The 54,300-nt window shown below is 72.2% G+C and carries 56 protein-coding genes and 1 pseudogene (2 of these 57 cut by a window edge); 22 read left to right on the top strand and 35 right to left on the bottom strand.

Going from position 1 to position 54,300, the window contains the following annotated elements:
• The 3 genes in view from Q7L73_RS09990 to miaA are tightly spaced (each overlapping or abutting the next) and all read right to left on the bottom strand, a layout consistent with a single transcriptional unit that may run on beyond the window.
• Positions 1–731: the 5' portion of an LL-diaminopimelate aminotransferase gene (locus Q7L73_RS09990; protein WP_304689249.1), read on the bottom strand. The gene continues 433 nt to the left of window position 1, outside the view; 731 of the gene's 1,164 nt are visible here — the first part of the coding sequence; the start codon lies at positions 729–731; the stop codon falls past the left edge of the window.
• Entirely contained in the window at positions 718–1,587 is an 870-nt protein-coding gene (dapF, locus tag Q7L73_RS09985; RefSeq protein WP_304689252.1) for a diaminopimelate epimerase, read from the bottom strand. The genes Q7L73_RS09990 and dapF overlap by 14 nt, the downstream gene beginning before the upstream one ends.
• The gene (miaA, locus tag Q7L73_RS09980) at positions 1,584–2,531 is read right to left on the bottom strand and encodes a tRNA (adenosine(37)-N6)-dimethylallyltransferase MiaA (protein WP_304689254.1); all 948 of its coding nucleotides are present in this window, start codon (positions 2,529–2,531) and stop codon (positions 1,584–1,586) included. Before miaA ends, dapF begins: the two co-directional genes overlap by 4 nt.
• A 64-nt stretch (positions 2,532–2,595) precedes the next feature.
• Here miaA and Q7L73_RS09975 point away from each other — a divergent pair, with 64 nt between their 5' ends.
• Positions 2,596–3,753 (top strand): FIST N-terminal domain-containing protein, encoded by a 1,158-nt coding sequence (locus Q7L73_RS09975; RefSeq protein WP_304689256.1) that lies wholly within the window; start codon positions 2,596–2,598, stop codon positions 3,751–3,753.
• A gap of 16 nt (positions 3,754–3,769) precedes the next feature.
• Here Q7L73_RS09975 and Q7L73_RS09970 read toward each other — a convergent pair whose 3' ends face one another.
• Both Q7L73_RS09970 and Q7L73_RS09965 read right to left on the bottom strand, forming a co-directional pair.
• Positions 3,770–4,144 carry a type II toxin-antitoxin system VapC family toxin gene (locus tag Q7L73_RS09970; RefSeq protein ID WP_304689257.1) on the bottom strand — a complete coding sequence of 125 codons (375 nt, stop codon included), beginning with the start codon at positions 4,142–4,144 and terminating at the stop codon, positions 3,770–3,772.
• Entirely contained in the window at positions 4,141–4,374 is a 234-nt protein-coding gene (locus Q7L73_RS09965) for a type II toxin-antitoxin system Phd/YefM family antitoxin (protein ID WP_304689259.1), read from the bottom strand. The genes Q7L73_RS09970 and Q7L73_RS09965 overlap by 4 nt, the downstream gene beginning before the upstream one ends.
• Positions 4,375–4,459: 85 nt before the next feature.
• Between Q7L73_RS09965 and Q7L73_RS09960 the strand changes: the two genes are divergently transcribed.
• Entirely contained in the window at positions 4,460–5,254 is a 795-nt protein-coding gene (locus Q7L73_RS09960) for an SDR family oxidoreductase (RefSeq protein WP_304689261.1), read from the top strand.
• Between the two features lie 33 nt (positions 5,255–5,287).
• Here Q7L73_RS09960 and Q7L73_RS09955 read toward each other — a convergent pair whose 3' ends face one another.
• Positions 5,288–5,677 carry a hypothetical protein gene (locus Q7L73_RS09955; RefSeq protein WP_304689263.1) on the bottom strand — a complete coding sequence of 130 codons (390 nt, stop codon included), beginning with the start codon at positions 5,675–5,677 and terminating at the stop codon, positions 5,288–5,290.
• A gap of 82 nt (positions 5,678–5,759) precedes the next feature.
• Between Q7L73_RS09955 and Q7L73_RS09950 the strand changes: the two genes are divergently transcribed.
• The 3 genes from Q7L73_RS09950 (at position 5,760) to Q7L73_RS09940 (ending at position 8,491) form a co-directional block, all read left to right on the top strand.
• Positions 5,760–6,107, top strand: a complete 348-nt coding sequence (locus tag Q7L73_RS09950; RefSeq protein WP_304689265.1) for a hypothetical protein — start codon at positions 5,760–5,762, stop codon at positions 6,105–6,107.
• 73 nt (positions 6,108–6,180) lie between these two features.
• Positions 6,181–7,575, top strand: a complete 1,395-nt coding sequence (locus Q7L73_RS09945; protein ID WP_304689271.1) for a hypothetical protein — start codon at positions 6,181–6,183, stop codon at positions 7,573–7,575.
• A gap of 103 nt (positions 7,576–7,678) precedes the next feature.
• The gene (locus Q7L73_RS09940) at positions 7,679–8,491 is read left to right on the top strand and encodes an alpha/beta fold hydrolase (RefSeq protein ID WP_304689273.1); all 813 of its coding nucleotides are present in this window, start codon (positions 7,679–7,681) and stop codon (positions 8,489–8,491) included.
• Between the two features lie 33 nt (positions 8,492–8,524).
• Here the strand turns inward: Q7L73_RS09940 and Q7L73_RS09935 are convergent, their stop codons facing one another.
• A complete protein-coding gene (locus Q7L73_RS09935) occupies positions 8,525–8,794 on the bottom strand; it encodes a DUF2277 domain-containing protein (RefSeq protein ID WP_304689275.1) in 270 nt (89 codons plus the stop codon).
• A 52-nt stretch (positions 8,795–8,846) separates the two neighbouring features.
• Between Q7L73_RS09935 and Q7L73_RS09930 the strand changes: the two genes are divergently transcribed.
• Positions 8,847–9,572, top strand: a complete 726-nt coding sequence (locus tag Q7L73_RS09930) for an NAD(P)H-binding protein (protein WP_304689277.1) — start codon at positions 8,847–8,849, stop codon at positions 9,570–9,572.
• A gap of 39 nt (positions 9,573–9,611) precedes the next feature.
• Complete coding sequence (locus Q7L73_RS09925; RefSeq protein WP_304689279.1) at positions 9,612–10,226, top strand: hypothetical protein; 615 nt, start codon at positions 9,612–9,614, stop codon at positions 10,224–10,226.
• A 56-nt stretch (positions 10,227–10,282) separates the two neighbouring features.
• Here Q7L73_RS09925 and Q7L73_RS09920 read toward each other — a convergent pair whose 3' ends face one another.
• From Q7L73_RS09920 to Q7L73_RS09905, 4 genes are read right to left on the bottom strand one after another with little or no spacing between them, the layout of a single operon-like run.
• Entirely contained in the window at positions 10,283–11,425 is a 1,143-nt protein-coding gene (locus Q7L73_RS09920) for an LLM class flavin-dependent oxidoreductase (protein WP_304689281.1), read from the bottom strand.
• Positions 11,425–12,438 (bottom strand): ABC transporter substrate-binding protein, encoded by a 1,014-nt coding sequence (locus Q7L73_RS09915; protein ID WP_304689283.1) that lies wholly within the window; start codon positions 12,436–12,438, stop codon positions 11,425–11,427. The genes Q7L73_RS09920 and Q7L73_RS09915 overlap by 1 nt, the downstream gene beginning before the upstream one ends.
• 41 nt (positions 12,439–12,479) lie before the next feature.
• On the bottom strand, positions 12,480–13,214 hold the full coding sequence (locus tag Q7L73_RS09910) for an ABC transporter ATP-binding protein (RefSeq protein WP_304689285.1): 735 nt from the start codon (positions 13,212–13,214) through the stop codon (positions 12,480–12,482).
• Positions 13,211–14,023, bottom strand: a complete 813-nt coding sequence (locus Q7L73_RS09905; protein WP_304689287.1) for an ABC transporter permease — start codon at positions 14,021–14,023, stop codon at positions 13,211–13,213. Before Q7L73_RS09905 ends, Q7L73_RS09910 begins: the two co-directional genes overlap by 4 nt.
• A gap of 219 nt (positions 14,024–14,242) precedes the next feature.
• Between Q7L73_RS09905 and Q7L73_RS09900 the strand changes: the two genes are divergently transcribed.
• The gene (locus Q7L73_RS09900) at positions 14,243–16,345 is read left to right on the top strand and encodes a methyl-accepting chemotaxis protein (RefSeq protein ID WP_304689289.1); all 2,103 of its coding nucleotides are present in this window, start codon (positions 14,243–14,245) and stop codon (positions 16,343–16,345) included.
• A gap of 14 nt (positions 16,346–16,359) precedes the next feature.
• The gene (locus tag Q7L73_RS09895; RefSeq protein ID WP_304689291.1) at positions 16,360–18,447 is read left to right on the top strand and encodes a methyl-accepting chemotaxis protein; all 2,088 of its coding nucleotides are present in this window, start codon (positions 16,360–16,362) and stop codon (positions 18,445–18,447) included.
• A 127-nt stretch (positions 18,448–18,574) separates the two neighbouring features.
• Here the strand turns inward: Q7L73_RS09895 and Q7L73_RS09890 are convergent, their stop codons facing one another.
• The 4 genes from Q7L73_RS09890 to Q7L73_RS09875 all read right to left on the bottom strand — a co-directional run bounded on the left by Q7L73_RS09890 (position 18,575) and on the right by Q7L73_RS09875 (position 22,024).
• Positions 18,575–19,855: a hypothetical protein gene (locus Q7L73_RS09890; RefSeq protein ID WP_304689293.1), complete on the bottom strand. Its 1,281-nt coding sequence runs from the start codon at positions 19,853–19,855 to the stop codon at positions 18,575–18,577.
• Positions 19,856–19,872: 17 nt separating this feature from the next.
• Positions 19,873–20,562: a response regulator transcription factor gene (locus tag Q7L73_RS09885; RefSeq protein WP_304689295.1), complete on the bottom strand. Its 690-nt coding sequence runs from the start codon at positions 20,560–20,562 to the stop codon at positions 19,873–19,875.
• Positions 20,552–21,577, bottom strand: a complete 1,026-nt coding sequence (locus Q7L73_RS09880; RefSeq protein WP_304689297.1) for a PAS domain S-box protein — start codon at positions 21,575–21,577, stop codon at positions 20,552–20,554. Before Q7L73_RS09880 ends, Q7L73_RS09885 begins: the two co-directional genes overlap by 11 nt.
• 102 nt (positions 21,578–21,679) lie before the next feature.
• On the bottom strand, positions 21,680–22,024 hold the full coding sequence (locus Q7L73_RS09875) for a response regulator transcription factor (RefSeq protein ID WP_304689299.1): 345 nt from the start codon (positions 22,022–22,024) through the stop codon (positions 21,680–21,682).
• A 123-nt stretch (positions 22,025–22,147) separates the two neighbouring features.
• Here Q7L73_RS09875 and Q7L73_RS09870 point away from each other — a divergent pair, with 123 nt between their 5' ends.
• Positions 22,148–22,804, top strand: coding sequence for a hypothetical protein (locus Q7L73_RS09870; protein WP_304689301.1), 657 nt, complete (start codon positions 22,148–22,150; stop codon positions 22,802–22,804).
• Positions 22,805–22,960: 156 nt separating this feature from the next.
• Here Q7L73_RS09870 and Q7L73_RS09865 read toward each other — a convergent pair whose 3' ends face one another.
• On the bottom strand, positions 22,961–23,545 hold the full coding sequence (locus tag Q7L73_RS09865) for a hypothetical protein (protein WP_304689303.1): 585 nt from the start codon (positions 23,543–23,545) through the stop codon (positions 22,961–22,963).
• Positions 23,546–23,659: 114 nt separating this feature from the next.
• Between Q7L73_RS09865 and Q7L73_RS09860 the strand changes: the two genes are divergently transcribed.
• The 3 genes and pseudogenes from Q7L73_RS09860 to ligD form a co-directional block, all read left to right on the top strand.
• Positions 23,660–24,289, top strand: coding sequence for an RNA polymerase sigma factor (locus tag Q7L73_RS09860; RefSeq protein WP_304689305.1), 630 nt, complete (start codon positions 23,660–23,662; stop codon positions 24,287–24,289).
• Entirely contained in the window at positions 24,286–25,065 is a 780-nt protein-coding gene (locus Q7L73_RS09855) for a hypothetical protein (protein ID WP_304689307.1), read from the top strand. The genes Q7L73_RS09860 and Q7L73_RS09855 overlap by 4 nt, the downstream gene beginning before the upstream one ends.
• Before the next feature lie 92 nt (positions 25,066–25,157).
• Positions 25,158–25,946, top strand: a pseudogene (gene ligD / locus Q7L73_RS28700) (non-homologous end-joining DNA ligase); the annotation flags it as partial.
• Positions 25,947–26,132: 186 nt separating this feature from the next.
• Here ligD and Q7L73_RS28695 read toward each other — a convergent pair.
• The gene (locus tag Q7L73_RS28695; protein ID WP_370552645.1) at positions 26,133–26,339 is read right to left on the bottom strand and encodes a KTSC domain-containing protein; all 207 of its coding nucleotides are present in this window, start codon (positions 26,337–26,339) and stop codon (positions 26,133–26,135) included.
• 150 nt (positions 26,340–26,489) lie between these two features.
• On the opposite strand from Q7L73_RS28695, the gene Q7L73_RS09845 reads away from it, so the two are divergent.
• The 3 genes from Q7L73_RS09845 (at position 26,490) to Q7L73_RS09835 (ending at position 27,808) form a co-directional block, all read left to right on the top strand.
• Positions 26,490–26,876 (top strand): hypothetical protein, encoded by a 387-nt coding sequence (locus Q7L73_RS09845; protein ID WP_304689311.1) that lies wholly within the window; start codon positions 26,490–26,492, stop codon positions 26,874–26,876.
• Between the two features lie 37 nt (positions 26,877–26,913).
• Positions 26,914–27,264: a VOC family protein gene (locus Q7L73_RS09840; protein WP_304689313.1), complete on the top strand. Its 351-nt coding sequence runs from the start codon at positions 26,914–26,916 to the stop codon at positions 27,262–27,264.
• 61 nt (positions 27,265–27,325) lie between these two features.
• Positions 27,326–27,808 (top strand): nitroreductase/quinone reductase family protein, encoded by a 483-nt coding sequence (locus Q7L73_RS09835; RefSeq protein WP_304689315.1) that lies wholly within the window; start codon positions 27,326–27,328, stop codon positions 27,806–27,808.
• A 40-nt stretch (positions 27,809–27,848) separates the two neighbouring features.
• Here Q7L73_RS09835 and Q7L73_RS09830 read toward each other — a convergent pair whose 3' ends face one another.
• The gene (locus tag Q7L73_RS09830) at positions 27,849–28,676 is read right to left on the bottom strand and encodes a TIR domain-containing protein (protein ID WP_304689316.1); all 828 of its coding nucleotides are present in this window, start codon (positions 28,674–28,676) and stop codon (positions 27,849–27,851) included.
• Positions 28,677–28,778: 102 nt separating this feature from the next.
• Entirely contained in the window at positions 28,779–28,973 is a 195-nt protein-coding gene (locus Q7L73_RS09825) for a hypothetical protein (RefSeq protein ID WP_304689318.1), read from the bottom strand.
• A 39-nt stretch (positions 28,974–29,012) separates the two neighbouring features.
• Here Q7L73_RS09825 and pepT point away from each other — a divergent pair, with 39 nt between their 5' ends.
• On the top strand, positions 29,013–30,290 hold the full coding sequence (gene pepT / locus Q7L73_RS09820; RefSeq protein WP_304689320.1) for a peptidase T: 1,278 nt from the start codon (positions 29,013–29,015) through the stop codon (positions 30,288–30,290).
• An 84-nt stretch (positions 30,291–30,374) separates the two neighbouring features.
• Here the strand turns inward: pepT and Q7L73_RS09815 are convergent, their stop codons facing one another.
• Positions 30,375–32,450, bottom strand: a complete 2,076-nt coding sequence (locus tag Q7L73_RS09815; RefSeq protein ID WP_304689322.1) for a methyl-accepting chemotaxis protein — start codon at positions 32,448–32,450, stop codon at positions 30,375–30,377.
• Between the two features lie 115 nt (positions 32,451–32,565).
• Between Q7L73_RS09815 and Q7L73_RS09810 the strand changes: the two genes are divergently transcribed.
• Entirely contained in the window at positions 32,566–33,636 is a 1,071-nt protein-coding gene (locus Q7L73_RS09810; RefSeq protein ID WP_304689325.1) for an AbrB family transcriptional regulator, read from the top strand.
• Positions 33,637–33,665: 29 nt separating this feature from the next.
• On the top strand, positions 33,666–34,709 hold the full coding sequence (gene mgrA / locus Q7L73_RS09805) for an L-glyceraldehyde 3-phosphate reductase (RefSeq protein ID WP_304689327.1): 1,044 nt from the start codon (positions 33,666–33,668) through the stop codon (positions 34,707–34,709).
• A 230-nt stretch (positions 34,710–34,939) separates the two neighbouring features.
• Here mgrA and Q7L73_RS09800 read toward each other — a convergent pair whose 3' ends face one another.
• The 4 genes from Q7L73_RS09800 to Q7L73_RS09785 form a co-directional block, all read right to left on the bottom strand.
• Positions 34,940–35,512 carry an RNA polymerase sigma factor gene (locus tag Q7L73_RS09800; RefSeq protein WP_304689329.1) on the bottom strand — a complete coding sequence of 191 codons (573 nt, stop codon included), beginning with the start codon at positions 35,510–35,512 and terminating at the stop codon, positions 34,940–34,942.
• Between the two features lie 174 nt (positions 35,513–35,686).
• Positions 35,687–36,238, bottom strand: a complete 552-nt coding sequence (locus Q7L73_RS09795) for a hypothetical protein (protein ID WP_304689331.1) — start codon at positions 36,236–36,238, stop codon at positions 35,687–35,689.
• Between the two features lie 27 nt (positions 36,239–36,265).
• Positions 36,266–36,451 carry a hypothetical protein gene (locus tag Q7L73_RS09790; RefSeq protein ID WP_304689333.1) on the bottom strand — a complete coding sequence of 62 codons (186 nt, stop codon included), beginning with the start codon at positions 36,449–36,451 and terminating at the stop codon, positions 36,266–36,268.
• 32 nt (positions 36,452–36,483) lie between these two features.
• Positions 36,484–38,247 carry a methyl-accepting chemotaxis protein gene (locus tag Q7L73_RS09785; protein WP_304689335.1) on the bottom strand — a complete coding sequence of 588 codons (1,764 nt, stop codon included), beginning with the start codon at positions 38,245–38,247 and terminating at the stop codon, positions 36,484–36,486.
• Positions 38,248–38,411: 164 nt separating this feature from the next.
• Here Q7L73_RS09785 and ppc point away from each other — a divergent pair, with 164 nt between their 5' ends.
• Positions 38,412–41,054: a phosphoenolpyruvate carboxylase gene (ppc, locus tag Q7L73_RS09780; protein ID WP_304689337.1), complete on the top strand. Its 2,643-nt coding sequence runs from the start codon at positions 38,412–38,414 to the stop codon at positions 41,052–41,054.
• A gap of 12 nt (positions 41,055–41,066) precedes the next feature.
• On the opposite strand, the gene Q7L73_RS09775 is transcribed toward ppc, so the two are convergent.
• The 4 genes from Q7L73_RS09775 to Q7L73_RS09760 form a co-directional block, all read right to left on the bottom strand.
• Positions 41,067–41,471 carry a TSUP family transporter gene (locus tag Q7L73_RS09775; RefSeq protein WP_304689339.1) on the bottom strand — a complete coding sequence of 135 codons (405 nt, stop codon included), beginning with the start codon at positions 41,469–41,471 and terminating at the stop codon, positions 41,067–41,069.
• The gene (locus tag Q7L73_RS09770) at positions 41,471–41,854 is read right to left on the bottom strand and encodes a sulfite exporter TauE/SafE family protein (protein WP_304689341.1); all 384 of its coding nucleotides are present in this window, start codon (positions 41,852–41,854) and stop codon (positions 41,471–41,473) included. Before Q7L73_RS09770 ends, Q7L73_RS09775 begins: the two co-directional genes overlap by 1 nt.
• Positions 41,830–43,206, bottom strand: coding sequence for a cellulase family glycosylhydrolase (locus tag Q7L73_RS09765; protein WP_304689343.1), 1,377 nt, complete (start codon positions 43,204–43,206; stop codon positions 41,830–41,832). The genes Q7L73_RS09770 and Q7L73_RS09765 overlap by 25 nt, the downstream gene beginning before the upstream one ends.
• Before the next feature lie 149 nt (positions 43,207–43,355).
• Positions 43,356–44,738 (bottom strand): cellulase family glycosylhydrolase, encoded by a 1,383-nt coding sequence (locus Q7L73_RS09760; protein ID WP_304689345.1) that lies wholly within the window; start codon positions 44,736–44,738, stop codon positions 43,356–43,358.
• A gap of 183 nt (positions 44,739–44,921) precedes the next feature.
• Here Q7L73_RS09760 and Q7L73_RS09755 point away from each other — a divergent pair, with 183 nt between their 5' ends.
• A complete protein-coding gene (locus Q7L73_RS09755) occupies positions 44,922–45,383 on the top strand; it encodes a hypothetical protein (RefSeq protein WP_304689347.1) in 462 nt (153 codons plus the stop codon).
• Positions 45,384–45,392: 9 nt separating this feature from the next.
• On the opposite strand, the gene Q7L73_RS09750 is transcribed toward Q7L73_RS09755, so the two are convergent.
• The 6 genes from Q7L73_RS09750 to Q7L73_RS09725 form a co-directional block, all read right to left on the bottom strand.
• On the bottom strand, positions 45,393–46,499 hold the full coding sequence (locus Q7L73_RS09750) for an ABC transporter ATP-binding protein (RefSeq protein ID WP_304689349.1): 1,107 nt from the start codon (positions 46,497–46,499) through the stop codon (positions 45,393–45,395).
• Complete coding sequence (locus Q7L73_RS09745; RefSeq protein ID WP_304689353.1) at positions 46,500–47,549, bottom strand: ABC transporter ATP-binding protein; 1,050 nt, start codon at positions 47,547–47,549, stop codon at positions 46,500–46,502. It lies immediately after the preceding gene.
• A gap of 7 nt (positions 47,550–47,556) precedes the next feature.
• The gene (locus tag Q7L73_RS09740; RefSeq protein WP_304689355.1) at positions 47,557–48,507 is read right to left on the bottom strand and encodes an ABC transporter permease; all 951 of its coding nucleotides are present in this window, start codon (positions 48,505–48,507) and stop codon (positions 47,557–47,559) included.
• Between the two features lie 3 nt (positions 48,508–48,510).
• Entirely contained in the window at positions 48,511–49,626 is a 1,116-nt protein-coding gene (locus Q7L73_RS09735) for an ABC transporter permease (protein ID WP_304689357.1), read from the bottom strand.
• A gap of 14 nt (positions 49,627–49,640) precedes the next feature.
• The gene (locus Q7L73_RS09730) at positions 49,641–51,158 is read right to left on the bottom strand and encodes an ABC transporter substrate-binding protein (protein ID WP_304689472.1); all 1,518 of its coding nucleotides are present in this window, start codon (positions 51,156–51,158) and stop codon (positions 49,641–49,643) included.
• A 324-nt stretch (positions 51,159–51,482) separates the two neighbouring features.
• The gene (locus Q7L73_RS09725) at positions 51,483–52,844 is read right to left on the bottom strand and encodes an MATE family efflux transporter (protein WP_304689358.1); all 1,362 of its coding nucleotides are present in this window, start codon (positions 52,842–52,844) and stop codon (positions 51,483–51,485) included.
• Between the two features lie 31 nt (positions 52,845–52,875).
• On the opposite strand from Q7L73_RS09725, the gene Q7L73_RS09720 reads away from it, so the two are divergent.
• The gene (locus Q7L73_RS09720) at positions 52,876–53,859 is read left to right on the top strand and encodes an NAD(P)-dependent oxidoreductase (RefSeq protein ID WP_304689360.1); all 984 of its coding nucleotides are present in this window, start codon (positions 52,876–52,878) and stop codon (positions 53,857–53,859) included.
• A 105-nt stretch (positions 53,860–53,964) separates the two neighbouring features.
• Here the strand turns inward: Q7L73_RS09720 and Q7L73_RS09715 are convergent, their stop codons facing one another.
• A protein-coding gene (locus Q7L73_RS09715; RefSeq protein ID WP_304689362.1) for a YihY/virulence factor BrkB family protein crosses the window boundary here: on the bottom strand, positions 53,965–54,300 show its final stretch. The gene runs 762 nt beyond the window's last position; only the last 336 of its 1,098 coding nucleotides appear in the window; its start codon lies beyond the right edge, outside the window; the stop codon is at positions 53,965–53,967.

Here is a 54,300-nt window from a genome sequence, read left to right as displayed (position 1 = left end):
CCGGTCATGTTGTAGCCCTTGGAGAGCGAGAAGACCTCGACGCCGACCTCCTTGGCGCCAGGCGTCGCGAGGAACGACGGCGCCACGTAGCCGTCGTACGTCGTCTCGCTGTAGGCGTTGTCGTGCACGACGAGGATGTCGTGCCGCTTCGCGAACGCCACCACCTGCTCGAAGAAGCCGTCCGGCACGATCGCGCCGGTCGGGTTGTTCGGGTAGTTGATGAACAGCAGCTTCGCGCGCTCCGCGTCGGCGTCGGAGATCGCGTCGAGGTCGGGCGCGAATCCCAGCTCCGGCTTCAGCGGCATCAGCACCGCGCCGGCGCCGGCCAGCAGCGGGCCGCCGGTGTAGACCGGGTAGCCGGGGTCCGACGCGAGCGCGATGTCCTCGGGATCGAGGAACGCGAGCGAGAGGTTGAAGATGCACTCCTTCGCGCCGATCGCCGGCATCACCTCGCTGTCGGCGTCGAGCGTGACGCCGAAGCGGCGCTGGTAGAAGGCGGCGACCGCGGCGCGGAAGTCCTGACGACCGCGGTTGGACGGGTACTGGTGCGTGCCCGGGTCCGCGACCGCTCTCTGCATCGCCGCGACGATCGGCGCGTAGGTCGGCGTGTCGGGGTCGCCGATGCCGAGCGAGATGACGTCGATCCCGGCCGCCTTCTTGTCGGCGATCTTCTTCTCCAGCTGGGCGAAGAGGTACGGCGGGATCAGGTCGAGTCGCTTACTCGGTCTCATGGAGCTCCTTGACGAAGTTCTCGGAGAGCTCGCCTCTGAAGACAGGGACGGCCCAGCCGGTCAGGTTCACGTGCAGGTCCTCGGCGACCTCGACCTCCAGCTCACCGCCGTCGAGCACGACGGTGACGGTCGAGAGGTCGGGATCGTCGCCCCCGCCGCCGCGCAGCACGTGCGCGACCGCGGCGCCGGTCGCGCCGGTGCCGGACGAGAGCGTCTCGCCGACGCCGCGCTCGAAGATGCGAGCGCGGATCCGGTCGGGCGCCAGCTCGGCGTACCAGGAGACGTTCGTGCGGTTGGGGAACAGCTCGTGGTGCTCCAGCGCGCCGCCGATCGCCGGCAGGTCGAGCGCCTCCAGCGCCTGGAGCGAGTCGACCTTGATCGAGCACTGAGGGTTGCCGATCGAGACGTGCTGGAAGCGCCACGTCGTGCCGTCGGCGATCAGCTCCGCGGCGCCGTCGTCGGGGCCGGAGGGGAAGTCCTTGGAGACGAGCTTGGCGCGGCCCATGTCGACCTTGCAGGTGGTCGGGCCGGTGATGCTCGGGCGGATCTCGCCGGCCGCGGTCATGATCGAGAACTCGTCCGCGTCGACCCAGCCGCGCTGGCGCAGGTACATGATCGCCTCGCGCGCGCCGTTGCCCGACAGCTCGGCCTCGGAGCCGTCCGGGTTGAAGATCTTCAGGTCGGCGGCGAAGCCCGGCTGGGCGCTTCTGGACAGCAGCAGGATGCCGTCGGCGAAGACGCCGAAATGGCCGGCGCAGAAGGCGCGGATGCGGGCCGGCGTCAGCTCGAACGGGAGCGCGTCGGCCTCGATGATGGCGTAGTCGTTGCCGAGCGCCTGCCACTTCTCGAACTTCACGCTGCCTCCGGTGTCTGGGACGGGTCTGGGACGGGCGGTTGCCGGCGGCGAAGGGTATCGATGATGGCCGCGACCTCGTCCGCGTCGCGGCCGGTCACGTCGATCGTCTCGACACCCGCGAGCTTGCGCATCCAGGTCAGCTGGCGCTTGGCGTACTGGCGGGTGCGGGTCTTCATCTGCTCGACGTCGCCGGCCAGCAGCTCGTCGAAGCCGAGCGCTCTGCGGGCGGTCGCCGACGCGCCCGCGGCGACCGCGCGCTCGACCTCCTCCCTCGCCCCCGCCGCGACCATCGCCTCCACGCGCGCGTCGATCCGCGCGTACAGCTCGGCGCGTTCGAGCGTCAGGCCGGCGAGCACGGTCGGCCGGCGCATCGTGTCGGTCCACAGCTGGTTGTCTGCGGCAGGCGGCCGGAGCGCGCCCGCGTCGAGCAGCTCGTGCGCGCGCACGATCCGCTGGCGGTCGCTCGGCTCGATCGGCGCCGCCGCCCACGCCGCCCGCTCGGCCAGGCGCGCGTGCAGCGCGGGCGCGCCGACGCGCTCCAGCTCGGCCGTCCAGCGCTCGCGCGCGCCGGGCGCCGGCGGCGGCTTGAGGTCGAGCTGCGTCAGCGCCGCGCGCAGGTAGAGGCCGGTGCCGCCGACGACGATCGGCGTGCGGCCGGCGGCGAGCGCGGCGTCGATCTCGTGGTGCGCCTTGTCCGCGTAGGCGCCGGCGCTGAAGGTCTCGGAGACCGGCAGGAAGGAGACGAGCCGGTGCTCCAGCTCGGCCTGCTCGGTCGCGTCGGCGGCGCCGGTCAGCCGCTCCAGCCCTGCGTAGACCTGGAGCGCGTCGGCGGAGATCGCGAGCGGCTCCTCGCCGGCCGCGCGCAGCCGCCGCGCGAGCGCCAGCGCGACCGCCGTCTTGCCGATTCCGGTCGGCCCGAAGATGGCGATCACGGTCGGCGGCATCGGTGCGGTCAGTATGGCGGCGAGAACCGTCGAGCGGCATCCCAGCCAGCAGTATGGTGGTGTGATGGGGGTACGGATCGGAACTGGAATCTCGACGCACGGCGATGCTCGCATCGGTGCGATCGAGGCCGCGCACGCGGCCGGGCGGGCGCTCGCGGGCGCGAAGGCAGACCTCGCGATCGTCTTCGCCGCGGGCGCGCACCTGGCGGCGCCGGAGGCGACGCTGGAGGGCGTCCACGAGGCGCTGCGACCGCCGGCGCTGATCGGCTGCGGGGCCGGCGGCGTGCTCGGCGGCGGCGCCGAGCACGAGGGCGGCACGGCCGTGACGGTGTGGGCGGCGGCGCTCGGCGGCGGCAGCGCGACGACCTTCCACGCGACCGCGCAGCAGATCGAGGAGACGATCGCGATCACCGGCATGGAGGATCTGGCAGGCGCACGCGGCGCGATCCTGCTGCCCGACCCCTACAGCTTCCCGACCGACGCGCTGCTGACCGACCTCGCCGAGCGCGCGGCGGGCGTGCCGATCGTCGGCGGGCTCGCGAGCGCCCGCACGGCCGAGGGCTCGGCCGCCCTCTTCCACGGCGACCGCGTTGTCGAGTCCGGCACGGTCGGGGTCCGCTTCGACGGGATCGAGCTGCTGCCGTGCGTCTCCCAGGGCGCGACTCCGGTCGGGCCGGAGATGACGGTGACGGCGGCCGAGGGCAACGTCATAACCGAGCTGGCCGGGCGCCCGGCGCTCGACCACATACGCGAGACGATCGAGCAGCTCGACGCGCGCGAGCGGACGCTCGTCGCCGGCGGCCTGCTGATCGGCGTCGTCGTCGACGGCGGCCAGGTCGACTACGAGCAGGGCGACTTCCTCGTGCGCGGCCTGCTCGGCGCCGACCCGGTCGCCGGCACGATCGCGATCGCCGCCCGCGTCGAGCCCGGCGCCGTCCTGCGCCTCCACGCCCGCGACCCCGCCGCCGCCGGCCGCGACCTGCACGACCAGATCCGGCTGCGGGTCGAGGCGCTCGGCGGCGCCCCCGCCGGCGCGCTCGCCTTCGCCTGCCACTCCCGCGGCCGCGACATGTTCGGCGTCGCCGACCACGACGCCGGCGCGCTCGCCGCCGAACTCGCCGGCGCCCCCTCCGCCGGCTTCTTCGCCGCCGGCGAGATCGGCCCCGTCGGCGCCGCGAGCTTCATGCACTCGTTCACGGCGACGGTGGCGCTGTTCGGCTAGCGCCGCCGGCGACGAGTCACCAGACGAGCGGCACGCCGTAGGCGGCGAACTGCTCGTCGCGACTGACGAGCGTGGCGCCCTCGGCGAGCGCTTGGGCGATCAGCAGGCGGTCGAACGGGTCGCGATGGTGCCACGGCAGCTGCTCGACCGCCTCAGCGTGTGCGACGGTGACAGGAAGCGGCAGCGCACCGGCGCTCTGGATCTCGGCCGCGAAGCCAGCCGGCGCGCGCAGCTTGCCGAGCGACCGCTTGATCGCGACCTCCCAGACGACAGCCGCGCTCAGCAGCACCTCGTTGGTGGAGTCGACGAGCGCGTCCGACGCCCGCGGGCCGACCCGCTCACCGCCGTCCAACCACCACAGCGCCGCGTGCGTGTCGAGCAGCAGCTTCACGCGCCGAACGCGTCGGCGATGTCGGACGGCAGCTGGTCGAAGTCGTCGGCGATCTCGACCTCACCACGCCAGCGGCCGCGCAGTTCCGCGAAGCCGTTGCGCGCCTCCACCGGCACCAGTCTCGCGACCGGCGTGCCGTTGCGGGAGATGACGATCTCCTCCCCGGCCTGCGCGCGCTCGACCAGCTTCGACAGCGTCGTCTTCGCCTCATGCATCCCGATCTGCGCCATTCCAACAGTGTAGCGCGCCTAGCTAGCCGGCTTAGCTAGATAGCAATTGCGGTTTCACAGCGCCGTCTGTGGCAGGCTTCCGGCCATGACGCAGATCCAGGGCTCCACAATTCTGCTCACCGGCGCGAGCGGTGGGATCGGGCAGGCGATCGCGCGGGCGCTGGCGGCGCGCGGCGGGCGGCTGATCCTGACCGGGCGCCGGGCCGAGGTGCTGGAGCCGCTGGCGCAGGAGCTGGGCGGGCGGGCGCTGTCGGTCGACCTCGCCGACCGCGACGCGCCGGCGCGGCTGGTCGCGGAGGCGGGTGACGTCGACGTGCTGGTCGCGAACGCCGCGCTGCCGGCGAGCGGGACGCTCGACGACTACACGCAGGCGGAGATCGACCGGGCGCTCGACGTCAATCTGCGCGCGCCGATCGCGCTCGCGAAGCTGCTCGCCGCGCAGATGGCGCCGCGCGGGCGCGGGCAGCTCGTCTTCATCTCCTCGCTGTCGGGCAAGTCGGCGCAGCCGGGCGGGTCGCTCTACTCCGCCACCAAGTTCGGGCTGCGCGGCTTCGCGCTCGCGCTGCGCGCGGACCTGCGCGACCAGGGCGTCGGCGTCTCGACCGTCTTCCCCGGCTTCGTGCGCGACGCGGGCATGTTCGCCGAGGCCGGCGTCGAGCTGCCCAGAGGGGTCGGCACGCGCTCGCCCGAGGAGGTCGCGGCCGGCGTCGTGAAGGCAATCGAGGGCAACAAGGCCGAGGTCGACGTCGCGCCGCTCAGCCTGCGCGCCGGCGCGGCGATATCGGGCCTGGCGCCGCAGCTGTCGGCGAACGTCAGCCGCCTGCTCGGCAACGAGAGAGTCACCCGCGCGCTCGCCGACGGCCAGAGAGCGAAGCGCTGAGCCGGCCGTCGCCCGCCGCCGCGGCGGGCGCGCTCAGACGAACTCGTCCGAGTGGACGGTCGTCGCCCAAAGGATCAGGGCGTTGGTCACGAGCAGGATCACCGACCAGATCGGGTAGGCGCCGAGCGAGAGGAAGTTCACGAGCAGGCCGAGGAAGGCGAGGAAGCCGGCCGTGATCGCCCCCGCCGCCCGCTGCGCGCCGACGAGCAGCGCACCCGCGATCTGAATCACGCCGACGATCAGCGCGACCCAGCCCCAGGTGCTGATCGTCGACCATATGAGGCTGTCGGAGGCGAAGTTCGACTTCTGCGCCAGCGCGGCGATCCCCCACAGCGCGTTGAGGACCCCGGCGATCCCGAGGTAGACGCCGACGAACAGCACCCAGCCGCTCGTGCGCGAACCTGCTCCCGTTCCTGTGCTCATCCGGCGACCCTCGCGCGGCGGCGGGTGAGCCCGCCTCACCCTGCGCGGGTGAGCGCCGGCAGCCGGGCGCTACGGTGCGTCCATGAGCGTCACCGTGCCACTCGCCTACCCCGCCCCGATCCCGCTCGGCCACCGCGTCGAGCTGACCTGGCTCGTCAAGCTCGGCGGGCTGCGCGGCAACAAGCCGTCCTCGCAGCCGTTCGAGCCGCATCTGCGCGACCTCGACAGCGGCATCGCGTACGGGCCCGAGTGGCAGTTCGGCAGCTACGGGATGTTCCGCTCCGACCGCGTCAACGCCTACTCGCAGGAGCCGCGACCGGACTTGGAGGTCGAGCGCACGCTGCGCGGCCGCGTCGTCGCCTGCACGGTCGTCAGCGTGACGCTGGCGGAGCCCTACCAGCAGACGCTGCTGCTGCTCGACGAGGAGTGAGCGCGCGGGCCGGCGCGAAAGTTCAGGGTCGATACGGATGCACGCAGCGCTCCGATCGGGAAAGCTGACCGTCATGCGCGCCTCCCGCCTTCCCTCCACCCTGCTGGCGACGGCAGCGACGACGCTCGCCGTCGCCGCCGCCCCGGCCGTCGCGGCACCGGCCGTCGACGGCGACTTCCCGGTCTCCGGCACGCCCGGCCAGCTGACGCTCGGGCCCGACGGCAACATCTGGGTCACCCTCTCCAGCGGCGATGGCGACATCGCAAAGATCGCGCCCGACGGCAGAGTCGAGGAGTTCAGAGACGCGAAGCTGAACGGCGCGGTCGGGATCGTCAGCGGCCCTGACGGAAGAGTCTGGCTGACCGAGCCCGGCAGATTCGTCAGCTTCTCGCCTGCCGACCCGGTCGGCAGCGCGACCGAGGTGCCGGCCCCGCAGATCAGATTCGTCAACCGCGTCGTCGTCGACGACGCGGGCGTGCTGTGGACCGCATCCGACGACAACGTCGTCAGCACGACGACCGCCGGTGTCGTCAGATCGTTCAGAGTCACCGGGCTCCTCAGCGCCCGCGGGATCGCCTTCGGCGGCGACAGACGGCTGTGGATCGTCGACTTCCTCGGTGCGAGCGTCATCTCGGTCGGGCGCGACGGCAGCGACGTACAGACGTTCGACGTCGGTGCCGGGACCGGCCCGCAGGAGATCGCCGCCGGCCCCGGCACGCAGGTCGCCTACACCGACCCGCAGAATGAGGTCGGGCGGATCACACCGCCCGGTCCCCCGCTCAGAACGCAGCTGCCGCTCAGCGACCCGTTCGGCCTCACCTTCGCGATCGACGGCGCGTGGTGGATCGCGCGCTTCGCCGCCGACGACCTCGCGCGCCTGACGCCCGACGGCACCGTCACGACGCTCGGCGGCTTCCCACCCGCCGCCGGCCCGCGCTGGGTCACCTCCGGCGCCAACGGAACGCTGTGGGTGTCGCTGCTGAACACGAGAAGAGTCGCGCGCGTGAGCGGGGTCGAGGCGCCGAGAGTCGATCCGCCGAGAACCGATCCGCCCAGAACGGATCCGCCGAGAACCGACGTGCCGAGAGACACCGCCAAGCCGACCGTGCGGCTGGGGCTGAGCGGCAGAGCGGCGGCCGGGGCGAGAGCGCTCGTCGTCAGCGGACGCGTCAGCGAGGCCGCCACCGTCAGCGCGACGCTGCGGCAGCGGGTCGCCGGCAAGCGCCGCGGCGGCTCGTGCGTGAAGCCGACGCGCAAGCTGCGCAGAGCGCGCTCGTGCTTGCGCTGGGTGACGCTCGCGTCGGCGAAGGCGAGCACGCGCGGCGCCGGAAGCGTGCGGCTGACGCTGCGCCGTCGCGGCGGGTTCGCCGCCGGCCGCTACAGAGTCGACTACAGCGCCCGCGACACGGCCGGCAACAAGAGCGCCACGAAGACGATCGCGATCACGCTGCGGGCGAGACGGCGCTGAGGGCGGGGCGGCGCGGGCGCGCGCTGGCGCGCCCGCGTTTGATCCAAAAGCGGATCGCGTACCGTATGTGAAGAACTCGTGACCGCCGTCCGATGACCTGACAGTGACCGCCCTCGACCGCCCGCCGACGCTCGCAACCGTCCCGCTCGCCTATGACCGAATCGGCAGCGGCCCGCCGCTCGTGCTGGTGCACGGCCTCGGCGGCGAGCGGCACGTGTGGGAGCCGCTGCTGGCGCCGCTGGGCGAGCACCACACGCTGGTCATCCCCGACCTGCCCGGCTTCGGCGCCTCGCCGCAGCTGCCGGCGTACGAGCCGGCGACCGCGGCCGCGCTGGCCGCCTCGGTCGCGCGCCTGCTCGACGAGCTGGGGATCGTGGAGGCCGACGTCGTCGGCAACTCGCTCGGCGGCTGGGTGTCGCTGGAGCTCGCGCTGCTCGGTCGCGCCCGCACCGTCACCGCGCTCTGCCCCGCCGGCTTCTGGACGCGGCCGCTCGGCCCGCGCAGGGATGGCGCCCGCAGACTGGCGCAGGCGACCCGCCGCTTCCTGCCGCTGCTGACGCGCAGCGGGCGCGTGCGCCAGGCCGCGCTCGCCGGCACGGTCGCGCACCCGGAGCGGGTGCCGCCGAGGTCGGCCGCGCGGATGATCTCCTCCTACGCCTCGGCGCCCGGCTTCCTCGCCGCCGACGCCGCGATGCGCGCCAGCCGCTTCGCCCGCATCGCCGACCTCGACGTGCCGGTGACGCTCGCCTGGGGCGAGCGCGACCGCCTGCTGTCACCGCCGCGTGCGCTGCCCGACGGCGTCGTCTCGCTGTCGCTGCCCGACTGCGGCCACCTGCCGATGTGGGACGACCCGCGCCTGGTCGCGCGAGTCGTGCTCGACGCGGTCGGCCGCGACGTCACCGCGCACGCGACGTAGCGGCGCGACAGCTCGCGAGCGGCGCCGGCGGCGTCAGGCCGCGTAGCGCTGCGCGGCGCGGGCGCGCGCCTTCTCCGCCTCGACCTCGCGGTCCTTCGGCGGCGCGTTCGTCTCCAGCTCCGCGAGCAGCTCGCGCGAGATCTCGGCGACCGCCTCGACGGCCCGCGCGAACGCCTCCTCGTTCGCTCTCGACGGTCTCGTGAAGCCGCTGATCTTGCGCACGTATTGGAGCGCGGCGGCGTGGACCTCGTCCGAGGTCGCCGGCGGCTCGAAGTTGTAGAGCGTTCTGATGTTCCGGCACATACGTCCCATCCTAGAAATGTCGCTGGTGAGCGTCCAGCTACTCTGACCGCCGATGGAGGTCTTTGTCATCGGTCTCACCGGCAAGGTCGGCGATCTGCTCGCGCAGGAGCTGCTCGCGCGCGGCGACCGCGTCCGGGGCCTCGTCCGCCGTGAGCAGCAGCGCGCCGCGCTGGCCGCGCGCGGCATCGACGCCGTCGTCGGCGACCTCGCCGCCATCGGCGCCGACGCGCTCGCGACGGCGATCGGCGGCGCCGACGCGATCGTCTTCGCGGCCGGCTCCAACGGCGGCAGCGCCGCGGTCACGAAGGCGATCGACGAGGACGGCGTGGCGACGGCGATCGAGGCCGCGCGCCGCGCCGGCGGCCAGCCTCCGCGGCCGGCGAGCGCTCCGGCCAGCAGCCAACCCGCGCAGCCGGCGAGCCCGCCGGCCGGCAGCCCCCGCCTCGCGCTCGTCTCGGTGCTGCCGGAGTCGTGGCGCGAGCGCGACAACGGCGACGAGGTCGAGTTCTACTTCGCGGCCAAGAAGCGCGCCGAGGTGGCGCTCACCCGCAGCGTCCTCGACTGGCTGATCCTGCGCCCCTCCCTGCTCGTCGACGACCCGCCCACCGGCACCGTCGCCCTCGGCCCCGCCGAGCTGCACGACCAGATCCCCCGCGCCGACGTCGCCGCCACCCTCGCCGCCCTGCTGCACGAGCCCCGCATCAGCCGCCAGATCCTCGAGCTGAACTGCGGCTCAACCCCCATCCCCGCCGCGGTCGCAGCGAACGTCCGCGGCTGAGCCGTCGACCTCGGCCGCTTCCAGCTACCCTGGCGCGCGATGACCGCTGCCACTGCTGTTGCCGATCCGCGCGCTGCCGCTTGGGAGCGGCGGTTGACTCCTCTCGTGCTCGGTGCGGCGATCGCCGTGCTGCCGCTGCTGGCGCTGTCGCTGGCGAGACCGCACGGGACCCTGCACGAGGTCGAGACGATCGGGCACTGGGTCGTGTGGACGCTGTTCCTCGCCGAGGCGGTGATCATGCTGAGCGTCAGCCAGGATCGGCTCGGGTGGGCGTCGGGGCACCGCTTCGAGCTGCTGATCGTGGTCGTCAGCTCGCCGTTCCTGCCGCTGGCGCTGGCGGCGGCTCCGGCGCTGCGGCTGCTGGTCGTCGCGAAGCTGTTCAAGGCGCTGAAGATCGTCAAGCTGGCGAAGCTCGGCAAGCTCGGGAAGGCCGTCAAGCTGCTGCGCAGAAAGCTGCAGCTGAGCCCGCGCGGGGAGCTGGTGCTCGCCGCGGTCGGGCTGACGCTGGGCCTGGCGACGCTCGTCTACATCGTCACCGACGACGCGCCGCTGGACGACCTCGGCAACACCGTCGCGCTCATCGTCGCGGGCGTGCTGCTGACGAGCTGCGTCGCGCATCTGCACCGCCGCCGGCAGCGGGCCGCCCGCGGCTAGGCAGCCGCGGTCGATCGCTGTCGATAGACGACAGCAATCGACCGGGGCTCGGCGGCTCAGGCGGGGACGGGCGCGGCGGGCGCGGGCTGCGGCTCGGCCAGCAGGCCGCGGCGGCGCAGCGCCGGGATGACGCCTTCGCCCACCCGGTAGGCCTCCTCCAGGTGCGGATAGCCGGACAGGACGAACTCGTCCAGGCCCAGCTCGTGGTACTCGGCGATCCGCTCGGCGACCTCTTCGTGGGAGCCGACCAGGGCCGTGCCGGCGCCGCCGCGGACGAGGCCGACGCCGGCCCACAGGTTCGGGTAGATCTCCAGCCCGTCCTTGGTGCCGGCGTTGAGCGCGAGCATCCGCTTCTGGCCCTCGGACTGGGAGCCTCTCAGCGTCTCCTGCGCCCGCGCGATCGCGGCCTCGTCGATGCCCTCCAGCAGCTTGTCGGCCTCGGCCCACGCCTCCTCGGAGGTGTCGCGCGAGATCGCGTGCAGGCGGATGCCGAAGCGCAGCTCGCGGCCCGCCCGGTCGGCCGCCTCGCGCACGCGGGCGATCTTCTCCGCCACCTGCGCCGGCGGCTCGCCCCAGGTCAGGTACACGTCCGCGTATCTGGCCGCCACCTCCAGCGCCGGCGGCGAGGAGCCGCCGAGGTAGATGCCCGGCTGCACGTCCGGCGGGTTCGGGACGTGGGCGCCCTCGACTCTGATGAAGCGGCCGTCGAAGTCGACCGGCGCCCCCTCCCACGCCCGCCGCACGACCTCCAGGTACTCGCCCGCCCGCGCGTAGCGGTCGTCCTTGCCGAGGAAGTCGCCGAAGCGGCGCTGCTCGACGTCGTCACCGCCGGTGACGACGTTGAGCAGCAGGCGGTTGCCGGAGACGCGCTGGAAGGTCGCCGCCATCTGCGCCGCCAGCGTCGGCGCGACCAGCCCCGGGCGGAACGCCACCAGGAATCTGAGCCGCTCCGTCACCTGCGACAGCGCCGCCGTCATCACCCAGGCGTCCTCGCACCAGCTGCTCGTCGGCGTCAGCGCGGCCTCGAAGCCGAGCTGCTCCGCCGTGCGGGCGATCTGGCCGATGTACTGGACCGTCGGCTGCCGCTCGCTCGCCCCGCTGAAGTCGAGGTGCTTCTTCGCGCCGACGGCGTTCCCCTTCGACAGATCGGTGCGCGAGTCGCCGGTCGTCGGCAGGAACCAGTGGAGCGAGACCGGCATCAGTTCGCCGCTCTGTCGCCGTAGACCGACTCGTCGACGATGTCGGTGAACGTCACTCTTCTCGTCAGCTCGCCCTCGCTGAAGAAGAGGTCGGCCAGTCTCTGCTGGGAGTCGACGATCTCGCCGTCGAGCGGGACGATGTCGGAGGCCTTTCTGCGCGCGGCGATTCTCGTCACCTCCAGCGGCAGGCCGGAGTCCTCGCTCCAGGCGGCGGCCCATTCGTCGGGGTTGTCGCCGGCCCACGTCCAGGCCGCCTGCAGCCGTCTCAGGTAGTCCTGGATCGCGGCGACCTTCGCCGGGTCTCTCAGCTGCGCCGAGGAGGCGATCTCGAAGCCGAGGCCGTGCTCGTACGGCTCGCCGGCGGCGATCTCCTTCGCGTCGAGCGTCGCGATCGCCTGCGTCGCGAACGGATCCCAGACCGACAGCGCGTCGACCGAGCCCGACTGGAAGGCGGCGAGCGCGTCCGGCGGGGCGAGGAAGGCGAACTCGACGTCCTTGCTCGACAGCCCCTCGGACTTGAGCGCGTTGAGGATGAAGGCGTGGCCGGAGGTCCCTCTCGGCACCGCGATCTTCTTGCCCTTCAGATCCGCGATCGACGTGATCGACGAGTCCTTCGGGACGAGCAGCCGGTTCTCCTGGCTGTCGCGCTCCTTGACGGCGGCGATCACGTTGAAGCTCGCGCCCGCGGCGGCGCCGAAGATCGGCGGTGCGCAGCCGACCCAGGCGACGTCGATTCTGTCGGCGCCGGCGGCCTCGACCAGCGGCGGGCCGGCGACGAAGGTCGACCACTCGATCTCGTACGGCAGATCGTCCAGCTGGCCCGACTTCTGCAGCACCGCTCTGATGCCGTCCTTCTGCGTGCCGACGCGCAGCACGACCTTCTTGTCGGAGCCGGAGCCGCCGGAGGTGGACGCCGACGAGCTGTCGTCGTCGGAGGAGCCGCAGCCGACCGCGACGGCGGCGACCAGCGCGAGCAGGGACAGCAGCACGGCGCGTACGGACGTACGTGTCATACGAGAAGGACCTCCCCTTCGTGATGTGTGCGTTTTTGGTGCTATTCGGCGTCGTCGACGCCGAGGCGGCGGAGCAGGTCGGTGCGACGGGCGACCAGCTCGGGGTCGTCGCGGCGCCGGGGCCGCGGCACGTCGAAGCGCTCGTCGTGGATGATCGCGCCGCGCTCGATCAGCAGCGTGCGGTCGGCCAGCAGGAGCGCCTCTTCGACGTCATGGGTGACGAACAGCACCGCCGGGCGGTGCAGCTCCCACAGCTCGCGCACGAGCCGTTGCGCGGAGACGCGCGTGAGCGCGTCGAGCGCGCTGAACGGCTCGTCGAGCAGCAGCAGGTCGGGCTCGCGCACGAGCGCTCGCGCCAGCGCCACGCGCTGACGCTGGCCGCCCGACAGCTGGCGCGGCCAGGCGCGCTCGCGGCCGGCGAGGCCGACCTCGGCCAGGGCGGCGGTCGCGCGCGCCTTCGGGTCGCCGTCGCGCAGCCCGAGCGCGACGTTCTGCAGCGCGGTGCGCCACGGCAGCAGGCGCGGATCCTGGAAGACGACCGCCGGCTCTCTGCCGGTCCGCATCTCCCCCGTCATCCCCCTGTCGAGCCCGGCCAGCAGCCGCAGCAGCGTCGTCTTGCCGCAGCCGGAGCGGCCGAGCACGGCGACGAACTCGCCGGGCGCGATGTCGAGGTCGATCCCGTGCAGGACGACGTTGTCGCCGAAGCTGCGGCCGGCGCCGCGCAGGCGCACGACCGGCTCCGACGCGGTGGCGGCGCTGCGCGCGGTCGCCGTCATGCCGCCAGCTCCGAGTCGCGCCAGCGCAGCGCGCGCTTCTCCAGCACGCGCACGATCGAGTCGGTCAGCAGCCCGAGCGCCGCGTAGCAGAGCAGGCCGACCACGATGATGTCGGTCCGCAGCACGTCGCGGGCGTTGTTGACCATGAAGCCGAGGCCGGCGCCGGCGTTGACCTGCTCGGCGACGATCAGTGCCAGCCAGGCGATCCCCAGCGACTGGCGGAAGCCGACCAGCGCACCCGGCAGCGCGCCGGGGATGATGATGTGGCGGGCGCGCTCCCAGCGCGTCAGCCGCAGCGTTCTGGCGACCTCGATCAGCTCCGGGTCGATCGAGCGCAGCGCGGCGACGAGGTTGAGGTAGAGCGGGATCACGACGCCGAGCGCGATCAGCAGCACCTTCGGCGTCTCGCCGATCCCGAACCAGAGGATGAACAGCGGCACGAGGCCGAACAGCGGCAGCGTGCGGACCATCTGCATCGGCGGGTCGACGACCGCGTCGCCGAGCTTCGAGAGGCCGGCGATCGTGCCGAGCACGATCGCGGCGACGGAGCCGATCAGGAGGCCGACGAGCGCCCGCCGCAGCGAGACGCCGATCGCGTCCTGCAGCTGGCCGGAGTCGATCAGGTCGCCGGCCGTTCTGGCCAGCTCGAGCGGCGACGCGAGCGTTCTCTCGTCGAGGACGCCGCTGCTGCTGGCGAGCTGCCACAGCAGCAGGATCACGAGCGGGCTGAGCCAGCGCACGATCGTCGTGCGGCGCGGGCGGCGTACTCGCCGCGCGGCGCGGGGCTGAGGGGTTGCGAGTGCAGTCATGGAGAGTGGTGCGAGAGGCCTCCGGGCGAGCACCCGGAGACATGGCGCGAGCGCAATGTACCAATCTCGATCGAAATAAGCGAGTTAGTCAAGTTGGACCCCGCCGGCGCGCCATGAACGCGACCGTTCGAGAACTTTCGTTGCGATCAACAACAACCACTGCCGATCACTCAGGCCAGAGGTCCGCCGTCGCCGTGCCAAAAGGGAGAGAAGGTCGCAGTGAAGCTCAATGTCCAGACGAAGCTGCTCGCGGGGTTCCTCGCGGTCGTGGCGATGGTGGTGATCGTCGGAGGTGTGGCGATCGTCAAGCTCGACAGCATCCACAAGGTCACCGAGGACTACTCGGCCGACACCGTGCCGAGCGCCAACAACGTCGGCGACCTGCGCACGACGATCGGCGAGGTCCGCAAGGACCAGGGCCAGTACATCCTCAAGGCCTCGCTCGGCGCCGACGCCAGAGCGCTCGCCGAGACGGCCGCCGAGATCGAGGGCGAGTACGTCGACGTCGACAGAGCGATCGAGGCGACGAGAACGCTGACCGACGACGCCGCGGGCGCCGCCGGCCTGAGAACGCTGCAGGGCGCCTGGCAGACCTACAGAAGCGAGTCGCAGGGGCTCAGACCGCTCGTCGCCGCCGGCGACTACAGAGCCGCGCTGACGCTGATCGCCGACGGCGGCTCCGCCGACCAGGCCTACGACACGATCAAGGAGGGCCTCGCGGCGATCCAGGCGGCGAACGCGAGAAGCGCGGCCGCCCAGGACGAGACCGCCGACAGCACCGTCTCCTCCGCCCGCACGATCGTGATCGTGCTCGCGATCGTCGCCGCGATCATCGGCGTCGGCCTCGCGCTGACAAGCGCCCGCTGGATCTCCGGCGCGCTCTCGCAGCTGCTGCGCGCCGCCCGCGGGATCGCCGGCGGTGACGTCGAGCAGGACGTGCAGGTGAAGTCGCGCGACGAGCTCGGCGAGACCGCCGCGGCGTTCCGCGAGATGATCGCCTACCTCGAGCAGATGGCCGAGGCCGCACGCCGGATCGCCGCCGGCGACCTCGCCGTCGACGTCCGCGCGAAGTCCGACAGGGACGCGCTCGGGACCGCCTTCGCGGCGATGAGCCGGGAGCTGCGCGACGCGCTCGGCGACGAGTCGGCGCTGGAGGCGCTGGTCGACCGGATGGAGTCGCTGCGCAGAAGCGACCTCGCCGACCTCGAGGCGGCGCTGGCCGCCGTCGCCGCCGGCGACCTGACCGTCGCGGTCACGCCGGCCACGACGACGATCTCCGCCGGCGACGGCAAGGACCTCGGCCGCCTCGCGACGATCTTCAACGAGATGCACGCCACGACCGCCGGCTCGGTCGAGGCCTACAACGCGATGCGCGCGAAGGTCGCCGAGATGCTGCGCCAGATCGCGCAGGAGTCGCAGGCGGTCGCCGCCGCCTCGCAGCAGATGGCCACCACCTCAGAGGAGTCCGGCCGCGCGGTCGGCGAGATCGCCTCCGCCGTCGGCGAGGTCGCCTCCGGCGCCGAGCGCCAGGTGCGCACCGTCGGCGAGGCACGCTCGCTCGCCGAGGAGGTCGTCTCGACCACGCGCGCCTCCAACGACAACGCCGCCGAGACGGCCCGCTCCGCCGAGCAGGCGCGCGCGGTCGCCGAGGAGGGCGCCGACGCGATCGCCCGCGCCAGCGAGGGGATGCGCCAGCTGGCCGACGTCTCCTCCGGCGTCGACGTCGCGATGCGCGACCTCGGCGCCAAGTCCGGCCAGATCGGCGGCATCGTCGCGACGATCACCGGCATCGCCGAGCAGACCAACCTGCTCGCGCTCAACGCCGCGATCGAGGCCGCCCGCGCAGGCGAGCAGGGCCGCGGATTCGCCGTCGTCGCCGAAGAGGTCCGCAAGCTCGCCGAGGAGTCGCAGCAGGCGGCCCGCTCGATCTCCGAGCTGATCGACGAGATCCAGCGCGACACCGCGAACGCGATCACGAGCGTCGAGGCCGGCGGCGAGCACATGCAGACCGGCGTCGACACCGTCGAGGAGGCGCGCCAGTCGTTCCTGCGGATCGGCTCCAGCGTCGAGGACGTCTCCGGCCGCGTCGAGCAGATCGCCGCCGCGATCGGCGAGATCTCGCACAGCGCCACCCGCATGCAGGACAACATGGCCGATGTCGTCTCCGTCGCGGAGCAGTCGTCGGCCTCGACCGAGCAGGTCTCCGCCTCGACGCAGCAGACCTCCGCATCCACCCAGGAAATCGCCGCCTCCGCCCAGGAGCTGGCAAAGACCGCCGAAGAACTGGAACGCCTCGTCGGCCAGTTCACGCTCACCCGCTGAGGAGTAATGCAGTCATGAAGCTCAACGTCCGTTCCAAGCTGCTCGGCGGCTTCCTCATCGTGCTCGCGCTGATGGTGATCGTCGGCGTGCTGGCGATCTCGCGCATCGGCTCGGTCCGCGACGACGCCAACCAGCTCGGCGGCAACACCGTGCCCGCGACCGAGGCGCTCGGCGACATCCGCGAGTCCGTCTTCACCTACCGGCTCGTGCAGATCCGCTGGGCGACGGCGATCCTGCCGAGAGACAAGGCGAGAATGGCCGACTCGCTCAAGACGACGCCACCGCTCGTCGACAGAGCGATCGCCGCCGCGTCCGCGCTCTCGGTCGACCCAGCCGACAAAGCCAACTACGACAGGCTCAAGCAGGCCTGGACCGACTACCAGGACACGACCGTCGGCCCGCTGGCCGACGCGGTCAACGCCGGCAGAACGGCCGACGCGATCAACGTCCTCGGCGGCCCCGCGGGCTCTGACGCCTTCAACGTCCTCAGAGAGGCCGTCGTCGCAGCGCGCGAGTACCAGCAGGTGCTGACGAGAGCGACCGTCAAGCAGACCGACGACACCGCCTCCAGCGCACGCACGCTGATCGTCGTGCTGCTGGTCGCCGCCGTCATCGTCGGCCTCGCGATCGCCCTGCTGCTGTCGCGTCAGATCGTCAACGGCGTGCGCCAGATGCTGAGAGCCGCCCGCGGCATCGCCGTCGGCGACGTGCAGCAGACGGTCGACATCAAGACGCGCGACGAGATCGGCGAGACCGGCGCCGCCTTCGGCGAGATGATCGCCTACCTCGAGCAGACCGCCGAGGCCGCCCACCGCATCTCGATCGGCGACCTCGCCGTCGAGATCGAGCCGAAGTCCGACAGAGACGCGCTCGGCACCGCCTTCAAGGCGATGAGCGACGAGCTGCGCACGGCGCTCGGCGACAGCTCCTCGCTGGAGCAGCTCGTCGAGCGGATGGAGAGCCTCTCCGCCAACGACCTCGCGTCGCTGGAGCAGGCGCTCGCCGCCGTCGCCGACGGCGACCTGACGGTCGACGCGCTCGCCGCGACCGGCCCGCTGGAGATCGAGGACGGCCTCGCCCCCGGCCGCCTCGCCGAGATCTTCGACGCGATGCTGATCCAGCTGCGCGGCTCGGTCGAGGGCTACAACGCGATGCGCCAGAAGGTCGCGGCGCTCGTCGGCCAGATCTCGACCGAGACGCAGGCCGTCGCCGCCGCCTCGCAGCAGATGGCGACGACCTCCGAGGAGACCGGCCGCGCGGTCGGCGAGATCGCCTCCGCCGTCGGCGAGGTCGCCTCCGGCGCCGAGCGCCAGGTGCGCTCGGTCGGCGAGGCGCGGACGCTGACCGAGGAGGTCGTCGAGGCGACCCGCAACTCGACCAGCGACGCCGAGCAGACCGCCCGCGCCGCCGAGCAGGCACGCACCGTCGCCGACGAGGGCGCCTCCGCGATCGCCGAGGCGACCGAGGCGATGCAGGCCGTCCAGGCCTCCTCCTCCGAGGTCACCTCGGTGATCCGCGAGCTGGGCGCCAAGTCCGACCAGATCGGCGGCATCGTCGAGACGATCACCGGCATCTCGGAGCAGACGAACCTGCTCGCGCTGAACGCCGCGATCGAGGCGGCACGCGCCGGCGAGCAGGGCCGCGGCTTCGCCGTCGTCGCCGAGGAGGTCCGCAAGCTGGCCGAGGAGTCGCAGGAGGCCGCCCGCTCGATCTCCACGCTGATCTCCGAGATCCAGCGCGAGACCGGCCGTGCGGTCGAGGTCGTCGAGGCCGGCGCCCGGCAGACGCAGGACGGCGCCGCGACGGTCGAGCAGGCGCGCACCTCGTTCCTGCAGATCGGCACGTCGGTCGAGGACATGAACGGCCGCGTCGAGCAGATCGCGACCGCGATCGGCGAGATCTCCGCCCGCGCGACGCGGATGGAGGAGAACATGGCCGACGTCGTCTCGGTCGCCGAGCAGTCGTCCGCCTCGACCGAGCAGGTCTCGGCCTCGACGCAGCAGACGAGCGCCTCCACCCAGGAGATCGCCGCCTCCGCCCAGGAGCTGGCGAAGACGGCCGAGGAGCTCGAGCGGCTCGTCGGCCAGTTCCGCCTCGCCTGACCTTCCCCAAGCACCCCGACGCAGCACCCAGCAGGCCCCTCGATGCCGCCCCGCCCGCCCGCCCCTCCCGGCAGGCGGGCGGAGCGGGCGGCCGGCTGGGCTGCGCCGGTGCCGAGACGCGACGCTGCTAGGGCAGCCGCACTGTGCTGCGTGCGTAGCGGCGCGAGAGCAGGCGGAAGAAGCCGCCGTCGTCGTCGGCGTCGTAGGAGCGGCGCGTCGGGCCGAACAGCTGCGGCGGGTTCGTGACGCCGTCTCTGCGCCAGTCGAAGGCGTTGGTCGCCCCCTCGGCGCCGGCGCCGAACAGCAGCCCGACGACGCCGGCGCGCGCCAGTCTTCTCAGCAGCCGGTAGCGCGGGCCGTCGTCGAGCAGCGTCTGCACGCGGTTGTCGCGGAAGTGGCCCCAGGTGTCGTCCATCGCCCGCATCACCGTGTTGCCGAGCGGCAGCTGCCAGACGACCGCGCGCGTGCCGGTGCCGCGCACGACGCCGGCGAGGAAGCGGGTCGCGCGCGTGAAGTCGGCCGGCGCCCACCACGAGGCCCCGTCGTCGTTGCGGATCTTCTGGTTGAAGGCGGCGTCGGCGTCGGCCCAGTCGGTGAAGATCAGGTCGAAGCGCGCGCCGAGCGAGCGCTCGAAGGCGGCGGCGCGGCCGGCGAGCGCGTCGGTCCGCTGCCCGTTCGGCTTGGAGACGTGCAGGTCGACTCTGGTGCCCCAGTCGCTCAGGTGGTAGGCGAGCCGGACGTTGGGGGCGTAGGCGTTGCGCAGCCGCACGAGCGCCTGCGCGAAGCCGGCGGCGGTGTCGGGCAGGCCCTGCAGCTCGGCGCGGCCGGTCGCGCTGACGGCGGCCGGGACGGTCGCGGCGTCGTCGTCCTCCGACGCCTGCTGGATGTAGCCCCACAGATCGGGCTCGACGTGCAGCACCACCCGCGCCGGGCGGATGCTCGCCGCCCGTCTCAGCGCCAGCGCGACGTCACCGTAGTAAGCGCGCATCGTCTGCACGTCGGCGAGGTTGCGCAGGTCCGCTCTCGCCTCGTCCTTCATCCCCGCGCCCGGCTTCGACTGGCGCAGGTTGTAATAGGTGAAGACCGGGATCGTCTTCGCGCGGCGTGACTCGCGCGCGTAGATCGAGACGAACGCGCCGCCTCTGTTCCACGTCGCCCAGCCCTTGCCGGTGTTGACCCCGCCGCTGAGGTACTGGTAGCGCAGGCCGGTGCGGTACTTCGCGCGCGACTTCAGCGCGTCCCCGGGCGCATCCTTGAGCCCGAGCTGGAGCGTCGCCGGCCAGCCCGCGGGGCGCGGCGGCAGCTGCGCGGCGGCGGTGGCGGGTGCGGCGAGGCTCGCGCCGGCGGCGGGCGCGAGCACGGCGGCGGCGAGCAGCGCGGCGGCCGTGCGGGGGAAGCGTCCGTGCATCCCCGGATGATGGCGTATCAAGCGCTAACGGCTTCTAAATACCGCAGCACGGCGAGCACGCGGCGATGGTCGTCGCCGGTCGCGTCGAGCGCGAGCTTGCCGAAGATCGCCGTCACGTGGCGCTCGACGGCGCGCTCGGACAGGTGCAGCGCGGCGGAGATCGCGCGGTTGGTGCGGCCCTCGGCCATCAGCCCCAGCACCTCGCGCTCGCGCGGCGTCAGCGCCGCCAGCGGATCCTGCGCCGTGCGGCGGCCCATCATCAGCGCGACGACCTCGGGGTCGAGCACCGAGCCGCCCTCGGCGACGCGATGGAGCGCGTCGGTGAAGCGCGCGACGTCGGCGACGCGGTCCTTCAGCAGGTAGCCGATGCCCTCCGCCCCGTTCGCCAGCAGCGCCTCGACGTACGCCTCCTCGACGTACTGCGACAGCACCAGCACGCCGACGTGCGGCAGCTCGGCGCGGATCCGCACGGCGGCGCGCAGGCCGTCGTCCTCGCCGCGCGGCGGCATGCGGATGTCGGTGACGGCGACCGCCGGCTTGTGCGCGCGGACCTTGCGCAGCAGCTCGTCGGCGTCGGCCGCCTGCGCGACGACGTCGAAGCCGGCGTCGGTCAGCAGGCGCGCGGCGCCCTCGCGCAGGATCGCCGAGTCGTCGGCGACGACCACGCGCAGCGCCGCGGCGGCCGTGTCGCCGTGCTCACGGCGCACACGGCACCTCCAGCACCAGCCGCGTCCCGCCGGCCTCCGCGTCCTCGACCCACAGCCGGCCATCGAGCGCCAGCGCGCGGTCGCGCAGGCCGTCGAGGCCGGAGCCGGCGCCGACGACGGCGCCGCCGCGGCCGTCGTCGCTGAGCGTGACGCGCAGCAGCGTCGCGTCCTGCTCGATCGTGATCGCGGCGCTGCGCGCGCCGCTGTGGCGGGCGACGTTCGTCAGCCCCTCCGCGAGCGTGAAGTAGGCCGTCGTCTCGACCGCGATCGGCAGCCGGCCGGCCGGCACGCCGTCGACGCTGACGGGGATCGGGGCGCGGCCGGTCAGCGCCCGCAGCGCCGGTCGCAGCCCGCCCTGGGTCAGCACCGCCGGGTGGAGGCCGCGAGCCAGCTCGCGCAGCTCCGCGGTCGCGGCCGTCAGCTCGGCGCGCGCCTCGTCGATCAGCTCCGCCAGCTCGCCGCCGTCCTCTACTCGCGCGCGCAGGAGCTGGAGCGCGATCCCGGTGCCGATCAGCCGCTGCTGAGCGCCGTCGTGGAGGTCGCGCTCGAAGCGGCGGCGGGTCGCGTAGGCGGCCTCCAGCAGGCGGTGGCGGGACTCGCGCAGCTGCTGCTCGGCGGCGACGCGGTCGGATATGTCGCGCACGTAGCCGAGGAACAGCGGCTCCGCCAGCGGCATCCGCGTGACCGTCAGCTCGACCGGGATCTCGCTGCCGTCGGCCTTGACCGCCTGGATCTCGACGCGCTGGTCGATCAGCACCGGCGCGCCGCCGCCGACGAGCCGCTCGACGCCGCGCCGGTGCGCCTCGCGGTGGCGCTCGGGGACGATCAGCTCGGCCATCTCGCGGCCGCTGGCCTGCGCGGCGGTCCAGCCGAAGATCCGCTCGGCGGCGCGGTTCCAAAAGCGGACGGTGCCGCGGCCGTCCATCGCGACGACGGCGTCGAGCGCCGCGTCGAGCACTGCGAGCGTCCCGGGCGCGATCCGCGCGGCGTCAGGTGAGGGTGCGTCGAGCGTCATCGGGGCCGCGGGCAGCTTACGGACGCATTTACGGTCCGACAACCGGCGCGACCCGGAACCGAACCCGGATCCGCTGGCCGTGCCTCGCCTCCCGGGCGGCCGTCAGGCGGCGCCGAGCGCGCGGGCGAGCGCGTCCGTGCTGAGCGCGCCCTTCCACAGGAACGCCCGCTCGCGCTCGCGCGCCAGCTCGCCGGCGTCCTCATCGGAGGAGACGAGCAGCACGTCGGGGCCGCTGCCCAGCGCGTCGGCGACCTCGAAGCCGGAGCTGTCCGGCAGGCCGACGTCGAGCATCACGGCGTCCGGCCGCAGCGCCTGCGCGAGCCGCACGGCCGAGGCGCCGTCGGGCGCCTCGCCGACGACCTCCCAGCCGGCCGCCTGCAGCAGCCGCGCCGCCTGGCGGCGGAACGCTGCGTGGTCGTCGACGACGATGACGGTGCGTCTGCTCACGGAGCGCATGTTCGCCGATCGGCAGGGCCGCCGTGCTTCGGTTTTCCGCCAGTCGCCGGGCTGGGGTGAGGATTAGGGATCTCCCCGTCGCAGTCGTCCGCCGTGCCGCTGACAATCCGGCGCATGAACACCATCGACCCAGGCGCCGTCATCGACCGCGCGTTCCGCATCTATCGCGAGCACGCGGCGCCGCTGCTGATCGCCGCCGTGCTCGTCTTCTTCGTCACAGCGATCGCGTCGTACGTGTTCGACAGCGGCGTGTCGGTCTTCATCGCGCTGGCGATCACGGCGATCGCCCAGCTGTTCTTCCAGGGCGTCGTCGCCAAGCTCGTCGAGGACGTCCGCGACGGCACGCTCGACAGCTCGCTCGGCGGGCTCTTCAGCAGCGTCACGCCGGTGATCGGGCCGCTGATCGGGGTCGCACTGCTCGGCGGCGTGGCGATCTTCTTCGGCTTCCTGCTGCTGATAGTGCCGGGTCTCTTCCTGCTGACGATCTGGGCGGTCGTCGCGCCCGCGGTCGTGCTCGAGAACCGCGGGCTCGACGCCTTCTCACGCAGTCAGCAGCTGGTCAAGGGCAACGGCTGGCAGGTCTTCACCGTGATCCTGATCATCTGGCTGCTGACCTTCGTCGTCGGCTTCGTCGCCGGCATCATCGGCGCCGTCGGCGGCGACGTGCTGCGCGTGCTGCTGTCGCTCGTCGTGACGGTCGCGGTCGCGCCGCTGGGCGCGCTCGCGGCCGCAGTGCTGTTCTTCCAGCTGCGCGACGGCAACGCGCTTTAGTGGCGTGATCGGCGGCGTTTGCCGGGTCGGGCTTGTCCTCGCCGCGCCTGGCGGCGTCCTCGATCACTCGAAAGACCCCGGTCTTACTCGGATCTGCGTCCTTGCCAGCCACGACGATGACGGCGCCGGACCCAGCAAACGCAACCGATCACACCACTAGGAGGTCTTCTTGTCGGCGGCGCCGGTGGGCGTGAGCACGTACCACTCGGCGCCGAAGCCGTCGCTGTCCTGGCCGTTGGTCTGGCCGGCGGCGGTGTCGCCGGCGAAGGAGTAGAGCGGGTGGCCGGCATAGGTCACCTGCGTCGTCCCGTCGGAGCGTCTGGTCGTGCCGAGCATGCCGGCCTTCGCGCCGCCGGAGGCCTGCGCCGCGCCGCTGGTCGTCAGCGGCGGCCATTCCTGCGCACAGGCGCCGTTGCAGGTGCTGCTGGAGCCGCTGTCGGCCTCCCACAGGTAGAGCGATCTGCCCTGGCCGTCGACGAGGATCGTGCCGAGCGGCGTGCTGGCGGTCTTGACGGTCGCCTGGCTGCCGCCTGAGGCCGGCGCGACGGCGGTCGTCTTCGGCGCCGCGGCGCCGCCGTACGCGCCGCCGCCGCTCGACGCCGCCGAGCCGCTGGGCGCGGAGCCGCTCGCGGAGCCGGAGCCGGTGTCGCTGGAATTGCCGCTGCTGCCGCAACCTGCGGTCGCGAGGGCGATGACGACCGCCACCGGGAGGCCGGCGGTCGCGAACGTGCGGAGTCTCATGCTGCGCTCCTGAACTGTCGGAGAGATCGGTACGGCGCGCCTTGCCCCCTTGGAGACGCCGACCCTTCCCGGTTCCTTCCCAGCCTCGTCGCGAAGCCGCAGTACAGTCGTGCGATGCGGCGACTCGATCCGCAGGCGGTCGTCCGTCACCTCGACCGGCTCTACCGCGCCGCGTGGGCGCTCTGCGGCTCGCGCGAGGACGCGGAGGACCTGGTGCAGGAGACGGTCGCGCGGGTGCTCGCGAGACCGCGCCGCCTGCATGGCGAGGAGGAGCTGGGCTACCTGCTCGGCGCGCTCCGCAACACCTTCCTCAGCAGCCGCCGGACCGCGTCGCGGCGGCCGCAGACGGTCGCCCCGCTGGAGGAGGTCGTCGCCGGCGACCCGCGCTCCGGCAGCCAGCCCGAAGCCGCCTACGAGGCGCACGAGCTGTTCGCCGCGATCGCCCGCCTGCCGGAGGAGTTCCGCCTCGCGCTGATCGCGGTCGACGTCGCCGGCCTCTCCTACCGCGAGGCCGGCCGGCTGCTGGACGCGAAGGAGGCGACGATCACGTCGCGCCTGCACCGGGCGCGTGCGCGCGTGGCGAGAGATCTGGCAGGCGAGGCGCCGGCGCCCGCCGCGCCGCCGCCCGGCGCCCCCGCAAGCGATGCGCCCCTCCCCGCCGCGCCGCCGCCGGGCGCCCCCACAAGCGATGCGCCGGGAACGAATGGGCCCGCGGCGGAGTCTGCTCTGATGGAGGACCGATGAGCACCGCCCCTGATCCCGACGAGCAGCGCCAGGTCGACGCCGTCACGCACGCGATCCGCTCGCTCGACGTCCCCGCCCCCGCCGCCCTGCGCGAACGGGTCGAGGCGATGGCAGCGGGCGCAACTGACGCAAACCGCGGCGCGGCTGACACAAACCGCGGCGCGGCTGGCACAAATCGCGGCGCATCCGACGCAAACCGCGGCGCGGCTGGCGCGCGCCGCCGCCTCCGCCGCCCCCGCATCGCCGTCGCCGGCGGCCTGCTGACGGCGGTGGCGGCGGTCGTGGTCGCGTTGGCGCTGGTGCTCGGCGGCGGCAGCGGCGACGGCCCCGGCGCGCCCGCGAGCGTCCGTCAGGTCGCCGCCGTCGCGCTGCGCGAGCCGACCGCGCCCGCGCCGGCCCCGGCCGCGGCCGGCACGCTCGACGCGGCCGTCGCGCCGGTCTCCTTCCCCGACTGGCAGGCGAATCCGCCCGGCCCGGACGGCGCTGCCTGGAGCGCGAGCGGCGCGCGCGACGACGACGTCGGCGGTCGCGTGGTCAAGACGGTCTTCTACGACGCCCCCGGCGGCCAGCGGATCGGCTACGCGATCGCCGGCGGCGACGAGCTGCCGGTCGCCGGCGGCAGGTTCGTCAGACGCAACGGGATCCCGCTGTGGGTCTACACGGTCGACGGCGCGCCGGCGGTGATGTGGTACCAGGACGGCCGCACCTGCGTCGTCAGCAGCCGCGACGTCGACGTCGACACGCTGCTGACGCTCGCCAGCTCCGAGGCGGCCTGACGCCGCCCACGCCGCCGCCCGCCGCGCGGCGCTCATGAGCCGGCCTGACTTCCGGCGATAGCGTGGCGCCGGGGCGGGGTAGCTGACGCCCCATGGCAAGCGCACCCGTCGCGATCGAGCTCGACGACCACGTCGTCGAGGTCTCCAAGCCGTCGAAGGCGTTGTTCGCCAGCGGGGTGACGAAGCTCGACCTCGCCCGCTACATGGAGGCGGTCGCGCCCGCGCTGCTGCGCCACGTCGCCGACCGGCCGCTGAACCTGCAGCGCTTCCCCGACGGCGTCGACAAGCACGGCATCTTCCAGCAGCAGCTGCCGAGCTACTTCCCGCACTGGATCGACCGCACCAGCACGCCGAAGCAGGGCGGCAGCGTCACTCACGTCGTCGCCACCGACGCCGCGACGCTCGTCTACCTCGCCAACCAGGCCTGCGTGTCGTTGCACATGTGGCTCTCCAGACGCGACCGGCTCGACCGCCCCGATCGCCTGATCCTCGACCTCGACCCCAGCGGCGGCAACGACGACGACGTCCGCCAGGCGGCGCTGACAATCGGCGCGATCCTGCGCGACGAGCTGGGCCTGCCGCCGTTCGCGCTCGCGACCGGCTCGCGCGGCTACCATGTCGTCGTCCCGCTCCAGCGCCGCCACGAGCACGACGAGGTGCGCGCCTTCGCCCGCGACCTCGGCCGCCTCGCGGTCGTCCGCGAGCCGCGCAGACTGACGCTCGCCCAGCGCAGAATCAACCGCGGCGGCCGGATCCTCGTCGACGTGCAGCGCAACGCCTACGCCCACACGGCCGTCGCGCCCTACTCCGTCCGCGCCCTGCCGGCGGCGACCTGCGCCGCGCCGCTCGCCTGGGAGGAGCTGGAGGAGCGCCGCATGAGACCCGACCGCTGGTCGATCCGCTCCCTCCCCGCCCGCCTCGCCCGCGACGGCGACCCGTGGGAGCAGCTCGCCGCCGACCCCCAGCCCCCTCGGCCCCGCCCGCAGAATGCTCGACGCGCTGCTGGCAGAGGCGGGGATCGTCGACTGAGCGCCTGCTCGATCCGCGAGCCGCTCGCTGCGAGCGTCCTACGCGACCTTGCGATGCGCGAAGACGCCCTTCACGCGCGTGTTGACGTACTGGCCCTTCGAGTCAGCCGCCCGCAGCTCGGCCCAGACGACGGCCGGCACGGCGGCGTAGGCGTAGGTGCCGCTGTCCCAGCGGATGTGCAGCTCGCGCGTGCGCGGCTCGTAGCCGATCGCGCGCACGCTGCTGCTCTGAGGCGTTGGGATCATCGTCGGCGCCATGACTCTGCACACCGCCTGTGGGCGGTGTCGTCGTAGCTATAGCCCCGCGGCGCTGCCGCCCGCGCCGGTTCGCGGTTGCGCTGACGCCCCCGGCTCGCCGTTTCATCTGCCGCCCGCGGCCACGCCGTATCCGTTGCGATGCCCTCCCTCACCCCCGCCCGCGGCGCTGCCGCCGCGCTTCTGACCGCGCGCGTCCTCTACGGCGCCGGCCTGCTGACCGTGCCCGCCAAGCTCGCCGCCGGCCGCTGGCTCGGAGCAGGCGCGCGTGAGCCGGCCGCGACCGTCGCGCTGCGCGGCTTCGGCGCGCGCGAGACGCTGCTGCACGTCGGCGCACTCGCCGCGACCGTCTCCGGCAAGCCGATCCGGCCCTGGCTCGCCGCCAGCATCGCCGGCGACCTCACCGACGTCGCCGCGACCGCCGGCGCGCGCTCCGACCTTCCGCCCGGCAGCGCGAAGGCGACCGCCGTCGTCGCCGGCGGCTCGGCGCTGCTGAGCGCGATCGCGGCGGTGCTGGTCGACGCCTGAGCCGCGTCGCGCCGGCCGGGCCGTCATCGTGTCGCGCATGACCGTCAGACGGATCGTCCCCAACCTCCAGGCCGCCGACCCGGGCGCCGGCCGCAGCTTCTACAGCGAGGTGCTCGGCCTCGAGCCCGTGATGGACCACGGCTGGATCGTCACCTACGCCGCGCCCGGCAACCCGGCGGCGCAGCTGAGCGTGCTCAGCGAGGACGCCAGCGCCCCCGTCGTCCCCGACGTCTCGATCGAGGTCGACGACGTCGACGCCGCCCACGCCGCCGCCGTCGCGCGCGGCTGCGAGATCGTCCATCCGCTCACCGACGAGCCCTGGGGCGTCCGCCGCTTCTTCGTCCGCGACCCGAGCGGCCGGGTGCTGAACATCCTCAGCCACCCGTGAGCGAGAGACCGTAGGAGCCGCGCGGTCCGGAGCGTGGCGCGCCTGCGCTATCGTCCGCGCCATGAGCAGCGGCCCCGTCTGGTACTCCCCGAAGCGCTGGATGTATCGCGGCAACAGACCGCGCGGGCTGGCGAGAGCGATGAACGCGCTGTCGGCGTGGATGTACGCGCGCGGGATCCTGACGCTCGGCGTCGGCGCGACGCTGGAGATCAGAGGCCGCAGAAGCGGCAGAACGATGGCGCTGCCGGTCGTCGTCGCCGACTACGAGGGCGAGCGCTATCTCGTCTCGATGCTGGGCGAGGAGGCCGCCTGGGTGCGGAACGTGCGCGCCGACGGCGGCAAGGCGGTGCTGACCTTCGGCGAGCGCAGCGAGGTCCGGCTGGTCGAGGTGCCTGTCTCGGAACGAGCGCCGATCATCAAGCGCTACCTCGCCCTCGCGCCTGGCGCCCGCCCCCACATCCCCGTCGACCGCCGCGCCCCGCTGGCCGACTTCGAGCGGATCGCCGCGCAGCAGCCGGTCTTCCGCATCGAGCCGCGCAGCTGAGCATGGGTGGGCGGCTGAGGCCTACATAGACCGGGAGCTTCTATCGGCCCCCTCGACGCCCTCTGCCTTCTCTGCCACGTTGGTCTGACTTTGGCGGCACCGCATCGACGGGAAGCAGGAGCGTCCGGTTGCAGCGGAGACCTCTCTCATTCAACTCGCGCGCAAACTCACGAAGAGCGACCCGCGTGGGCCGCGGGCTTGCGATCGAGAGCGAGTAACGAGTGCCATCGCGATCGAGCAGGCGAAAGACCGAATCCGTCCTCGTCTTTACTGTCCAGCCTTGCGCCTCTGCGGCTGTACTCAGTGCATCCAGCTCGCGGTCGAGTTCCGCCTTCTCCTCCGCGAGTGGCCTCATCGCAGTGTGCTCCTGGATTTCTTCCACTGGGGCCCCATCTCCGGATCTCCGCGCGCCCAGTGTTCTCATAAGTTCACGGATTTTCAGCGCGACGGGGTTCATCGTTGCACGGAGGTTTTCATCCACACGCCGCGATCTGAACGCGCACATCGTGGTGCCCAACAGGTCAGTGGGCAAGTCCAATCTCATATCCGTGGGATAGACAAGAGCCGTCCGCTTGGCGCCAAGAGCACCAATGAAAAGTCCAGCCTCGAAGACCACGTTGTCGCGTGCCGAAGGCTCCGAAACCCCTCGCTTGACCGTGATGTCGTCAGGCGTGAGTACGAGGACGGCGAAATCAACCTGCTTCGCCTCGATACTCAATGCACTGAGGCTGCTCAGGCTGAGACCGAATACGCCTTGGTCCCACACGGTCGCCTCACAGTATTCGTCAAGCGCTGCTTGAAGGTACTCGGCGTATTGCTTGCCCTCCGACGACGAACCGATGAAGACGGCTGGATCTTGGTCTGACATCTCGAAAACGCTACCGTTTTCGTCTGCTTCACGGGACACCATTACGCCAATCGCGGACGCGATCGCCGACTGAACCGGTCACGCCGGGTCGGATCGTGTCCGCTACCGCCGCGCCTCCTTGAGCACCCTCTTCGGCACCAGGTCGATCATCACGTAGTCGCCGTCCTCGCGGCGCTCGGCGAAGCCGGTGGTGTGAAGGCGCTTGAGCACGACCGGGCAGCGCTTGCAGCGCGGCTTGGACTTGCAGCACTTCTTCTTCGGTTTGTGGGTGCTGCCGTGCTTGAACGCCTTGGCCATGACGTCGTCCAGGATAGGCGCCGCGGGTAGGGTGGCCTAATGGCCGCGTACACCTCCTCTCTCGCCGAGCAGCTCGCGCCCGACCTGCTCGACCGCTTCCTCCGCTACGTCCGTGTCTCGACGCAGTCCGACCGCGACAGCGAGACGACGCCGAGCAGCGAACGTCAGCGCGATCTCTCGAACCTGCTCGCGCAGGAGCTGCAGCAGCTCGGCCTCGCCGACGCCGCGGTCGACGCCGGCGGCTACGTCTACGCGACGCTGCCGGCGCAAGGCTGGAACGGGCCTGAGGAGCCGCCGGTCGTCGGGCTGATCGCGCACGTCGACACGAGCCCGGACGCGCCCGGCGAGGGCGTCGAGCCGCTCGTCCACCGCGACTACGACGGCGGCCCGATCGCGCTGCCGCGCAACGGCACCGTGCTCGACCCGGCGCAGATGCCGGAGCTGCGGGGCAAGCAGGGGCACGACCTGATCAGCTCCAGCGGCGACACGCTGCTCGGCGCCGACGACAAGGCCGGCGTCGCCGAGATCATGGCCGCGGTCGCGCACCTCGTCGCCACCCCCGAGGCGCCCTGCCCGACGCTGCGGATCGGCTTCACGGTCGACGAGGAGATCGGCCGCGGCGGGCTCGGCTTCGACGTCGAGCGGTTCGGCGCGCGGTGCGCCTACACGATCGACGGCAGCGAGCTGGGCGAGCTGCAGGACGAGACCTTCACCGCCGCCCAGGCGACGATCACGATCGAGGGGATCGACGTCCACTCCGGCTTCGCGACCGGCAAGCTCGTCAACGCCGCGCGGCTGGCCGCGCAGGTGCTCGCGGCGCTCCCGTCCGACCGTCTCACGCCCGAGACGACGCAGGGCCGCGAGGGCTTCATCCACCCCTACGAGATCAGCGGCAGCCCCGGCAGAGCGACGATCGTCGCGATCGTGCGCGACTTCGAGGAGGAGCTGCTCGCCGCGCACGTCGAGCTGCTGCGCAGAACGGCCGAGGAGGTCGTCGCGCAGGAGCCGCGCGCGAGACTGACGGTCGAGGTCAAGCGCCAGTACCCGAACATGCGCGACCACCTCGCCGCCACGCCCGAGGTCGTCGAGCTGGCCGAGCTGGCGCTGCGCGCCGAGGGCCTCGAGCCGATCCGCACGCCGATCCGCGGCGGCACCGACGGCTCGCTGCTGAGCGCCCGCGGGCTGCCGACGCCGAACCTCTTCACCGGCGGCCACGAGTACCACTCGGTGCGCGAGTGGGCGTCGCTGCAGGAGATGGCCGCCGCGGCGGCGACGATCGTGCGCCTGGCAGAGGCGTGGGCGACGCCACAGGTGTGACGCCGCCCACGTAACCCCCGGTCCCGGGGGCCTGAAGATCCGCAGTGAGCCCGCTCGCTCGCAAGAGCGGGCTCGCTCAGCGGACTACAGCTTGAACGCTCCGACGAGCCGCTCCAGCTCCTCGGCGGTCTTCGCCAGCTCCTGCGCGGAGGCGGCGATCTGCTGCGAGGAGGCCGACGTCTGCTGCGTCGAGGCCGACACCTGCTCGGTCGAGGCGGAGGACTGCTCGGCGACCGAGACGACCTCGGCCATGCTCTCCTCCATCTGCCCGGCGCGATCGGAGATCTCGCCGACGGCGGCGGCGATCTCGCCGACGCGCGCGTTCATGTCCTCGACGCTGGCGCCGATCGCCAGGAACGCCTCGCGCGCCTCCTGGACGGTCGAGACGCCCTCCTCGATCTGCGAGCCCGACGCCTCGACACCCTCCACCGCGGTGCCGGTGTCGCGCTGGATCTCCTCGATCAGCTCCGAGATCGAGCGGGCCGCCTGCTGCGACTCCTCCGCCAGCTTGCGGACCTCCTCGGCGACGACCGCGAAGCCGCGCCCCTGCTCGCCGGCGCGCGCCGCCTCGATCGCCGCGTTCAACGCCAGCAGGTTGGTCTGCTCGGCGATGCCGGTGATCGTGCCGACGATCCCGCCGATCTGGTTGGACTTCGCGCCGAGGCCGCGCATCGCCTCGGTCACCTGGCCGGAGACCTCGACCAGCGCCTGCATCCCCTCGGTCGCGCGGGCGATCGTCTCGGCACCCGACTCCGCGACCTCGCGCGCCTGCTCGGCGGCCTGCGCGGTGCGGTCGGCGTTCTCACGCGAGGAGCTGGCGGCGACGACGACGGCCTCGCCGGTCGTGCGCGCCTCGCCGACGGTGCGGACCTGACGCTCCGCGCCCGAGGCGACCTCGCCGACGGCCGACGCTATCTCGCCGATCGCGCGGCCGGTCTCCTCCGAGGTCGTCGCCATCTGCTGCGACGCCGCGGCGACCGCCTGCGTCTCGGTCGAGATCTGCCGCAGCATCGCCGCGACCCGCTCGCGCATCTCGTCGTAGCCGTGGACCGACGACTGGATCTGCTCCAGCATCTGGTTGAAGATCTCGCCGAGGCGCCCGAGCGCGTAGCCCTCGTCCGCCTCCAGCTTGGTCGTGTTGATGTCGGCGGCGACGGTCAGGTCGCCGTTGGCGACCGCCTCCAGCGCCGTCTGCAGCGCCGCCAGGTCGAGCGCGGAGAGCGTCTCCATGCGGTCCACCAGCGCCTCCAGCGATGATCTGTCGCCGAGCGCCTCGCGCAGCTGCTGACTCATCTCGACGAAGGCGTTGCCGAGCGCGTCTCTGTCGCCCTTCGGCTCGATCGTGACGGTCAGGTCGCCGGCCGCGATCGCTCTCGCCGCCTGCGCGGTCCCGTCGAGGTAGACGATCATCTCGCGGAAGGCGTCGCCGGCCTCGCCCAGCTCGTCACGCGACTTGACCTCGACTCTCTGCTGCACGTCCCCCTTGGCGATCCCCCGCGCGGCGCGCACCAGCTGCTGCAGCCCGCCGGCGATCAGACGGCCGACGAACAAGGCGATCGCTATCCCCACGACAGCGCCTATCGCCAGCAGCACGAGGATTATCGTGCGACCGCTCTTGACCGTGCTCTCGGCGTCTCTGGACTGCGTCGTCGACATCGCGCCGAGCTGGTCGTTGAGCGCGACGAGCTGCGCGACGGCGGCGTCGTACGCTCTTCTGCCGTTGCCTCTCTTCACGGTCGCGATCGCGTTCGTGTAGTCGTTTCTCTCGGCGAACGCTCTGAACGGCGCGGTCGCGGCGACGTAGCCGTCCCACGCCTGCTTGAACTCGCTGACCGTTCTGGACTCTCTGCCGGAGGTCGTGCTCTCGAGTCTTCTGACGTATCTGTCGACCATCGCGAGGTCGGTGCCCATCGATCTGGCGGCGGCGATCCGGTCTCTCGGCTGCCCGACGATGAAGTCCATCTGGTCGAAGCGGTAGATGAACAGGTAGGCGTTGAGCGACCCGATGTCGCGGAGGCTCGGTGAGACCTTCGTGCCGAACTGCTTCACGTTGTCGTTGATCGCGCCCATGCGCGAGATCGCGACGACACCGAGCACCACCATCAAGGCGATGACGACGAGGAAGCCGCTGAGCAGCTTCGTACGGACAGAGAACTTCACGGGGACCGATCCTTCTGGGAGATGTGGGGGCGACCTGGCCCGTGTAGTCGGCTCCTGGGGCCGTGCTTTGAAGTGGTCCGTCGGAAAGACCGACCCCGCGATAGCCTCGAGGGACATGCCGCGCACCGCCGCTTGGCTCGCGCTCGGCGCGACCACGCTGCTGGCGGCGGTGGCGCTCGACGCGCTCGGGCTCCCCTCCGCGACGCTGTTCGCGGCCCTGCTGATCGGCCTCGCGGTCGCGCTGCGGACGCCCGGCCGCTTCGAGATCGGCGCGGCCCCGTTCGGCGTCGCGCAGGCGCTCACCGGCGTCACGCTCGGCGGCTACCTGCAGTCGGACTCGCTGTCGGCGCTGGCCGGCGCCTGGCTGCCGGTGACGCTCGTCAGCGCCGCGACGCTGCTGCTGTGCCTCGCGGCCGGCGACCTGATGGCGCGCGTGACCGACGTCGACGAGCGGACGGCGGCGCTCGGGATGGTCGCAGGCGGCGCCTCCGGGATCGTCACGATGGCGCGCGAGCTGGGCGCCGACGACCGCATCGTCGCGTTCATGCAGTACGTGCGCGTGCTGCTGATCGTGCTCGCGACGCCGCTGCTGGTCGCGCTCTTCTTCCCCGGCGCGCACGGCGCCGCGCACGCGACCGGGGACGCGCAGCCGTTCTTCGGCACCCCCGGCGACTGGGGCGCGACGCTCGCGATCGCCGCCGCCGGCGCCGCGCTCGGCACGCTGACGCGGCTGCCGGCCGGGCTGCTGCTCGGCCCGCTGCTGCTCGCCGCCGGGCTGACGCTGGCGCTGCCGGAGGGCTCCTTCGCCGTCCCGCCGCTGCTGCGCGAGGCGGCCTTCGGCGTGATCGGCCTGCAGGTCGGGCTGCGCTTCACGATCGCGACCGTCCGCCAGCTCGGCAGGCTGCTGATACCGGTGCTGATCTCGGTCGTCGTGCTCGCGCTCGCCTGCTTCGGGCTCGCGGTCGTGCTGCACGCGACGACCCACGCCTCGCTGCTGGACGCCTACCTGGCGACGACGCCGGGCGGCCTCTACGCGGTGCTGGCGGCGTCGGTCGGCACGGGCGCAGACACGACCTTCGTCGTCGCCGTGCAGAGCCTGCGGCTGCTCGTGATGGTGCTGCTGGCGCCGTACGCGGTCAGGCTGCTGCTGCACGCACGGGTACGACGACGCGCGTCGCTTCCGTAGCGGGTCGCGCGCATGGCAGGATGGGGGACATGGACACGCTCGATCAGTACGTCGCCGCCCCCGACCGCTACGAGACCTCGATGCAGTACCGCCGCTGCGGGCGCAGCGGCCTGCTGCTGCCGGCGATCTCGCTCGGGCTGTGGCACAACTTCGGCGACGACCGCCCGCTGAACACGCAGCGCGCGATCCTGCGGCGCGCCTTCGACCGCGGCGTCACCCACTTCGACCTCGCCAACAACTACGGGCCGCCGTACGGCACGGCGGAGAGCAACTTCGGCCGCATCTTCGCTGAGGACTTCCGTACGCATCGCGACGAGCTGGTGATCTCGACGAAGGCCGGCTGGGACATGTGGCCCGGCCCTTACGGCGAGTTCGGCTCGCGCAAGTACCTGCTCGCCTCGCTCGACCAGTCGCTCACCCGCATGGGGCTCGACTACGTCGACATCTTCTACTCCCACCGCTTCGACCCGGACACGCCGCTGGAGGAGACGATGGGCGCGCTCCACACAGCCGTCCAGCAGGGCAAGGCGCTGTACGTCGGCATCTCCTCCTACAGCGGCGAGCGGACCGCCGCGGCGGTGCGGATCCTGCGCGACCTCGGCACGCCGCTGCTGATCCACCAGCCCTCCTACTCGCTGCTCAACCGCTGGATCGAGGAGGACCTGCTCGACGTGCTCGGCGAGGAGGGCGTCGGCTCGATCGTCTTCACGCCGCTGGCGCAGGGGATGCTGACCGACCGCTACCTCGACGGCATCCCGGCCGACTCGCGCGCGGCCAGAAACACCTCGCTGGACCCCAACTGGCTGACCGAGGACACGCTCAGACACATCCGCGCGCTGAACGAGGTCGCCAAGCGGCGCGGCCAGTCGCTGGCGCAGATGGCGCTGGCGTGGACGCTGCGCGACCCGCGCGTCACCTCGACGCTCGTCGGCGCCTCCTCCGTCGCGCAGCTCGACGACAACCTCGGCGCGCTCGACCAGCTCGAGTTCTCCGACGAGGAGCTGGCCGAGATCGAGGCGCACGCGAAGGAGGCCGGCGTCAACCTGTGGGCGAGATCGGCCGAGGTCGACTGACGCGCTAGAGTGGTCCATCCGGCGGATCGCCCACTCGGCTTGAGCCCTTCGAGGCTCGTCCGCAAAACGCGCCGGCTTCGGCCGGCGGCCCGTTTCGGAGGCCGGGAGTGTCCAGTTGCCCAGGCATCAGACACAAGTCCTGGGACGTTTGCAGTCAGTGGCGATTCATGACCGGGGGTAACCGGCCGGGCGTTCAGCCCGGCCGGCCCCTTTTAACGGGCCGGGTGCGTCTACGCCGGCTCCGCGCTGAGGCGGGTGCGCAGGTGCGCGAGGCCGACGCGGACGTGGCGGCGGACGGTCGCCTCCGGCACGCGCAGCTCGCGGGCGATGTCGTCCCAGTCGCGCTCCTCGACGACACGGGCGAGGACCGCCTCGCGCTGCTCGCCGGCCAGCTCGTCGACGACGTGCAGGATCGCCGCCCCGGGGTCGAGCAGCGCCAGCGCGCGCACGCGGCGAACGTCGTCGACGTCGAGCACGATCCGGTCCATCTCCAGCTGGCGCCGGCCGGCGCTGCGGACGCGGCCGCGGCGGCGGCTCTCGCGCAGCTCGCGCTCGGCGATCAGCAGCAGCCAGGAGCGCGGCGTCTCGCCGCCGGTGAGGCCGCGCTGGCAGCTCAGCAGCGCGACGGCGAAGGTCTCGGCGGCCAGCTCGGCGGTCGTGCGCTCGTCGCCGGTGCGGCGCAGCAGGAAGCCGAGCACCGCCGCGAGGTGGCGGCGGTAGAAGCTGCTGAAGGCGCGCGGATCGCCGGCCGCGGTCGCGCGCAGCAGGCGTTCGTCGTCGCGCTCGTCGAAGCTCGACCCCATCGTCTCCATTTCGAAGCTGAGAACGGAAACGTGACAGCGAATGTTGCGCCCACGCGCCAAACTGGCGCGAGCGCCGACGCGCCCCTTCCCGGCGCATCGGCGTGGAGCGTGGTCGCGCTCGCGGCGCGCCTCAGCCGCGCTCGCGCCGCCGCAGCAGCCACCGGCCGCCCGCGCTCAGCCGCGCTCACGCCGCCGCCGCAGCCATCCGCGGCGCCGGCCGTCGCCGGCGGCCGTGCGTCCGGCGGCGGCCTGCTCGCGCGCCTGCGCCCGCGCCCACCAGGCGTCGCCGAGGCGCTGCTCCAGCGGACCGCTCGCGGCCGGCTCCAGCCAGACGATCGCCGCGCGCAGGTACGGCTCACCCGGCCGCCATGAGAACTCACACCAGCGCACGCCGTCGCGCTCGACCAGCGTGCGGCCGGCGACGCCGTCGAGCAGCCGTGAGATCGCGGCGTCGTCGAGCGGCTCGGCGCGCGCGCCGTTGACGCGGAAGCACGCCCCGCCGCCGCCGGCGCACGCCTCCTCCAGCAGCGCCTGCAGCATGTCGCGCACGCGCAGCCGCCGCTCCTCGGCCGGCAGCACGATCCAGCGCGCGCCGAGCGCGCGCTCGCTCGGCAGCGTCAGCTCGTCCTCGACCGCGACGACGCCGGCCCCGGGGTGGACGACATGCGGCTCGATCCCGGGACGGCGCGCCTTCAGCTGGTCACCGTCAAGCTCCCACTCCGCCACGCGGCGGAGCGTAACGGCGACCGGCCGCTACTGCGACGGGACTCTCGAATGCTGGTCGGTGTCGCCGAGCGGCGTGTCGCTGTCGCCGGGCGCGCCCGGCAGCGTGTCGGCGTCGTCGTCCCCCCTGGAGCCGGGCTCTCCGCCTCTGGTGCCGCTCGCCGGCTTGCGCGGGTCGTCGTCGTCGGGCCGGGGTCTGTCGTGTTCCTGGGTCATTCCCGCACAGGTACCCGCTGGCGGGCTCCAGCTCACGCCGCCGCGCCGTCGAGCGTGAAGCGGCTGACGAGCGCGTCCAGCTCCTCCGCGGTGCGCGCGAGCGCCTGCGCCGAGGAGGCGATCTGCTGGGTCGAGGCGGAGGTCTGCTCGGTCGACGCGGAGACCTGCTCGCTGGAGGCGGAGGACTCCTCCGCGACCGCCGCGACCGCCGCCATCGTCTCGCGCATCCGCAGCGCGCTGGCGGCGATCTGCTCGATCGCGGTCGCGATCTGGCCGACACGCGTGGACATGTCCTCGACCGAGCCGCCGATCCGCTCGAACGAGGCGCGCGCCTGCTCGACCGTCGCCGCGCCCTCCTCCGTCTGCCGGCCGCCGTTCTCGACGACCTCGACCGCTCTGCCGGTCTCCTGCTGGATCTGGCCGATCAGGCCGCCGATCGTCGAGGCGGCGCCGCGCGACTCCTCCGCCAGCTTGCGCACCTCCTCGGCGACGACCGCGAAGCCGCGGCCGGCCTCGCCGGCGCGCGCGGCCTCGATCGCGGCGTTGAGCGCGAGCAGGTTGGTCTGCTCGGCGATCCCGGTGATCGTCGCGACGATCCCGCCGATCTCGCCCGACTTCTCGGTCAGCGCGCGGATCGCGTCGGTCGCCTCGCCGGAGGAGCGGCGGACCGCCTCCATCGCGCTCGTCGCCTGCACGACGGCGGCGGCGCCCTCCTCGGCGACCTCGCGCGCCTGCTCGGCGGCGCGCGCCGACTCCTGCGCGTTCTCGGCGCTCAGCTTCGAGGCGGAGGCGACCTCCTCGGTCATCTCGCGCGCGTCGGAGACGGAGCGGACCTGCCGCTCGGCGCCCTGCGCGACCTCGCCGATCGTCGTCGCGATCTCGGCGATCGCGCGGCCGGTCTCCTCCGAGGTCATCGCCATCTGCTGCGAGGCGGCGGAGACGTTGGCGCTGCTGTCGGCGATCTCGCGCAGCATCTCGGACAGCGTCGCGCGCATTCTCGTGTAGGCGGCGATCGACGCCTGCGCGCTGCCGAGCATGCCGTCGAAGAACTCCGCCAGGCTGCCGCGCGACTCGCCGGCCGCGGCCGGGGGCAGCGGCTCCGTCACCGCGCGTATGTCGAGCGACAGGTCACCGGCCGCCATCGCGGTGATGCCGCGCTGCATGTCGGTCAGGCAGTTGGACTGCAGCGACTCCATCCGCGCGACGAGCAGGTCGAGGCAGGAGTGGTCGCCGAGCGCGCCCCGCAGCTGCTCGCGCATCGCGTTGTACTCGGCGATCGAGGTCGTCGTCTTCTCGAGGATCTCGTTGACGGCGACCTGGATCTCGCCGATCTCGTCGCTGGAGACTCTCGAGATCGGCTTCGTCGTCGGCTCGACGACGATCGTCATGTCGCCGTTCGCGACCGCCGCGAGGCCGCTGTTGAGGTTGCTGACGCAGTCGTCGCGCAGGTGGTGCAGCCGCGCCAGCACGCGCCGCGTGCGCATTCTCAGCGCCAGCGTGATCCACAGCGCGAGCGCGATCGCCAGCACGGTCGCGCCGACCAGCGCGATCACGAGCAGCACGCGCGAGCTGTCGACCTGCGACGAGAAGTCCGCGTTCAGCTGGCGCACCTGCGCGCGTGTCTGCGCGTCGAACGCCGGCTCGGCGGCCGCGACGACGCGCGCGTGCTTCTGCTCCAGCGACGACAGCACGACGAACGAGACGACGCCCATCGTCACGACGATCGCCACCAGCGCGCCGAATGCCAGCGCCAGCTTGCGTCCGACGGTCCAGCGAATGCCAAGGAAGCCCTTCACCCCGATGACTCCTCCACGATCGTCAGGCAGCCGGCGCGGGCGCGCCGCCGCTCTCCAGAAACGTCCCTCCGTATGTCGGCAGACACGCGCGTACCTTGAGCGCAGGCGTTTTTTCACCAGCGGAACAACTGTTCCACCGCGTATCTCGCAACAATGGTTGCGAGATGAACGTGACTGCCGCCGCCTCCGCCCCCGACGCGCTCGACCGCGACACCGCCCTGCTCGAGCGTCTGCTCGGTGACGTGCTGGAGGAGCAGAACGGCCGCGCCTTCCGCGAGCGGCTGTTCTGGCTGCGCGACAGCGCGCTGGCGCTGCGCGACGGCGACCAGGCCCAGGGCGAGCAGCTGCTGACCTTCCTGCGCGGCCAGCCGGCGGCGCGGCTGGCGCCGTACGTGCGCGCCTGCTCGATGCAGCTGCAGCTCGCCAACATCGCCGAGGAGCTGGAGCGGCTGCGTCGCCGCCGCGAGTACGACTCCGACGCGAGCGTGCCGCAGCGCGAGTCGCTCGCCGCGACCGTCGGCGCCGTCAGCCAGGTCCCCCGCAGCAAGGTCGCCGAGGGGCTCGCGCAGCTCGACGTGCGGCTGGTGATGACCGCCCACCCGACCGAGGCGACGCGCCGCTCGGTCTTCGACCACCAGCAGTCGGTCTGGCGGATCATGGAGAAGCTCGACGACCCGCGCGTCGGCGCGACCCGCCGTCGCGCGCTGGAGGACGAGCTGCGCGAGGTGCTGACGACCTGGTGGCAGACCGACGAGGTCCGTCGCGTGCGTCCGCGCGTCGAGGACGAGGTGCGGCGCACGCTGTTCTTCTTCGAGGCCGTCCTGTTCGACGCGATCCCGCCGCTGGCGGCGGAGCTGTCGCGCTGCTTCGACGTCGCCTGGCCGCCGCTGCAGCCGCCGCTGCGCTTCGGCTCGTGGGCCGGCGGCGACATGGACGGCAACCCGGAGGTGACGCCGGCGTCGGTCGCGCGCACGCTGGAGCTGCACCGCTCGGCCGCGCTGCGGCTGCTGCACCGCCGCGTCGACGCGCTCGCGCGCGAGTTCTCGCAGGCCGACGACCACGTCTTCCTCTCCCCCGCGCTGCGCGCCTCGATCGAGCACGACGAGGCCGAGCTGCCGAACGTCGGCAGCCGCCGCCGCAACCCGCACGAGCCGTTCCGCCGCAAGCTCGGGCTGATCGCCGCGCGGCTGCAGAAGACGCGCCGCCGCGAGAACGGCGGCTACGCCGAGCCGGCCGCGCTCGCCGCCGACCTCGAGCTGGTGCGCGACAGCCTCTCCTCCGCGCGCGTCGCGGCCGGCGCGATCGCGCGGCTGCTGGTGCAGGTGCGGACCTTCGGCTTCCACCTCGCCGCGCTCGACGTGCGCCAGAACGCCGGCCCGCTGCAGGCGGCCGTCGGGCGGCTCGTCGACGGCTACGCCGACGCCGACGAGCGCGGCCGTCAGGAGCTGCTGGCGGCGGCGATCCCGGCGCTGGCGGGCGGCGACTTCCGCAAGCAGGACCTCGCCGCCGAGGACGAGGTGCTGGCGAGCTTCCTCGCGATCGCCGACGGCGTCAGACGCCACGGCGCCCGCGCGCTCGGCAGCGTGATCATCTCGATGGCCGAGCAGCCCTCCGACGTGCTCGCGACGCTCTACCTGCTGCGCCGCGCCGGCGTCGGCCGCGACGGACTGGAGGCGCTGCCGATCGTGCCGCTGTTCGAGACCGTCGACGACCTCCGCGCCGGCGAGGCGACGATGACGCTGCTGTACGCCGACCCGGCGTACGCGACCCATCTGAACGGCTGCGAGCGGCGCCAGGAGATCATGCTCGGCTACTCAGACTCGGCCAAGGACGGCGGCTTCGTCTCGGCCCAGTGGGAGCTGTACGCGGCGCAGGAGCGGCTGATGGCGGCCGCCGACGAGCACGAGGTCAAGCTGCGCTTCTTCCACGGCCGCGGCGGCTCGACCTCGCGCGGCGGCGGCCCGAGCCACCGCGCGATCGTCGCGCAGCCGCCCGGCTCGATCCGCGGCCGCATCCGCATCACCGAGCAGGGCGAGGTGATCTCGCAGCGCTACGCCCATCCGGAGCTGGCGCAGCGGGCGCTGGAGCAGACGCTGTCGGGCGTCGTGCTGGCGACGCTGGCGCCGCCGGCCGAGCCGCCGCAGCAGTTCCGCGACGAGGCGCAGCGGCTCGCCGACAGCTCCCGCGCCGCCTACCGCGCGCTGATCTACGACGACGAGCGCTTCGACGCGCTGCTGCACCAGGCCTCGCCGCTGGACGAGCTGGCGCAGCTCAACATCGGCTCGCGCCCGGCCTCGCGCGGCGGCCGCAAGCTGCGCGAGCTGCGCGCGATCCCGTGGGTCTTCGCGTGGATGCAGAACCGCCTGCTGCTGCCGGCCTGGTACGGCGCCGGCAGCGCGCTCGGCAGCGGCGACCTGGCGCTGCAGCGCGAGATGCGCGAGCGCTGGCCGTTCTTCCGCACGATGATCTCGACGCTGGAGATGTCGCTCTTCAAGAGCGACCTCGGCGTCGCCGAGCGCTACTTCTCGCTCGTCACCGACAGCGGCGCGCGCGAGCTGTGGACGCCGATCCGCGACGAGCACGAGCGGCTGGTCGAGCGCGTCCTGCAGATCACCGGCAACGACAAGCTGCTGGCCGACACGCCCGCGCTGCTGAAGCGGCTGACCCACCGCAACCCCTGGATCGACCCGCTCTCGCACGTCCAGGTCGACCTGCTGCGCCGCGCCCGCGCCGACGACGCCGACGCCCACACCCCGCTGCTGCACACCGTCGCCGGCATCGCCGCCGGAATGCGCAACACCGGCTGAGGCGACGGCGCGTCAGCCGCCCGCGCCCGCGAGGCGGGCGCGGCGGTCTCTGCGGCCGCGCTGGAAGAGCTGGCGGGCGAGGTTGAGCATCAGCAGCGCGAAGCCGATTCTCAGCACCAGCACCGGCAGCACGTTGGCGAGCGCGACGCCCGCGACGGCGCCGCCGACCGACAGCAGGCCGATCACGCCCGCGTCGCGGACTCTGAGGTTGCCGTAGCTGCGCTGGCGGAACGAGCCGACGAGCGCGACCGGGACGATCGCCAGCAGCGAGGTCGACTCGGCCTCGACGTGGCCGAGCCCCAGCACGAGCGTCAGCGCCGGCACGAACAGGATCCCGCCGCCGATCCCGAGCAGGCCCGAGGAGATCCCCGCGGCGACGCCGATCGCGCCCGCCAGCAGCAGCTCGCCGACGCCCATCAGCGCACCACCAGCTGCACCGCCGCGACCGCCAGCAGGGCGGCGAAGGCGAACGCGATCGTGTCGCTGTGGACGCGCTGCTGCAGCCACGTGCCGATCAGCACGCCGCCGACCGCCGGCAGGCCGACGAGCCCGCCGGCGAGCAGGTCGACGTTGCCGTACAGGCCCTGCGTCGCCGCCGCGAAGGCGGCCGTGAGCGTGATCGCGCCGAGCGAGGTCGCCGCCGCGGCGCGCGCCTCGTAGCCCATCCACAACAGCAGCAGCGGCACCATCACGGTGCCGCCGCCGACGCCGAAGAGGCCGCTGAACAGCCCTCCGGCGCTGCCGATCGCCGCCAGCCGGAGCAGGCGCTCCCGGCTCAGCCGCTCCAGGGCTTCGTCCACGCTCTCGTCGCGGAACCGGTGTAGGTGGTGCCGTCAGGCGCGTCCCAGACGATCCGCCATCTGCGCTTCGCGGTCGTGCTGACGGGGCGGGTGAAGTAGCCGTTGCTCGCGTACCGCTGCGAGCCGAGCGTCTTCCAGCTGCGGCCGTTGTCGCTGTACTCGACCGTCACGCGGCCGGCGCCGGTCGCCGGGCGCACGAGGCCCCACAGCGTCGCCCGCGTCGCGCTTCTGCTGGGGACGACGACGAGCGGCAGGCGGAAGCCGAACAGCGCCGGCTTCGGTCTGTGGTCGGCCAGGTAGAGACCCGACTGGAACGAGCCGTAGTTGCCGGCGGCGGAGTCGGCGTCGTCGGTCAGCAGGTACTGCGAGAACGACTTCACGCGCGGGTTCAGATACGAGATCCGCTCGCTGATCCCGCGGTAGTCGGACTGCACGTCGAGCGGCACGCCGGTTCTGCGGTCGGGGAAGCTCTGGACGCCGAACTCGGTCACGTAGATCGGCATCCGCTTCGCGATCGTGCCGGCCTTGGCGGCCTTGTCGAGCGCGCTCGTGAGACGGTCGAGCACGCCGATCGTGACGTTGTTGAGGTCGGTCAGCGGTCTCAGGAAGGGACCGGGCGCGGTCGAGTACGGGTGGATCGCGACGCCCTGCGCCGGCACCGCCGCGCAGCTTCTCGTCTTCTTGTATCTGGCGTCGAGGCAGAGCATCCCGCGCAGGAAGGTGAGCGGCGCGACCGTGCCGATCGTCTTCAGTCTGTTGCCCTGCGGCGCGAGCTCGCCGAGCACGATCGGCGCCGTCACGCCGGCGCCTCTGAGCGCCGAGTACGCCTTCACGTAGAGGTTGCGGTAGATCGTCGCCGACTCGCCTCTGGCGATCGGCTGCAGGTACTTGCCGAGGTTCGGCTCGTTCCAGATCGACCACAGCGCGACCTTCGAGCGGTAGCGCTTGCCGACCGCCGACGCGAACTTGGCGAACTCGGACGCGTCGGGACGGAAGATGCCGTTGGGGTCCTTGTTGGCGGTCGCCCACGTCGGCGCCGAGCCGGCGATCGTGACGTGGACCTTCAGACCGCGCGCACGGGCGCCGTCGATCGCCGCGTCCCAGCGGCCCCAGTTGCTGTACGCCTCCGGATCGGAGGCGTTGAACGACGGCTTCTTGCGCGCCTCCGGGTCGGGCGCCAGCGCGCGCCAGTAGAGCTGCAGCCGAATCCCGTCGGCGCCGAGGCTCTTGATCTCGTCGAGCGTGGCGTCAGGCGCGCCGCTGAGCAGCTCGTTCGGCGCCTCCAGCAGCGTGAACTGCGTCGCGTTCGCGCTCGCGACCGCGGACGGGACGAGCAGAGCGAGCAGGGACAAGAGCAGCAGCGGAATCGATCGGCGCACGAAGGCGTTCTCCTGGGTCGAGGTCGGTCGACCCTTTCAACGCGCCGACTCCGGCAAGGTAGCGCACGAGCGCGACGGACCAGACCAAAGTCTCAGCCCGTCGCGCCCGAAGTGAGAGCGGCTCAGCCGGTCGGCGCGGCGGCGCGCTCGACCGTCGCCGGCCCGGTGTACGTCGTGCCGTCCGGCGCCTTCCAGACGACGCGGAACTTGCGGCCCTTTCTGGTCGCGACGGCGCGCTTCCAGTAGCCGCTGGAGGAGAACCGCTGCGTGGCGAGCTTCTTGAAGCTCTTGCCCTTGTCGGCGTACTGGATCGTCACGGTGCCGCCGCGGTGGGCCTTCTTGCCCGGCCGCACGAGACCCCACAGCGTCGCCTTCGTCGTCGACTTTCTGTTCGCGATCACGACGAGCGGCAGGCGGAAGCTCTGCAGCGCCGGCTTCGCCTTGCGGCCCTTGTTGAGGAACAGGCCGGACTCGAAGTTGCCGTACTCGCGGCCGGTGCCGCCGTCGTCTCTCAGCAGGTACTGCGAGAACGACTTCACGCGCGGGTTGGAGTAGGAGATGTACTCGGCGATCGAGCGGTAGTCCGACTGCACGTCCAGCGGCACGCCGACGCGCCGGTCGGGGTAGCTCTGGACGCCGAACTCGGTCAGGTAGAGCGGCGTGCGCTTGGCGATCGCGCCGGCCTTGGCGGCCTTGTCGAGCGCGTCGGTCGCGCGCGAGAGGACGCCGATCGTGACGTTGTCGGCCGGCGGGATCAGGAACGGCCCGGCGCCGGTCGAGTACGGGTGCAGCGCGAGCCCCTGCGTCGGGATCGCGGCGCAGCGCTTGCCCTTGGCTCTCTTGTAGTTCTTGTCGAGGCAGAGTGCAGCGCGCAGGAAGGCGAGCGGGCGGATCGTGCCGATGTCGCGCAGCGAGTTGCCGATCGGCGCCAGCTCGCCGAACAGGATCGGCGCGCGCGTGCCGCCGGCTCTGAGGCCCGAGTAGGCCTTCAGGTAGAGGTTGCGGTAGATCGTCGCCGACTCGTTCTTGGCGATCGGCTTGAGGAACTTGCCGAGGTTCGGCTCGTTCCAGATCGACCACCACGAGATCTTCGAGCCGAAGTGGCGCGAGGCGGCGGTCGCGAACTTGCCGAAGGCGGTCGCGTCCGGGCGCGTCAGGCCGTCGTGCTTCGACGTCGCCCAGTCGGGCGCGGCGCCGCCGAGCGTGGCGTGGACTCTGATGCCGCGCTCGCGCGCGCCGTCGACGACGGCGTCGTAGCGCTCCCAGCCGCTGTAGGCCTTCGGGTCGGTCGCGTTGAACGACGGCGCCGAGTTGGACTCGGGCTCAGGCGCGAGCGACCGCCAGCTGACCTGGATGCGGATCGCGTCCGCGCCGAGGTCCTGGATCTCGTCCAGCGCTTGGCCCGGCGAGCCGTTGAGCAGCTCGGAGGGCGCTTCGACGGTCGTGAACTGCGTGCTGTTCGCGTTCGCGACCGCGGACGGCACGAGCAATGCGAGACCCGTCATGGCGACGAGCAAGATCCGTTGGCGCACTTGAGGCGGCCTCCTTGGTGTGTCGTTCCGACAGATGCGAGGGATCTCCCGCACCCTTTCCGAGCCCGCCGGCAAGCGAACGTGACAGGCTCTCTTCGGTAGGGAAACCGAAGCGACCCCGAAGGTAGCGCTTTGAGGAGACGGTTCTCACAAACGATGCTCGTCGCGCTGCTCGCGCTCAGCGCCTGCGGCGGCGGCTCGACACCGGCCCCGACGACCGCCCAGCAGGCGAGATCGCCGTGCCCACGGGCGATCGCGGCCGCGCTCGGCGCCGCCGCCGATGCCCGCCTCGACGACCGCTCCGACACCGTCGTCGACTGCACCTACCGGGCCGGCGCGACGACCGCGCGCGTCCGCGTCGACAGCGCCCCGCAGGCGCAGTTCCGCTTCTCGCGCGCCGTCGTCGAGAGCGGCCAGGCGCACCTCGGCGACCCGCCCTCCGAGCTGCCGCAGGTGCTCGACGGGATCGGCGCCGGCGCCGCCTGGACGGCCGCCGGCCGCGAGCTGCTGGCGACCGACGGCAGACGGCTCGTGACCGTCACCGTCGTGCGTCCACGCGCGGACGCGCCAGCGCGCGCGACGGCGGTGACCGTCGCGCGCGCGGCGCTGAAGCCGTGAAGCCGCGCCTCAGCTGAGGTTGTGGTCCGCGACGGCCGCGGCCGCGGCGTCGTGGCCCTCGACGAAGTCGGGCGCGTCCTCGCCGGCGCTGACCGGCGACAGCGGCGACCGTCTCGCGCTCGCGATCTCCGCCTGTGTCACGTTGAGCGGGTGGTGACAGGCCGCCACATGACCGTTGGCGTACTCGGTCAACTGCGGTTCGACCTGCGAGCAGATCTCCGTCGCGCGCGGGCAGCGCGTGCGGAAGCGGCAGCCGCTCGGCGGATCGATCGGGTTCGGCGGCTCGCCGCTGACGACCAGTCGCCGCCGCGCCCGGTTCTGCCTCGGGTCGGGGATCGGGATCGCCCCCAGCAGACCGACCGTGTACGGATGGATCGGCTTCGTGTACAGCTCCTCCGACGGCGAGGACTCGACGATCTTGCCGAGGTACATCACCGCGATCCGGTCGGAGACGTGGCGCACGACCGACAGGTCGTGGGCGACGAAGACGTACGACAGGCCGAAGTCGTCCTGCAGGTCGTCGAGCAGGTTGATCACCTGCGCCTGGATCGAGACGTCGAGCGCCGAGACCGGCTCGTCGAGCATGATCAGCTTCGGCTCGACCGCCAGCGCCCGCGCGATCCCGATCCGCTGCCGCTGGCCGCCGGAGAACTCGTGCGGGAAGCGGTTGACGTGCTCGGGGTTGAGCCCGACGCGGCCGAGCAGCTCGCGCACCTTTCTCTCGATCTCCTTCGCGGAGGCGCCGTGCAGCTGCAGCGGCGCGCCGACGATCTGCCCGACGCGCTTGCGCGGGTTGAGCGACGCCTGCGGGTCCTGGAAGACCATCTGCAGCTCTCTGCGGACCGGCTGCAGCTCGCGCCGGCCGGACTTGGTGATGTCTCTGCCGCGGAAGCGGATCGCGCCGTCGGTCGGCTCCAGCAGCCGCACGATCGAGCGCGACAGCGTCGTCTTGCCGCAGCCGGACTCGCCGACGATGCCGAGCGTCTCGCCCTCGTCGAGCGTCAGCGAGACGTCGTCGACGGCGTGCACGTTGCCGACCGTGCGGTCGACGATCACGCCGCGCTTGATCGGGAAGTAGAGCTGGAGGTGCTCGACCTCCAAGAGGCGTTCGGCCATCTACGCCACCGCCTGCGTCTTCGCCGCCAAGCCGACCTCGCCGTCGACCATCCGCACTCTCCGCTTCTCCTCGATCGACAGCCAGCAGCGGTCGCAGTGACCGGGCTTCCCGGGGTCGCGCACCTCGAGCTTCGGCACCTGCGTGCACTGCTCGAACTCGTGCGGGCAGCGCGGCCGGAAGTGGCAGCCCTGCGGCGGGTCCAGCAGCGACGGCGGCAGCCCCGCGATCGCCGGCAGCCGGCCGGGCTTGTCGCGGTCGATCCGCGTGATCGAGCCGAGCAGGCCCCACGTGTACGGGTGCTGCGGGTCGTAGAACAGCTCGTCGAGCGTGCCCTGCTCGACGATCCGCCCGCCGTACATGACGGCGACGCGGTCGGCGATGTCGGCGACGACGCCGAGGTCGTGCGTCACGAGGATCACGCCCGCGTTCGTCTCGCGCCGCAGCTGGTCCAGCTCGGTGAGGATCTGCGCCTGGATCGTGACGTCGAGCGCGGTCGTCGGCTCGTCGGCGATCAGCAGCTCCGGCGAGCACGACAGCGCCATCGCGATCATCACGCGCTGGCGCATGCCGCCGGAGAACTCGTGCGGGTAGGAGCGCAGCCGCTCCGCCGCGCGCGGCACGCCGACGCGCTCCATCAGCTCGACCGCGCGGTCGAGCGCCTGCGCCTTGCTGAGGTCCTCGTGCGCGCGGATCTGCTCGACGATCTGCTGCCCGATCCGCTGCACCGGGTTCAGCGCCGTCATCGGGTCCTGGAAGATCATCGCGATCTCGCTGCCGCGGATCTGCCGCAGCTCGGCGTCGGTCGCGTGCAGCAGCTCGCGCCCTCTCAGGCGCGCGCTGCCCTCGTAGCGCGAGTTGGGCGAGCGGTTGAGCCCCATCAGCGACATGCCGGTCACGGTCTTGCCGGAGCCGGACTCGCCGACGATCGCCAGCACCTCGCCGCGGTCGACATGGAAGGAGACGTCGTCGACCGCCTGCACCAGTCCCTCCTCCGTGCGGAAGGAGACGCGCAGGTTCTCGACGTCGAGCAGTCGTTCCGATTCGGTCATTCTCAGATCAGCCCGTCAGTCGGATGCGGGGGTCGAGGAAGGCGAACAGCACGTCGGTGAGCGCGCTCAGCACGACCACCGCCGAGGCGCCCAGCATCACCACGACGAGCACCGGCGGCACGTCGAGCTGCTGGATCGAGTCGGCAGCGTACTGGCCCACGCCGTGAAGGTTGAAGACCGACTCGGTCAGGATCGCGCCGCCGCCGAGCACGGCGGCGAAGTCGAGGCTCCACAGCGAGATGATCGGGATCATCGAGTTGCGCAGGACGTGACGGACCATCACGCGCTTCTCGCTGATGCCCTTGGCGCGCGCGGTGCGGACGTAGTCCTCGCTCATCGTGTCGAGCACGTTGGAGCGCAGCACGCGCGAGTAGACGCCGATGAACAGGACCGACAGCACCATCCACGGCAGCAGCATGTGGTAGAGCCAGTCGATCGGGTCCTGCGTCAAGGGGACGTAGCCGCCGTTGGGGAAGATCTGCACCTTGAACGCGAGGAAGTAGAGCGCGACGGCGCCGAGCAGGAAGACCGGCGTCGAGACGCCGATCAGCGCCAGCACCGTCAGCGCGCGGTCGGTGAACTTGCCGGCCTTGATCGCGCTGAAGAGGCCGAAGACGATCCCGAAGAAGAGCCAGATGATGCCGGCTCCGATCGACAGCGACAGCGTCGCCGGCAGCGCCTGCTTGATCTGCGACATCACGCTCAGCTGCTGCGTGTACGAGATCACGTCGCCCGACAGGATCTTCCCCATCGTCGTCAGGTACTGCTGCCAGAGCGGGTCGTCGAAGCCCCACGACTGGCGGATCAGCTCGATCTGCTCCGGCGTGGCGGTGCGGCCGGCGAGCCGGACGGCGGGGTCGCCGTTGGGGATCGCCTGGAAGATCAGGAACGTCAGGACGGAGATCGCGAACAGCACGAGCACCATCGAGATGACGCGGCGGATGACGAATCGAGCCATCTCTCAGTGCTCCACCGCGAACTCGACCGGATCGTCGCTCACCTTGTCCGTCTCCTTCTCCTTGATCTTCACTCTCGCGCGCGGGTCGAGCGCGTCGCGGACGCCGTCGCCGAAGACGTTGATGCCGAGCACTGCCAGCACGAGCATCGCGCCGGGGACGAAGGTCAGGTGGATCGCGCTCGGGATCAGCCGGATGCCGTCGGAGATCATCGTCCCCCACGACGGGTTCGGCGGCTGGATGCCGGCGCCGAGGTAGGACAGCGCCGCCTCCAGCAGGATCGCGTTGGCGATCATCAGCGGCAGGAAGACGATCAGCGTCGAGGCGACGTTGGGCAGGATCTCTCTCGCCATGATCCGCAGCGAGCTGGCGCCCTGCACGCGCGCCGCGTCGACGAACTCCTTCTCGCGCAGCCCCAGCACCTGGCCGCGGATCGGCTTGGCGACGTACGGGATGTAGACGACCCCGATGATCACCGCCGGTACGAAGAGCGAGTTCCCGCTCACTTCTATCGGTCCTATCGACAGTCCTCCGAGCGCCAGCGAGGTGCCGAGCGCGATGCCGAGGAGGACGACCGGATAGGCCCAGATGAGGTCGAGGATGCGCGCCAGCACACCGTCGACGACACCGCGGTAGTAGCCCGCGGCGAGCCCGACGATCGTCGCCAGGATCATCGTGATGAAGGTCGCGATGAAGCCGACCTCGAGCGAGTTGCGGCCGCCGTAGAGCAGGCGGACCGCGAGGTCGCGGCCGTTCTGGTCGGCGCCCAGCAGGAATCTTCCCTGCCAGGTCGGCCCGATCGGCAGGCCGCTGACCGAGACGACGTCCTTCTCCTTGCCGCCGACCGTCACCTTCTCGGTGACGTGGTTGTCGTTGGGCCCCGTGTGCGCGATGTGGTCCGCATACAGCGGCGCGCAGAAGCAGAGGATCACGATGATCGCGAACAGCGCCCCGAAGGCGAGCGCGACCTTGTTGCGGCGCAGCCGGCGCCGCGCGAGTCTGTACGGCCCGATGCCGGCGGCCGGCGCGCCCCCGCCCGGCTCAGCGGCGACGACAGAGTCGCCGCTGGCCGTGCGGATCGCGCCGGTGCCGGTGTCAGGCGTGGCGGGATCGATTGCCACCGCGGGTCAACTTCCTATCTGAGCGACAGCGTCGACCAGTCGTTGAAGTACAGCGGGTGGAAGACCGAGTCGAAGTTCAGCTTGTTGCTGAAGAACTTCGGCACCGCTTCCGCGCCGTACACAGCGACGTACGCTCTTCTGGCCGTGTATTCGTCGAGCGCCGCCCACTCGTCGGCCACCGAGTCCAGCTCGGTCGCCGGAACGGCGTTCAATCTTCTCAGCTCTCTCTGGATGAACGGATCGTTCACCTTCGAGAAGTTCTGGTTGTTGGTCGGCTGGATCGAGCGCCCGTCCATCAACAGGTAGAAGTCGGACGGGTTCGGGAAGTCCTGCAGCCAGTCGGCGAAGCCCGTCTGCGGGTCCGTTCTGGCGTTGCCGATCGTCGGGAAGTAGACGGTGTCGGCGATGATTCTCTCGGTCGCTCTGAAGCCGATCTTGTTGAGCAGGTCGGTGTAGTAGTCGATGTACTCCTTGCGCGGCGAGCGCTCCTGACCCCAGACGGTCACGGGGGCGCCTTCGAGGCCGGCGTCTCTGAGCATTCTCTGCGCGCCCGCGAGGTCCGGTCTGTCGCCGTAGGGGCACTCGCTCGTCGGGTGGCCGACGATGCCTCTCGGGATGAAGAAGCAGTCGGTCTCGAGGAAGCCGGAGGCGATGCGGCTGAGCGCGTCGCGATCCATCGCCATGTTGACGGCGATGCGGGCCTTCTCGTTGTTGAACGGCGGCTTCGTCGTGTTGAGGAAGAAGTAGAAGGTCGACGGCACCGGCTTGCGCGCGAAGCGGTCTCTCGCCTGGCTCTCGATCTGCGGCAGCAGCGCCGGCGGCAGCGTGTCACCAGAGTCGAAGATGTCGGCCTGGTTGTTGAGCACCTGCTGCGCCTCGGAGTTGGTGTTCGAGACGATGTTGACTCTTATCGTGTCGAGGTTCCCCGTCGGGATGTCGGGGATTCTGAACGATGCGAACTCCGGGTTCTTTCTCAGCGTGAACGAGCGGTTCGGGACGACGTCCGTGAGGATGTACGCGCCGACGCCGGGAGGCGGATCGTTGCTGAGGTTTCTGATCGCGGTGCCTCTCGGCACGAACGCGAGCGCCGGGAAGGCGAGCACGTTGGAGAAGGCGCCGTACGCCTCTCTCAGGCGGATCGTGATTCTGCCGGTGGCGTCGTCGGCGGTGATGCCGCTGACCGATCTCGCTCTGCCCGCGTCGAAGTCGGCGGCGCCGACGACGTAGTTGGTGACGAACGATCTGCCGCCCCACGGGATTCTGATCATGCGCTCGATCGAGTACGGGTAGTCGGACGCTCTGACGGCCGTGCCGTCGGAGTATCTGAGCCCTCTGCGGAGCGTGAACTCGTAGGTCTTGCCGTCGTCGGAGATTCTCGGCAGCGCGTCGGCCAGGCCGGGGATCAGCTGCGTGCCCGGCTCGCCCTCCTCGTGGCGGTACGTCAACAGGCCGGTGTAGCTGATCCAGTGCGCCTCGACCGCCTGCGTGGTGTACGCGAGCTGCGGGTCGAGGTAATCGGGGGCCGTGCCCATCAGCACCGTCGCGGTGCCGCCTTGTCTTGCGCCTGCGGTCGATCCACCACCCCCTGAAGTGGACGAACCGGACGACGACGACGTCGTCGAGCTGTTGTCGTCACCACCGCACGCGGCGACGGTGACAGCGAGCGCGAGCGCGACCAGCATCGCGCCCAGGGCTCGTGCCCAGTACCTCATTGATAGAGCCTCCTCGTCGTATAGCTCCAGCTTTACCTGCGGGCAAGCAATCTAGTCGCCGCTAACGGACGATCAAGGCTTGAGGAGTTGACGTTCAGTTGCTGAATTGTTTGTGTCCGGTTAGGGCGCATCCCAATGGTTTGCTCACCCCTCTCCGGGGTACGGTGAGCCGGTTTCGGGTGGTTCGGGCGCGCCGGCCGTCACCCACCCACCCTGGGCGAACCGCCACAGCGTCAGCAGCAGCCGCGCGACGATCAGCCCGACGATCCCGCACCAGACGCCGACCAGCCCCCAGTCGAACACGAGCGACAGCACCGCCAGCGGGACGAAGACGCCGAGCGCGGCGACCACCATCGACTGCATCAGGAAGCGCGAATCGCCCGCCCCGATCAGGATTCCGTCGAGCGCGAAGACCGCGCCCGCCGCCGGCTGCATCAGCGCGAACAGCCACCAGACGGCGCGTGTCCGCTCGATCACGGCCGGATCGTCGGTGAACGCCTGCGGCAGGACGCTCCCGAGCGCCAACATGATCGCGCCCAGCAGCGCGCCGAAGGCGACCGACCACCAGATCATCCGCGTCGCCGCCGTGCGTGCCTCGCCGCCGCGCCCCGCGCCGAGCGCACGGCCGACGATCACCTGCGCGGCGATCGCGATCGCGTCGAGCACCAGCGCGAGGAACGACCACAGCTGGAAGGCGATCTGGTGCGCGCCGAGCGAGGCGGTGCCGACGCGCGCGACGACGGCGCTGGCGACCGCGAAGGCGCCGGTCAGCGCGGCCGTGCGGACGAACAGGTGGCCGCCTATGCGGGCCAGCGCGGCGATCGCCCGCCGCTGCGGCCGGCGGCTGTCGGCCGGCGCCCGCAGCAGCGTCCACGCGAACGCCGCGCCCATGCACGCCTGCGCGAACGCGGTGCCGGCGGCGCTGCCCTCGATCCCCCACGCGAAGCCGTAGACGAACAGCAGCTCCAGCACGACGTTGAGCGCGTTCGCCGTCATCACGATCAGCAGCGGCGTGCGCAGGTCGGCGGTGCCGCGCAGATAGCCCTGGCCGGCCAGCGCGATCAACGCGAACGGCAGCCCGAGCGCCGCGATCCGCAGATACTGGACCGCGTACGCCGCCGTCTGGCCCTCGCCGCCCATCAGCCGCACCGCCGGCACCGCCAGCGCGACGATCGCGACGCACAGCAGCAGCCCGAGCCCGCTCGCCAGCCACAGCGCCTGCGCGGCGATCCGGCCGGCCGCGCGCTCCTCCCCCGCCCCGTGCAGCCGCGCGACCTGCGCGGTCGTGCCGTAGGCGAGGAAGTTGAAGAGCGTAAAGGCGGTCGTGAGGATAACCGTCGCGATCCCCAGCGCCGCCAGCTGCGGCGTGCCGAGATGGCCGACGACGGCGGTGTCGACGAGCAGGTAGAGCGGCTCGGCCGCGAGCGCGCCGAGCGCGGGCAGCGCCAGTCGCACCAGCTCGCGGTCGTGACGGGTCGGTCGCAATGACGGTCGCAGTCGGCGCACGGCGGCGGATGGTCGCAGTAGCGTGCGCCGGATGGAGAGCTGGTCTGTGCCGCGGCGGGTCTTCGTGACCGGCGCCGCAGGCTTCATCGGGCGCACCCTGGCCGCGCGCTGGCGCGACGCCGGCGCCGAGGTGCGCGGCGTCGACGCGGTCGCCGATCCCGCCGCGGGGATCGTCGCGGGCGACGTCGCCGAGCCGGGCGCGTGGCAGCGCCACGCCGCCGGCTGCGACCTCGTCGTCCACACGGCCGCGGTCGTCTCCAACGCGCAGGGCCTCGGCGCCTCCTGGCGCGTCAACGTGCTCGGCACCCGCAACGTGCTCGACGCGGCCGCCCGCGGCAGCGCCGAGCGGTTCCTGCACCTCTCCTCGATCCGCGCCTTCTCCGACCTCGGCTTTCCCGACGACGTCGGCGAGCGCCACCCGGTCCGCCCCGACGGCGCGCCCTACGTCGACACGAAGATCGCCAGCGAGCACGTCGTGCTGCAGGCGCACGCGGCCGGCGAGCTGGCCTGCACGGTCGTCCGCCCCGGCGACGTCTACGGCCCCGGCTCGCGGCCGTGGATCGTGATGCCGCTGGAGCTGGTCCGGCGCGGCATGTTCGCGCTCCCGGCGATGGGCCGCGGCCGCTTCAGCCCCGTCTACGTCGACGATCTCGCCGACGGGATCGCCGCCGCGGCCGCCGCGCCGGCGGCGAGCGGCCAGGTGCTGACGCTGGCCGGCGGGATGACCGTCTCCACGCGCGACTTCTTCACGTACCACCACCGCTGGGCCGGCCGCCGCGGGCCGCTCGTGCTGCCGACCTCCGTCGCGGTCGGCGCGGCCGGCGCGATCGCCGCCGTCAACCGCCTGCGCGGCGCCGAGTCCGAGGTCAACCCGGTCTCGATGCGCTACTTCGCGCGGCGCGGCGGCTACTCGATCGAGAAGGCGCGCCTGCTGCTCGGCTACGAGCCGGCGGTGACGCTCGCCGAGGGGATGGCGCGAACGGAGACGTGGCTGCGCGAGCGGCGGCTGATCTGATCGATTCCGCATGCTCCCGCCGACTCGCGGGTAGCTGAGACGACACCGCTTGCGGAATGAATCGCCCGCACGTTCAGCGGATTCATCAACGGAGGAAGGACTACTTCAATGCTTTGGCTGATCCTCGGCATCGTGTTGCTCGTGCTCGCGATCGCGGGCGGTGTGATCGTCAACCCGATCCTGTTCGTGCTCGGAATCGTCGCGATCGTGATCTTCATCACGGGCGCGCGCGGGGGCCGCAGCACCGCCTTGTGACCGCGCCACGGGCGCGAACGTGACCTCCACGTGCGCGCCCTCCTTGCGCTCCTCGACGCGCGCGAGCGCCCGCATCACCTTCACGTCGGCTGCCGTCACCGGGTCCAGCAGCCCGCGCGGCCACAGGCGCCGCACGCGCACGACATTCGCCTCGGCGGCATAGAGCAGGATCTGGCCGCCGAGGTA

The organism is Conexibacter sp. CPCC 205762, from assembly GCF_030646155.1.
Classification (GTDB): domain Bacteria; phylum Actinomycetota; class Thermoleophilia; order Solirubrobacterales; family Solirubrobacteraceae; genus Conexibacter.
The sequence above is the reverse complement of the archived record's forward strand: the minus strand, read 5'-3'. Positions and strand labels throughout refer to the sequence as shown.

Bases quoted from the DNA above. Each gene is read 5' to 3' on its own strand.
- Q7L73_RS09800 (WP_304689329.1), bottom strand. From the start codon at position 35,512: ATGGGGTCGAGCTTCGACGAGCGCGACGACGAACGCCTGCTGCGCGCG.
- Q7L73_RS09810 (WP_304689325.1), top strand. From the start codon at position 32,566: ATGCCGCGCACCGCCGCTTGGCTCGCGCTCGGCGCGACCACGCTGCTG.
- Q7L73_RS09920 (WP_304689281.1), bottom strand. From the start codon at position 11,425: ATGCCGGTCTCGCTCCACTGGTTCCTGCCGACGACCGGCGACTCGCGC.
- Q7L73_RS09930 (WP_304689277.1), top strand. From the start codon at position 8,847: ATGGAGGTCTTTGTCATCGGTCTCACCGGCAAGGTCGGCGATCTGCTC.
- Q7L73_RS09915 (WP_304689283.1), bottom strand. From the start codon at position 12,438: ATGACACGTACGTCCGTACGCGCCGTGCTGCTGTCCCTGCTCGCGCTG.
- Q7L73_RS09755 (WP_304689347.1), top strand. From the start codon at position 44,922: ATGCTCGTCGCGCTGCTCGCGCTCAGCGCCTGCGGCGGCGGCTCGACA.
- Q7L73_RS09880 (WP_304689297.1), bottom strand. From the start codon at position 21,577: ATGACGCTCGACGCACCCTCACCTGACGCCGCGCGGATCGCGCCCGGG.
- Q7L73_RS09775 (WP_304689339.1), bottom strand. From the start codon at position 41,471: ATGGGCGTCGGCGAGCTGCTGCTGGCGGGCGCGATCGGCGTCGCCGCG.
- Q7L73_RS09740 (WP_304689355.1), bottom strand. From the start codon at position 48,507: ATGGCTCGATTCGTCATCCGCCGCGTCATCTCGATGGTGCTCGTGCTG.
- Q7L73_RS09830 (WP_304689316.1), bottom strand. From the start codon at position 28,676: ATGTCAGACCAAGATCCAGCCGTCTTCATCGGTTCGTCGTCGGAGGGC.
- ppc (WP_304689337.1), top strand. From the start codon at position 38,412: ATGAACGTGACTGCCGCCGCCTCCGCCCCCGACGCGCTCGACCGCGAC.
- Q7L73_RS09750 (WP_304689349.1), bottom strand. From the start codon at position 46,499: ATGGCCGAACGCCTCTTGGAGGTCGAGCACCTCCAGCTCTACTTCCCG.
- Q7L73_RS09760 (WP_304689345.1), bottom strand. From the start codon at position 44,738: ATGACGGGTCTCGCATTGCTCGTGCCGTCCGCGGTCGCGAACGCGAAC.
- mgrA (WP_304689327.1), top strand. From the start codon at position 33,666: ATGGACACGCTCGATCAGTACGTCGCCGCCCCCGACCGCTACGAGACC.
- Q7L73_RS09955 (WP_304689263.1), bottom strand. From the start codon at position 5,677: ATGAGCACAGGAACGGGAGCAGGTTCGCGCACGAGCGGCTGGGTGCTG.
- Q7L73_RS09825 (WP_304689318.1), bottom strand. From the start codon at position 28,973: ATGGCCAAGGCGTTCAAGCACGGCAGCACCCACAAACCGAAGAAGAAG.
- Q7L73_RS09945 (WP_304689271.1), top strand. From the start codon at position 6,181: ATGCGCGCCTCCCGCCTTCCCTCCACCCTGCTGGCGACGGCAGCGACG.
- Q7L73_RS09895 (WP_304689291.1), top strand. From the start codon at position 16,360: ATGAAGCTCAACGTCCGTTCCAAGCTGCTCGGCGGCTTCCTCATCGTG.
- Q7L73_RS09720 (WP_304689360.1), top strand. From the start codon at position 52,876: ATGGAGAGCTGGTCTGTGCCGCGGCGGGTCTTCGTGACCGGCGCCGCA.
- Q7L73_RS09935 (WP_304689275.1), bottom strand. From the start codon at position 8,794: ATGTGCCGGAACATCAGAACGCTCTACAACTTCGAGCCGCCGGCGACC.
- Q7L73_RS09870 (WP_304689301.1), top strand. From the start codon at position 22,148: ATGAACACCATCGACCCAGGCGCCGTCATCGACCGCGCGTTCCGCATC.
- Q7L73_RS09890 (WP_304689293.1), bottom strand. From the start codon at position 19,855: ATGCACGGACGCTTCCCCCGCACGGCCGCCGCGCTGCTCGCCGCCGCC.
- Q7L73_RS09745 (WP_304689353.1), bottom strand. From the start codon at position 47,549: ATGACCGAATCGGAACGACTGCTCGACGTCGAGAACCTGCGCGTCTCC.
- pepT (WP_304689320.1), top strand. From the start codon at position 29,013: ATGGCCGCGTACACCTCCTCTCTCGCCGAGCAGCTCGCGCCCGACCTG.
- Q7L73_RS09925 (WP_304689279.1), top strand. From the start codon at position 9,612: ATGACCGCTGCCACTGCTGTTGCCGATCCGCGCGCTGCCGCTTGGGAG.
- Q7L73_RS09840 (WP_304689313.1), top strand. From the start codon at position 26,914: ATGACCGTCAGACGGATCGTCCCCAACCTCCAGGCCGCCGACCCGGGC.
- Q7L73_RS09860 (WP_304689305.1), top strand. From the start codon at position 23,660: ATGCGGCGACTCGATCCGCAGGCGGTCGTCCGTCACCTCGACCGGCTC.
- Q7L73_RS09790 (WP_304689333.1), bottom strand. From the start codon at position 36,451: ATGACCCAGGAACACGACAGACCCCGGCCCGACGACGACGACCCGCGC.
- Q7L73_RS09950 (WP_304689265.1), top strand. From the start codon at position 5,760: ATGAGCGTCACCGTGCCACTCGCCTACCCCGCCCCGATCCCGCTCGGC.
- Q7L73_RS09960 (WP_304689261.1), top strand. From the start codon at position 4,460: ATGACGCAGATCCAGGGCTCCACAATTCTGCTCACCGGCGCGAGCGGT.
- Q7L73_RS09835 (WP_304689315.1), top strand. From the start codon at position 27,326: ATGAGCAGCGGCCCCGTCTGGTACTCCCCGAAGCGCTGGATGTATCGC.
- Q7L73_RS28695 (WP_370552645.1), bottom strand. From the start codon at position 26,339: ATGATCCCAACGCCTCAGAGCAGCAGCGTGCGCGCGATCGGCTACGAG.
- Q7L73_RS09845 (WP_304689311.1), top strand. From the start codon at position 26,490: ATGCCCTCCCTCACCCCCGCCCGCGGCGCTGCCGCCGCGCTTCTGACC.
- Q7L73_RS09975 (WP_304689256.1), top strand. From the start codon at position 2,596: ATGGGGGTACGGATCGGAACTGGAATCTCGACGCACGGCGATGCTCGC.
- Q7L73_RS09855 (WP_304689307.1), top strand. From the start codon at position 24,286: ATGAGCACCGCCCCTGATCCCGACGAGCAGCGCCAGGTCGACGCCGTC.
- Q7L73_RS09905 (WP_304689287.1), bottom strand. From the start codon at position 14,023: ATGACTGCACTCGCAACCCCTCAGCCCCGCGCCGCGCGGCGAGTACGC.
- Q7L73_RS09965 (WP_304689259.1), bottom strand. From the start codon at position 4,374: ATGGCGCAGATCGGGATGCATGAGGCGAAGACGACGCTGTCGAAGCTG.
- Q7L73_RS09730 (WP_304689472.1), bottom strand. From the start codon at position 51,158: ATGGGCACGGCCCCCGATTACCTCGACCCGCAGCTCGCGTACACCACG.
- miaA (WP_304689254.1), bottom strand. From the start codon at position 2,531: ATGCCGCCGACCGTGATCGCCATCTTCGGGCCGACCGGAATCGGCAAG.
- Q7L73_RS09865 (WP_304689303.1), bottom strand. From the start codon at position 23,545: ATGAGACTCCGCACGTTCGCGACCGCCGGCCTCCCGGTGGCGGTCGTC.
- Q7L73_RS09910 (WP_304689285.1), bottom strand. From the start codon at position 13,214: ATGACGGCGACCGCGCGCAGCGCCGCCACCGCGTCGGAGCCGGTCGTG.